This window comes from Streptomyces sp. NPDC002640, assembly GCF_053592575.1.
Genome location: NZ_JBSFVZ010000013.1, coordinates 166,077 through 222,382 on the forward strand (window position 1 = coordinate 166,077; position 56,306 = coordinate 222,382).

Sequence of the window (56,306 nt, forward strand, 5' to 3'; positions counted from 1 at the left end):
CTGCGGGGCGGGCGGAGGCCCCGGCTCAGCGGAGCGGCGGTCGGGCTCCGGTGGCGTCGTCCAGCAGCCAGTGGCGCCCCACGCTCCAGCCGAGGAACCGCCGCCCTCCGTCCGCCTCGGCCTCTCCCCCGGCCGCGGCGGCCACCAGGCCCCGCACGGCGGGCCGGAGGCGCTCCGTGACCCGCGCGGGGGCGGGTTCCGCCCCCGCGTCCTCCAGGTCCCGAGCCTGGCGCTCCACTGACTGAGCTACACGTCGTGATGCGGTGATGGTGCCGGTGCCGCGCCCGGGGGTTCAACCGACTTTCGGCGGCGGCGACCGGGGAATCGCCGCCGTTCGGGTGAAGGGGAATGCGGCGTGCCGCCCCGCGTGCTGGACCATGGCGACGATGGTTTGCAGCCGACCGGAAGGGATGTGCCTCATGGTGGACGTCGGACGATTCGGCATCTGGAGCTCCAAGCTCCACGAGGGCGGGGACGGGGCGGTGGAGGCCGTCAACGAGCTGGACAGGCTGGGCTTCGGCACCGTCTGGTTCGGTATGGGCTCGGTGCCGGCGGCCGGTGAACTGCTGGCGGCGTCCTCGCGCATCGCGGTCGCGACCGGCATCCTCAGCATCTGGCAGCACGACGCGGCGATGGTCGCCGAGCAGACCGCCGCGGTGGAGGACCGGCACCCCGGGCGGTTCCTGCTGGGGCTGGGCGTGAGCCACGCGCCGCTGGCGAAGGACTACCGGAAGCCGTACTCGGCGATGGTGGCGTACCTGGACGCGCTGGACGCGGCCTCGGCGCCGGTGCCGCGGAAGTGCCGGGCGCTGGCCGCGCTGGGGCCGAGGATGCTGCGGCTGGCGGCCGAGCGTTCGGCGGGCGCCCACCCGTACCTGGTGGACGCACAGTTCGTGGCGCGGGCCCGGGAGACGCTCGGCGAGGGCCCGCTGCTGGCGCCGGAGGTGAAGGTGGTGCTGATCTCCGACCCGGCCGAGGCCCGCCGCGTCGCCCGGGGGACCGTGGAGATGTACACCCGGCTGCCGAACTACACCGACAACTGGCTCCGGATGGGCTTCGAGGAGGCGGACTTCGCGGGCGGCGGCAGCGACCGGCTGATCGACTCGGTGGTCGTCTGGGGCGACGACGCCACGGTCCGCGCCCGGCTCGACGAGTTCCACGACGCCGGCGCGGACCACGTGGCGGTCCAGGTCCTCGACGGCTCCCCGGACCGGCACCCGCGTGAGGGCTGGCGCCGCCTGGCGGAGCTGCTGGAGCTGCGGCCCTGAGGGCTGTCCGGGGCGGGCGGCTGCGTCGTGACGACGGCCTCGTCGGGTCGGCCTGGGACCGGCGCCCCGGCTCGCCCGCAGGCCGGCAGAGCGACGTGGCCACCCCGCCCGGCCCGGCGCCCGGGAGCCGCGCCGCACCCCGGCGCCTGAGGCCGGGAGACGCCGAACTCCCTTGACGCAAGCGGACGTTCACGGCCGTCCCGGCGGCAGGCGCCGGGGTGGCCGTGGACGGCCTCCGTCAGACTGGTCCCATGACGCACACCGCCGATCCCAGGTCCGACCTCCGCTTCTACCTCCAGGGCGCCCGCGACGCGCTGCTCTGGAAGCTGGAGGGGCTCTCCGAGTACGACGTCCGCCGCCCGCTCACCCCGACCGGGACCAATCTGCTGGGCATGGTGAAGCACCTGGCCGGGGTCGAACTGGGCTACCTGGGCGAGACGTTCGGCCGCCCTTCGGGCATTCCGCTGCCGTGGCTGGAGGGCGACGACCCCAACGCCGACATGTGGGCCACCGCCGAGGAGTCCCGCGCCTTCGTGGTCGACCTCTACCGGCGGGCCTGGGCGCACGCCGACGCGACGATCGACGCCCTGCCGCTGGACACGGTGGGGACGGTGCCGTGGTGGCCGAAGGAGCGCAACGAGATCACGCTCCACCACGCCGTGGTCCGGGTGATCGGGGACGCCCAGCGGCACGCGGGGCACGCCGACATCCTGCGCGAACTGATCGACGGCGCGGTGGGCATGCGCCCGGACAACGACGCGATGCCGCCCTCCGATCCCGCCCGGTGGCGGGCCCACCGGGATCGGCTCGAGCGGATCGCCCGGGAGGCGTCCGCCTGACCCGCGCCGCCCGCCCTCGCCGCCCACCCGCGCCGCCCACCGGCACCGCCCCGCCCATGATCTCGATTCGGTGACGAAGCGTCCCCGGCGAGTGCCACCTGCGTGGCCCGTGCACGTAAGTTGCCCGTGGTGGCCGAGGGACCCGCCGGACCGGCGGCGCCCGAGGCGCCGCCCGTCCGGAGCAGGACCGCCCTGGTGGACGACCGTGGGCGGACACGACGAGACAAGGGGACCCATGCGCGCCATCACCAGGACCACCTGCACGGCCCTCGCCGGAGCGCTGCTGCTCTCCGGCGCCCTGTTCACCGGGAACGCCGCCGCGGTCGGGGAGGGACCCGACTACCAGGGCAACGAGACGATCAACACCTCGATCCTCTCGACCTACGAGGACGTGGTGGGCTTCCTGAGGACCCAGGACGCCAAGCAGGACGCGATGGAGGTCGAGGTCGTCGGCCGCACGGTCAAGGGCCGCGACATCCACCTCGTGAAGTACGTGAGCGACCCGGCGAACCCGACGATCCTGTACCTGGCGCAGCAGCACGGCAACGAGCAGCTCACCACCGAGGCGATGCTGCACACCATCAAGTCGCTGGGGTCCCCCTCCAAGGCCGGGCTGCTGGAGGACGTCAACGTCCTGTTCATCCCGATGTTCAACGCCGACGGCGCGATGGGCGACGTCGACTTCCCGCTGGACGGCTACCTGGCGTCCGGCGAGCGTCATCTGACCCGCTACAACGCCAACGAGGTGGACCTCAACCGCGACCACGTCGCCAAGGCGCAGCCGGAGACGCGGGCGCTGCACGACAACGTGCTGGGCGTGTACGACATCGACTACGCGATCGACCTGCACCACCAGGGCACCCAGTCCCGGGTGGACGGGGATCTGGTCTCCGGCTCGATCCTGTACCCGACGACCCCCGACGTCTCGCCCGAGCTGGTCGAGCGGTCGAAGAAGCTGGGGTCGGTCGTCTACAAGAACGTCGACCGGACCGGGTGGGGGCACATCGGCCGGTACGACGGCGGTTCGGCCAACACCATCGGCCGCAACGGGATGGCCGCCGAGTACGGCATCGCCACGCTGCTGTTCGAGATGCGCGGCATGAGCGACCACGAGTACGCGCCGTACGTGCTCGGCCAGAAGTCCAACGGCTATCTGATCCACCAGTCGGTCGTCACCATGGAGGCGACGATCAAGGCCGTGGCCGACGGATCGATCAATGCGGCGGACACCTCGTTCTGGGACACCCTGCCGCAGCAGTGCGGCAGTTGCTGACCTGATCCGGCGCGGCACCAGCGGGCCCCGGCCACCGTCCTGACCGACGGCGGCCGGGGCCCGCCCGCGTGCCGGGTCCGGACACCCGAGGACGGCACCGGCCAACGCGTCCCACATGCGCGGAGATTGCGCTGTGTGGTGCCACTCCACTGGCAGTGGGGAGAGCGCTTCGTACGGTCGGAACGCGCGCTCCCGCTTCGGATGGACGACCGGAACGGACGGCGCGCTCCCCGCCCGCCCCACGTTCCCGGGAGGACCCATGCCGGTTCCCGACCACTCCCGTACCGGACTCCGGATCCGCGGGTTCGGCCTGTCGGCCGTACTCGCCCTGCTGCTGGCCCTGTTCGCCGCTCCCGCGCCCGCCTCCGCCGCCTCCCTGACCCAGGTCACCGGCTTCGGCACCAACCCGGGCAACCTGCAGATGTACGCCTACGTCCCCGACGGGCTGCCCGCGGGCGCCCCGCTGGTCGTCGCCCTGCACGGCTGCACCCAGAGCGCGCCGGACTACCACTCCCACTCCGGGTGGGCGAAGTACGCGGACCTGTACCGCTTCGCCGTGGTGTACCCGCACACCTCCAGCGCCAACAACGCCAACTCCTGCTTCAACTGGTTCCAGCCCTCCGACTACGGCCGGGGACAGGGCGAGGCGCTCTCCGTCAAGCAGATGGTGGACCACGCGATCGGCCGCTACGGCAGCGACCGGGACCGGGTGTTCGTCACCGGGCTGTCGGCCGGCGGGGCGATGACCTCCGCGCTGCTCGCCGCCTATCCGGACGTCTTCGCCGGAGGCTCCATCGCCTCGGGCATCCCGGTGGGCTGCGCGACCAGCATGACCAACGCCTTCACCTGCATGTACAACGCGACCTCGAAGACCCCGCGCCAGTGGGGCGACGCGGTCCGCCAGGCGTCCGGCGGCTGGACCGGCCCGTGGCCGAGGGTCGCCGTCTGGCACGGCACCTCGGACACCACCGTGGTGCCCGCCAACGCCACCCAGTCGCGCGACCAGTGGACCGACGTGTGGGGCCTGAGCCGGACGCCCACCGCGACCGCCTCGCTCCCCGGCAACACCACGCAGGCCGTCTACAGCGACGCCCGAGGCGTGCCCGCGGTCACCACCTTCACCGTCTCCGGCATGGGTCACGGCACCGCCGTCGACCCCGGCTCCGGCACCCAGCAGTGCGGCACCGCGGGCGCCTACTACCTGGACACCATCTGCTCGAGCTACTACACCGCCCTGTTCTGGGGCCTGGACGGCAGCGGCGGCGAACCGGGCAACCCCGGCGCGCTGCCCGCTCCCGCCGGTCTCGCCGTCGGCGCCGTCACCGACAGCAGCGTCGCCCTGCGGTGGAACGCGGTGAGCGGGGCGGCGTCGTACGAGGTCTACCGCGGCGGCTCCCGGGTCGGCACCGCCACCGGCGCCTCGTACACCGACACCGGCCTGACCCCGGGCACGGCCTACACCTACTCGGTGGCCGCCGTGGACTCCTCCGGCACGGCCGGGGCCCGGTCCGCCACCGTCGGCGCCACCACCACCGGCGGGGGCGGGGGCTTCGAGCCGCGCTGTTACACCGCCTCCAACTACGCGCACGTGCAGGCCGGGCGTGCCCGCCAGAGCGGCGGCTACGCCTACGCCCTCGGCTCCGGCCAGAACATGGGCCTCTACAACACCTTCTACAGCCACACCCTCGAGGAGACCTCGGCCGGCTACTTCGTGATCTCCGACGCGGGCTGCCCGTCCTGACCCGGGCCGCCGCCTTCGGGGCGCCTGAAGAGCGTCTGAGAAGCGCCTGAGGGGCGCCTGAGGGGCCGTCACCCACTCCGGGTGGCGGCCCTTCGGCCCCTCCCGGCCCCTCTCGGCCCCCGGTGCGCGGGACCCCCGGCGGTCCGAAAATTTCTTGACGTCAAGAAGTACACGCCGAAGACTGCGCCTGGTCGAAATCCAGGAGCCGCCGCAATGCCATCCCCGCTGTCCCGCCTGCTGTCCGACGACCGCCTCATACGGGCGATGTCGTACCAGTCGGTCCTCTCGGCCTTCGCCGAGGGCGCCTTCATCACCGGTGAGGCGGTGTACTTCACCCAGGTCGTCGGCCTGAGCCCGGCCCAGGTCGGCCTGATGCTGACCCTGTCGCTCGCGGCGGCCTTCGTGTTCTCCGTCCCGCTGGGCCGCCTCGCCGACCGGGTGGGAACGCGGCGCAGCTGGATCATCGGGTCCGCGCTGGAGGCCGTCTTCTTCGCCTCCTGGTTCCTCGCCGACTCCTTCGTCACGGCACTCGCCGTCCTGATCCCCCTCAGCCTGGCGAACACCTGGGTCCGCACCGGGCGCAGCGCCTACCAGGTGCAGGTCTTCCCGCGGGAGAAGCGGGTGCAGGCGCGGGCCTACCTGCGGGCCGCCCGCAACGCCGGCTACTCCCTGGGCGCGCTGGCGGGCGGCCTGGCCCTCGCGCTGGACAGCCTCACCCTGATCCACGCGATCCCGCTGTTCACGTCGGCGGTGCTGCTGGCCAACGCGTACTGGGTGACCAAGCTCCCGGAGCCTCCCCGCCCCGAGCCGGTGACGCCCGCCGTGGCCGTGGCGGAGGCCGCCGGGGCGGGGCGCCGCCGCGATCCGCGCACCGCGCTCCGCAACCGGCCCTTCGTGCTGATGACCTTCCTGAACGGCGTGCTCGGCACCCACCAGGTGCTGCTGATGACGGTGATCCCGCTCTGGCTGGTCTCCGAGACCGACGCGCCGAAGGTGGTGCTGGCCTGGCTGTACGGCACCAACACCGTGATGGCGGTGGCCCTGCAGGTGGCCGCCGCCCGGGGGGTCGCCACGGTGACCGACTCACTGCGCGCCCAGCGCCGGGGCGCACTCTGCTTCCTGGTCTCCTGCGGCATCATCGCCGTCACCCACGACACGGCGGGCTGGGTGACGATCGCGCTGATGTGGGTCGGCCACGTCACGGTGACCGGGGCCGAGCTGTACCAGTCGGCCGGGCAGTGGGGTCTGGTCGCGGAGCTGGCCGATCCGGAGCGGCGCGGCGAGTACGAGGGTGTGGTGGGGCTCGGCTACAACCTGGGCTCGGTCTGGGCGCCCGCCGCGTACACCTACCTGGCCATGTCCTGGGGCGCGGTGGGCTGGGCGGTGATCGCCGCGGTCATCCTGACGGCGGCCGTGGCCATCCACCCGGCGGCCCGCGCGGGCGAGCGGCACCTGCGGCGCCTGGGGATCGCGCCGGAGGAGGAGCGCGGGACGACGCCGGCGCAGTCGGCGTCGCCGAAGCCCTCTTTGCATGACCATACGGGATGATGCATAATCTTCCTATGTCCAAGGTCCTCACCTCCCTCCCCGTCGGCGAACGCGTCGGCATCGCCTTCTCGGGCGGCCTCGACACCTCCGTCGCGGTCGCGTGGATGCGCGACAAGGGCGCCGTCCCGTGCACCTACACCGCCGACATCGGTCAGTACGACGAGCCCGACATCGCCTCGGTCCCCGGCCGCGCCACCGCCTACGGCGCCGAGGTCGCGCGTCTGGTCGACTGCCGCGCCGCGCTGGTCGAGGAGGGCCTGGCCGCGCTCACCTGCGGCGCGTTCCACATCCGCTCCGGCGGTCGCGCCTACTTCAACACCACGCCGCTGGGCCGCGCGGTCACCGGCACCCTGCTGGTGCGGGCCATGCTCGAGGACGACGTCCAGATCTGGGGCGACGGCTCGACCTACAAGGGCAACGACATCGAGCGGTTCTACCGCTACGGCCTGCTCGCCAACCCGAACCTGCGGATCTACAAGCCGTGGCTGGACGCGGACTTCGTGGCCGAGCTGGGCGGCCGCAAGGAGATGTCGGAGTGGCTGGTCGCCCACGGCCTGCCCTACCGGGACAGCACGGAGAAGGCGTACTCCACCGACGCCAACATCTGGGGCGCCACGCACGAGGCGAAGACCCTCGAGCACCTGGACAACGGCGTCGAGACGGTCGAGCCGATCATGGGCGTCAAGTTCTGGGACCCGTCGATCGAGATCGCCGCCGAGGACGTCACCATCGGCTTCGAGCAGGGCCGCCCGGTGACGATCAACGGCAAGGACTTCCCCACCGCCGTCGACCTGGTGATGGAGGCCAACGCCATCGGCGGCCGCCACGGCCTGGGCATGTCCGACCAGATCGAGAACCGGATCATCGAGGCCAAGAGCCGCGGCATCTACGAGGCGCCGGGCATGGCCCTGCTGCACGCCGCCTACGAGCGCCTGGTCAACGCGATCCACAACGAGGACACCCTCGCGCAGTACCACAGCGAGGGTCGCCGCCTCGGCCGGCTGATGTACGAGGGCCGCTGGCTGGACCCGCAGGCGCTGATGATCCGCGAGTCGCTGCAGCGCTGGGTCGGCGCCGCGGTAACCGGCGAGGTCACCCTGCGGCTGCGCCGCGGCGAGGACTACTCGATCCTCGACACCACGGGCCCCGCGTTCAGCTACCACCCGGACAAGCTGTCCATGGAGCGCACCGAGGACTCGGCGTTCGGCCCGGTGGACCGCATCGGCCAGCTCACCATGCGCAACCTGGACATCGCCGACTCCCGCTCGAAGCTGGAGCAGTACGCCGGCCTCGGCCTGCTCGGCACCGGATCCGGCCCGGCGCTCGGCGCCGCCCAGGTCACCGGCCTGATCGGCACCATGCCGGAGGGCGGCGCGGAGGCGATCGCCTCCCGCGGCGAGGTGACCGAGGAGGACGCGCTCCTGGACCGCGCGGCCATGGAGGCCGGCACGGACTGACGCGTCCCGTCCCGCACCACCGAAGGCCCGGTCCCGGCACCCGCCGGGGCCGGGCCTTCGTACACGGGGGCGGCGGCATCTCCCCCTGATCCAAGGGCCGGACCGCTGGTCCCGGGCCGGACCGCTGGTCCAAGGGTCGGGCCGGGCGCGGGACCGGGCGCCGAGGCGGGCGCGGGCGGCTCACTTGCGGTTGTACAGCCGCATCGTCACCGGCCCGAAGACCAGCAGGAGCAGCACCGCCCAGCCGAGCGTCCAGGCGATCTCCACGCCCGGCCACCGGCCGGCCATCAGCCCGCGCACCGCGGAGGCCAGGTGGGTGATGGGGTTGTTGTTGACGAAGGCCTGGAGCCAGCCGGGCATGGTGCGGGGGTCGACGAAGACGTTGGAGAGGAAGGTCAGCGGGAAGATCACCATCATGGCGACGCCCATCACCGACTTCTCGGTGCGCAGCATCAGCCCGAACATGGTCCAGATCCAGGAGAAGGCGAAGGAGAAGACCAGGAGCAGCAGCACCCCGGCCAGCACCCCCTGCACCCCTCCCTGCGGCCGGTAGCCGAGGATCAGGCCGAGGCAGAGCATCACCGCGGAGGCGATGGTGTACCGCAGGGCGTCGCCGAGGAGGTAGCCGACCATGATCGACGGCCGCCACAGGGAGAGCGTGCGGAACCGGTCGAAGACGCCCTTGTCGATGTCGGTGTTGACCGAGACGCCGGTGTACATGGTGATCATGACGACCGACATCACCAGGATGCCGGGCAGGACGAACTGGATGTAGTCGTCGGGCGACCCGGCCAGCGCGCCTCCGAAGAGGTACGTGAACATCAGCAGGTTCATGATCGGGAACGCCGTCACGTCGAAGAGCTGGTCCGGCACGTGCTTGATCTTCAGGACGGCGCGCCAGCCGAAGGCCAGGGATGCCTTGAGGGCGCTGGGCCGGGGCGGCCGCTCGGTGGCGACGAGGACCGAGGCGACGGTCTCGGCGTCGAACGGGGCGGGTTCGCCGGGCGTCCCGGTCGCGGGGGTGCCGGGTGCGGGGGTGCCGGTGCGGGTGTCGGTGGTCATGCCGTCTTCTCCGTGCCGGTCGTACCGGTGGGTCCGGTGGTGGCGTGGGGGGCGTGCGCGTTCGGGTCCAGGGCGCCGGCGCCGTGTCCGGTGAGGGCGAGGAAGACTCGTCCAGGCTGGGCTGGCCGAGTGCGAAGTTGTCGACGGTGACGCCGAGGCGGGCCAGCTCGGCCAGCGCGCCGGCGGCCTGCTCGGCCGCGGTGGCGGTGCTGGAGGCGCCGATCCGGGCGGTGAGCACCACGGGGTCGTGCTCGAACTGCACGTCGGCGTCCAGGGCCCGGCGCAGCACCTCGGCGGCCCGGGGCCGTTCCTCGGGGTCGCGCAGGCGCAGCAGGACCGACCCGGCGCCGACGGAGGCCTTCAGTTCGCCCTTGGTGCCTTCGGCGATCACCTTGCCGCGGTCGATGACGGCGATCCGGGAGGCGAGCTGGTCGGCCTCGTCCAGGTACTGGGTGGTGAGCAGCACCGTGGTGCCCTGGGCGACCACCGCGCGCACGATGTCCCAGACCTGGTTGCGGCTGCGCGGGTCGAGGCCGGTGGTGGGCTCGTCGAGGAAGAGCAGCTCGGGGGTGTTGAGGATGGACGCGGCGATGTCGATGCGGCGGCGCATGCCGCCGGAGTACTGCTTGACCTGCTTGCCGGCCGCCTCGGAGAGCCCGAAGGCGTCGAGGAGCTGGGCGGCGCGTTCCCGCGCGGCCTTCCGGCCGTGGCCGAGGAGCCGGCCGAGCAGGAGCAGGTTCTCGGTGCCGGTGAGGTCCTCGTCGACGGAGGCGTACTGGCCGGTGAGGCTGACCCGGCTGCGGACCCGGTCGGCGTCCTCGACGACGTCGTGGCCGAAGACGCGTGCCTCGCCGCCGTCGGGGCGCAGCAGGGTGGCGAGCACCTTCACCACGGTGGTCTTGCCGGCGCCGTTCGGGCCCAGCACCCCGTAGACCGTGCCGGCGGGGACCGTCAGGTCCACCCCGTCCACGGCCCGGGTCTCGCCGAAGGTCTTCACCAGCGCGGCCGTCTCCACGGCCGGGGCGGACGTCGGTCGGCTCATCGGACGGTCCCTTCCTTCTCCGGTTCTGTTCGGACACACCGGTGGAGACCCCGTGCGCGGCGCGGACTCATCGGTCGGCACGGCCGTGCCCCTCCCCGCCGCGTACCCGCTCTTCCGGTGATCCGTGGGCCGGCGGCCGACCGGCGGGTCGGGCGGCGTGTCGGACGGCGGAAGGCGCAGAGTGATGTGCGTCCCTCCGGCGAATGCCGATCCCGTCAGTGAGCAGAGGGAACCCCTGGAGATCCGCAGGCCGGGAGAAAGGACCCTCCATGGCGTTGCCCGAATCGCCGTCGCCCGAGGCCGCCGCCGACCCCGAGGCGGTACGCCGTCACCGCCGCCTGTTCCGGGCCGCGAGCCGGCGCCGGAACCCGCCGTTGCGGCGCACGGACATCACCGTGACGGACGAGGCGATGGTGCGCCGCGCGGTCAAGGCGGCCTCGCTGGGCAACGCGATGGAGTGGTTCGACTTCGGCATCTACAGCTATCTGGCCGTCACCATCGGCCAGGTCTTCTTCCCGCCCGGGAACGAGACGGTGCAGCTGCTGGCGTCCTTCGCCACGTTCGCCGCGTCGTTCCTGGTGCGTCCGCTGGGCGGCATGGTCTTCGGGCCGATGGGCGACCGGATCGGCCGGAAGAAGGTCCTCGCCCTCACCATGATCATGATGGCGGTGGGCACCTTCTGCATCGGCCTGATCCCGTCGTACGCCACGATCGGCTTCTGGGCGCCGGTCCTGCTGCTGCTGTTCCGGCTGGTGCAGGGCTTCTCGACGGGCGGCGAGTACGGCGGGGCGTCGACGTTCATCGCCGAGTACGCGCCGGACCGCCGCCGTGGCTTCTGGGGGAGCTTCCTGGAGCTGGGCACCCTGGCCGGTTACGTGGCCGCCGCGGGCCTGGTCACCGTGCTGACCGTGTGGCTGGGCGAGCAGGGCATGGAGGACTGGGGCTGGCGGGTGCCGTTCCTGGTGGCCGGCCCGATCGGCTTCGTCGGCCTCTACCTGCGGCTGAAGCTGGACGAGACGCCGGCGTTCAAGCGGCTGGAGGAGGAGTCCTCGCACCGCCCGGCCGGGGCGGGGGCCGCCCACGTGGAGCCCAGCGCCACGGCGGGCCTCAAGGACATCTTCCGGCAGCAGTGGCCCACCCTGATCCTGTGCATCTGCCTGGTCGGCGCGTACAACATCACCGACTACATGCTGCTGTCGTACATGCCGACCTACCTCTCGGACGAGATGGGCTACTCCGAGACGCACGGCCTGCTGTTCCTGATCGGGACGATGGTGGTGCTGATGCTGATCATCAACCAGGTGGGCCGCCTCAACGACCACTACGGCCGCAAGCCGCTGCTGATGACCGGCATGGTGGGCTTCCTGGTGCTCTCCGCCCCGGCGTTCCTGCTGGTCAAGCAGGGCAGCCTGGTCGCGGTCGCGTCGGGGATGCTGATGCTGGGGCTGTCGCTGGTGTGCCTGCTGGGCACGATGTCGGCGGCACTGCCCGCGCTGTTCCCGACGCCGGTGCGCTACGGGTCGCTGGCCGTGGGCTACAACCTGTCCGCCTCGCTCTTCGGCGGGACGACGCCGCTGGTCATCACGGCGCTGATCTCGGCGACGGGGAACGACATGATGCCCGCGTACTACTCCATGGCGGCGGCGCTGGTCGGCGTCGTGTCCGTCGTCTTCATGAAGGAGACCGCCCGTCGGCCCCTCGACGGGTCCCCTCCGTCCGTCTCCACCCCGCAGGAGGCCGCCCGCCTGGTCGAGAGCCGGGCAGCGGCTCCCCGCTTCTGACCCGTCGGCGGAGGCGCGGGGCGACGGCGTGGAGGCGACGGCGTGGCGGCGACGGCGTGGCGGCGCGGGGCTGCGGCGCGGCGGCGCGGAGGTCTCGGCGCCCCCGCGCCGCCGGCCGGTCCGGAGGCGTCCCGGGGCCTGCTCCTAAGCGGTTTAGGCGGCGTCATAATGGGTGTCGCCAGCGCCGCGCGACCCGCACAGGAGGACCCCCCGGATGGCCCGAGCCGGACTGACCCCGGAGCGCCTCACCCTCGCCGGCGCCGACCTCGCCGACGAGGTCGGTTTCGACCGGGTCACCGTCTCCGAGCTCGCCCGCCGCTTCGGCGTGCAGGTCGCCAGCCTCTACTCCCACGTCCGGAGCTCGCACGACCTCAGGACCCGCATCGCCCTCCTCGCCCTGGAGGAACTCGCCGACCGCGCCGCCGACGCGCTCGCGGGCCGCTCCGGCAAGGACGCGCTCGCCGCCTTCGCGGAGGCCTACCGCGACTACGCCCGCGCCCACCCCGGCCGTTACGCCGCGGCCCGCTACCGCCTCGACCCCGGGACCGCCGCGGCGAGCGCGGGCGTTCGGCACACGCAGATGATGCGGGCCATCCTCCGGGGCTACGACCTGCCGGAGCCGGACCGGACCCATGCCGTGCGGATGCTCGGCGGCGTCTTCCACGGCTACGTCGAGCTGGAGCTCGCCGGCGGCTACGCGCACACCGCCGTCGATCCGGAGGAGTCCTGGGCCTGGGTCGTCGACTCCCTCGACCTCCTCCTCCGCCGACGCGGCCGCGCCTGCGGCTGACGGGTAACTCCGTGGCGCGCCCGCCGCCGCCCTGGGCACACTGCGCGCCATGACGTCGCTGCACACGAATCCCCTGTTCACCCGGCTGGCCGACGCGGAGCGGATCCTGGTCGCCGGCGCGGGCGGCGGTTTCGACATCTACGCCGGGCTGCCCCTGGCCCTGTCCCTGCGCCACCAGGGCAAGGAGGTGCACCTCGCCAACCTCTCCTTCACGGAGCTCACCGCGCTGCCCGTCGATGACTGGGCGGCCGAGGATCTCGCCGCGGTGACGCCCGCCTCCGTCCTGCCCGGCGACTACTTCCCCGAGCGCACCCTCGCCCGCTGGCTGAAGCTGCACGGCCATCCGTCGACCGTGTACGCCTTCCCCCGCACCGGGGTGCGCCCGCTGCGCGCCGCCTACCGCGCGCTGATCGACCTGCTGGAGATCGACGCGATCGTCCTGGTCGACGGCGGCACGGACATCCTGATGCGCGGCGACGAGGCCGGGCTCGGCACCCCGGAGGAGGACATGGCCTCGGTGGCGGCCCTGGCCGCGCTGGAGGACGTGCCCGTCCGCCTGGTCGTCTCCGTGGGGTTCGGCGTGGACGCGTACCACGGCGTCAACCACGTCCAGGTCCTGGAGAACATCGCCGCGCTGGAGCGGGACGGCGGCTACCTGGGCGCCTTCTCGATCCCGCGGTCCACCCGCGAGGGCGCCCTGTACCTCGACGCGGTCGCCCACGCCCAGCACCACACCCCCGGCCACCCCAGCATCGTCAACGGTTCCGTCGCGGCCGCGGTGCGGGGCGAGTTCGGCGACGTGCGGTTCACCGAGCGCACCCGGGGCAGCGAGTTGTTCGTGAACCCGCTGATGTCGCTCTGCTTCGCCTTCGAGCTCCCGGCCCTCGCGGCCCGCTGCCTCTACCTGGACCGCATCGAGGACACGTACCTGATGCGGCAGGTCCATTCCCGCATCGCCGAGTTCCGCGACACCGTCGTCACCCGCCCGGGCCGCACCTTCCCGCACTGAGACATTAACCTAAAGACTTTAGGTTGCTGCATAATGGTTGTAGCGAACGGTGGCGTTTCGCGCCCATCCCCCGAGAGCAGGCCCCGATGAACTCCTCCTCCGACGACCTCCTGATCACCACCCCGGTCACGGCCGGGCTGCTGCGCGGCGCGCTCGACGTGGAGCGCACCGCGCACGGCCTGCTGCCGCACCGCCTGCCGGCCCCGGCCCGGCGGCGGATACCCGACGACCAGCTGGCGCAGGCCGAGGCGCAGCCGTCCGGCGTGCGGCTCGCCTTCCGCACCCGGGCCACCCGGGTGGAGCTCGAGGTCCTGCCCACCAGGCGCGCCTACCGCGGCGCCCCCGCGGCTCCCGCGGACGGCTCCTACGACCTGGTGGTCGACGGTGTCGTGACCGGCCGGACCGGCGTTCCGGGCGGCCGGGTCCGCACGGTCGACCTCGCGGACGGCTCGGTCGACGTGCGTGAGGGCGCTCCCGGCGTCGCGCGCTTCACCGGCCTGCCCGACCGGGACAAGGACGTCGAGATCTGGCTCCCGCACAACGAGGTCACCGAGCTGATCGCGCTGCGCACCGACGCCCCGGTCGAGCCCGCCCCGGACCGCGGACGCCGGGTCTGGCTGCACCACGGCAGCTCGATCAGCCACGGGTCCGACGCGGCCCACCCGACGGGGACCTGGCCCGCCCTGGCCGCCGCCGCGGGCGGGGTGGAGCTGATCAACCTGGGGTTCAGCGGGAGCGCCCTGCTCGATCCGTTCACCGCCCGCGCCATGCGGGACACCCCGGCCGACCTGATCAGCGTCAAGCTCGGCATCAACGTCGTCAACACCGACGCGATGCGTCTGCGCGCCTTCGTCCCCGCGGTCCACGGCTTCCTCGACACCCTGCGCGACGGCCACCCGGACACGCCGCTGCTCGTGGTCTCGCCCGTCTTCTGCCCGCTGCACGAGGACACCCCCGGGCCGCTCGCCTTCGACTTCTCCGACGGCGCGGTGGGGTACCGGGCCACCGGCGACCCCGCCGAGGTGGCCGCCGGGCGTCTGACGCTCAAGGTGATCCGGCGGGCCCTGGCCCGCGTCGTCGAGGAGCGGTCCGCGGAGGACCCGCACCTGTTCCACCTCGACGGCCTCGACCTGTTCGGCGAGCGGGACCACGCCGAACTGCCGCTCCCGGACGACCTCCACCCCTCCCCGGAGGGCCACCGCCGCATCGCCGAGAACTTCGCCCGGCTGGCGTTCGGACCGGAGGCGCCGTTCGGCGCGTGAGCGGGCGGCAGGAGGGGGACGGCGGGGTGCCCGCCGTCCCCCTCCCCCGGTCAGAACGCCGTCAGGACGCCGTCAGAACGCCGTCGGGGCATCGTCAGGACGCCGGCTCGACGTCCGGGATGCCGTTGGCGGGCGGCGCGTCCTTGGCCGCGGAGTCGTCCTCCTTGATCGGCGCGTCACCGATGTCGGTGACCAGGACCGGCGTCAGGGACTCGCCCTTGCCGTCCTTGAGGCGGACCACCTCCATGCCGGAGATGCCGAGGTGGCTGTCCTTCGAGTACCGGAACGGCGCGAGGCCGGGACCCTCCAGGGTGGAGCCGACCTTCTCCAGCGCCTCGACCACGCCCTCGCGGGTGGGGTCGTCCCCCGCCGCCTGGAGTGCCTGGACGAAGGTGTAGGCCTGGGACATGCCGTAGATCCGGTAGTTGGTCAGGTCGCCCTCCGCGCCATGGGCGTCCCACACCTTCTGCCAGAGCTTCAGCCACTCGCTGTCGGTGGCGTCCGTGCCGGGGATGTACTCGGTGGTGAGCACCCCGTCGAGCAGGCCGGCGCTGCCCTTGACCTTGCCCTCGGAGAACCGGGCCAGCAGCGCGCCGACCAGGGCGGGGTCGGAGCCGACGTTGCTGTAGAACCACTTCGCCTTGAAGTTGATCTTCATGGCGGTGAGCTGGCTGAGGGCCGTGTACGAGGGGACGTTGAAGCCGAGGACCAGGTCGACGTCGGCCGCCTGGAGCGCGGCGAGCTGCGGGGCGACGTCGGTGTTGCCCGGCGTGTACTTGACGGTCTCGACGATCTGGTCGTCGATGTACTTGCGGGCGCCGGCCTCGCCGTCGCGGCCGAAGTCGTCGTCCTGGAGGAACAGGCCCACCTTGGCGTCGGGCATGTTCTCCTTGACCCACTGCCCGATGATCTTGCCCTCGATCATGTAGTCCGGCTGCCAGCCGAAGGAGTAGGGCCGCTTCGCGGGGTCGTCGCCCCACATCAGCGAGCCGCTGGAGACCATCAGGTCCGGCACCTTCTCGGCGTTCAGGAAGTCGACCACGGCGCTGTGGGTGGGCGTGCCGAGCCCGGCCACCATGCCGAAGATCTCCTCCTTCAGCACCAGTTCGTTGGTGACGGTGCTGGTGTTGGTCGGGTTGTAGGCGTCGTCCTTGACCACGTACTCGATCTTGCGGCCGTTGATGCCGCCGTTGGCGTTGACGTAGTCGTAGTAGGCCTTGTGGCCGCTGGGGATCTCGCTGTAGCCGGGGGCGGCGACACCGGTCAGCGGGAAGTGCGCGCCGATCTTGATGGTGTCCTCGGTGATGCCGGCCTCGGCGGTGGACTTCCCGTCGCCGTCGCCGGGCCGGCCGCCGGCGCCGCACGCGGCGAGCAGGGCGCCCGCGGTGAGCAGGCCGGCCAGCCGGGTCGCCCGGCGGAACCTTCGCGTTCGCTGCACGGTGGTGCCTCCTTCGGTGGGGTGCGGCCCGGGGTGCCGCCGCGTGGGTTCGGTGGCGGGCCTCATGCGGCGCCCCGGCGCCGCCAGAGGTTGCGGACGGTTCCGGTGATGCCGGCGGGCGCGACGAGGATCACCACGATCATCGTCAGCCCGTAGACCGCCGGGGCGAGTTCGGCCGCCCGGACGTCGGTGAGGCCGGCGTCCATGCCGAGATCGGTGACCAGGTGCGGCAGGAAGGTCAGCAGGGCCGAGCCGATCAGCGCGCCGGTCAGGCTGCCCAGGCCGCCGAGCACCACGGCGCTGAGCAGGGTCAGGGAGAGGGTGAGCGAGAAGCCGCTGGGCGCGGTGATCCGCACCGCCATCGCCATCACCGCGCCGGCCAGTCCGGCGCAGGCGGTGGAGACCACGAAGGCGAGCACACGGGCCCGGCCCAGGTGGATGCCGGCGATCTCGGCGGCCACCTCGTCGTCCCGGACGGCCCGCCAGGTGCGGCCGACCCGGCTGTGCGTCAGGTTGGCGAGCAGCACGTAGGTGACGAGCAGCGTCCACCAGCCGATGTACGCCACGTACTTGGTGGGGTTGAGCTCGCTGCCGGTGACGAAGTAGACGGCGTCCAGGACCCAGGCCGGGATCTCGGGCATCCGCACGCCCAGCCCTTGTTCGCCGCCCAGGCTCTCGAAGTGCAGCACCACGCCCGGCACCGCGACGGCCAGCGCCAGGGTGGCGCCGGCGATGTACGGGCCGTGCAGCCGGGCGGCGGCCACACCGACCGCGGCGCCGACCGCCAGGGTCACCAGGGTGGCGGCCACCAGCACGACCGGCAGCGGGAACGCGGTCCCCTCCCCGTCCAGGAACAGCGCCGTGGTGTAGGCGCCGACCGCCATGAACGCGCCGTGGCCGAGGGAGAGTTGTCCGTTGAGGCCGGTGAGGACGGTGAGGCCGCCGGCCGCGATGCCGAGGTAGGCCATCGAGGCGAGCTGGGAGTTGGCGAAGGAGCCGGTCGTCTCCATCACGACCGTGACGGCGAGCAGGCCGAGGACGGCGAGGGTCAGGTGCCGGAGCAGGACCGAGCTGTCCCAGCGCCGCCGCAGTCCCCCTCGGGGCTTCCCGGCGGGTGCGGGCGCCTTCCCCGCGGACGGGTTGGTCTCCGTGGTGGCCATGGTCGTCAGACCCTCCGTTCCGCGTGGTGCGAGAAGAGACCGCCGGGCCGCAGCAGCAGCACGGCCATCAGGATCAACAGCGCCGCCAGCGGCACCAGTTCGGACCCGAGGTAGCCGCTGACGGCGCTCAGCGACAGGCCGAGCAGCAGGCCGCCGATCACCGATCCGACGGGGCTGTCCAGGCCGCCCAGCACGGCGGCGACGAAGCCGTAGACCACCACCGAGTCCATGTAGCCGGGGTGCACCAGGCTCCCGCCGGCGATCAGCAGTCCGGACAACGAGCCGACCAGCGCGGCCAGCGCCCAGCCGAGGGTGAGCATCCGCCCCACCTTGACGCCCAGGACGCGGGCCACCTCCTGGTTGAAGGCGGCGGCCCGCATCTTCAGTCCGACCTCGGTGTACCGGAAGAGCAGCACCAGCAGGCCCATCACGACCATCACGGCGACGACGGTGAAGACGCCGAAGCCGGTGAGGGCGATGGAGGTGTCCCCGACGGTGAGGCCGCGGACGCCGAAGGGCGCGGGGAAGGACCGGTAGCGGGAGCCGAAGACGATGCCCGCGAGGGCGTGGATCAGGATGAACAGGCCCAGGGTGAGGATCACCGCGTTGATCTCGGCCTTGCCCTCGACGGGCCGGACGACGACGCGTTCCACCACCGCGCCGAGCAGCAGACCGCTGACCAGCGCGGCGGCGAAGCCGATCCAGTAGGAGTGGCCGGCGTCGATGACGACCAGGGCGATGTAGGTGGTGATCATCGCCATCGGGGCCTGGGCGAAGTTGACGATCCGTGTGGAGCGCCAGATCAGGCACAGTGCCAGCGCGAACGCCGCGTAGACCGCTCCGAGGGTCAGCCCGCCGAGCGCGGTGGTGAGGAGCTGCTGCACGAGGACTCCAGTGGTTCCAAGGGCGTGGGTCAGAAACCGAGGTAGGCGTGGCGGAGCTTCTCGTCGGCGGCCAGTGCCGCGGCCTCGTCCTGCACGACGACCTTGCCGAGGTTGAGCACCACGCCGATGTCGGCGATGGACAGGGCGCTGCGGGCGTTCTGCTCGACGAGCACGACGGTCAGGCCCTCGCTCGCCACCAGGGACCGCAGCAGGTCGAAGATCTGGGCGACGATCCGCGGGGCGAGGCCGAGCGACGGTTCGTCGAGCAGCAGGACCTTGGGGGCGGCCATCAGGGCGCGGCCGATGACCAGCATCTGCCGTTCGCCGCCGGACAGCACGTGGGCGGTGGCGTCGTGGCGTTCGCCGAGCACCGGGAAGAGGCGGCAGATCCGCTCCATGTCGGCCGCGCGGGTCTTCGCGGGCCGGTGCAGGCCGCCCAGGCGGAGGTTCTCCTCCACGGTCAGCTCGGTGATCACGCCGCGTCCCTCGGGGACGTGGGCGAGGCCGAGTCCGGCCATGTCCTCGGCGGGGGTGCGGGTGATGTCGCGCCCGTCGAGCAGCACCTGCCCGCGTTCCGCGCGCACCAGCCCGGAGGCGGTGCGCAGCAGGGTGGTCTTGCCGGCCCCGTTGGCGCCGAGGACGGCGGTGACCTTGCCCTGGCGGGCCGTGAAGGAGACCCCGTCCAGGGCGCGGACCGGCCCGTAGGCGGTGGTCAGGTCGCGTACCTCGAACATGTCAGTCCCCCGTCCCCGGCCGGTCCTGGCCGACCTCTTCGCCGAGGTAGGCGGCGACCACGGCGGGGTCGCGGCGCACCTCGTCGGGGCCGCCGCGGGCGATGACCCGCCCGAAGTCGAGCACGGTGATGTCGTCGCACACGCTCATCACCAGGTCCATGTGGTGTTCCACCAGCATCACGGCCATCCGGTCGGTGAGGCCGCGGATGAGTTCGCCGAGCTCGGCCATCTCGTCGTTGGCCAGGCCGCTCGCGGGCTCGTCGAGCAGCAGCAGGTCGGGTTCGCCGACCAGGGCGCGGGCCAGGGCGACGCGTTTGCGGACCGGGTAGGGGAGGCTGGCGGGGTACCGGTCCGCGTACTCCTCCACGCCGAGTCCGGCCAGTGCCTCGCGGGCGAGTCCGGCGAGGCGGGCGTCGTCGTGGGAGCCGCGGCCCAGGCCGAGGAGCGCGGAGCCGAAGCCGGCCGTGGCGTGCCGGTCGGCGCCGACCATCACGTTCTCCAGCACGGTCATCCGGTCGAAGAGGCCGAGGCCCTGGAGGGTCCGGCCGATGCCGAGGGAGGCCAGCCGGTGCGGGCGCAGTCCGGTCAGTTCCTCGCCCTTCCAGACCAGCCGGCCGGTGTCGGGGCGGACGAAGCCGCAGGCCACGTTGAACAGCGTGGTCTTTCCGGCGCCGTTGGGCCCGATGACGCCGAGGACCTGCCGGGGCGCCACGTCGAGCGACACCTCGGCCAGCGCCTGGACGCCGCCGAAGCGGACCGACACGTCGGTGATCGAGAAGAGGGCCGGGGTGTCGTCGCTGCGGTCCGTGGATGCTGTCGTGGGTGGGCTCACCGTGCGCTCCCTTGTCTGCCCTGGCCGGGCCCCCGCCCCGAGGGCGGCTGCCCGCTGTTCGGCTGCGGCGATCCCCTACCGTGGGCGCTGTGCACAGAATCCGACATGGGCGGAGTGCACAAAGTCGCTGGTGCGCAGTGCCCTGGGCGATCGTCCGGGGTCTGGCGCGGCTGTGCGCTCCGTGCCATCCTCCGTGGCCATGGGCAATGGCATGGGCCTGACGACCGCCGCGTCGGGGTCCTCCGGTGACGAGGGGCCCGGCGAGGACGTGCGCCGTGCCGTCGAGCGGGCCTGGGCCTCGCTGCTGCCGCGCGCGGACGCCATCGCCGACGACATCACCCTGACCCTGCTGTCCAAGGACTGGCACGGTGACGCGGGCCCCGAGTTGCGCGCCGACATCCGCTCCAGCGTGCGCGAACACGTCGGCCGCGGCATCCGCACGATGGCGGGGCTGGCCCGCACCGGTGAGAGCACCGTGTACCTGTGGCGGGAGACCGGCCGGCGGCGGGCGCGCCAGGGGGTGCGCATGGAACATGTGCTGAACGCCTACAGCCTCGGGTCGCGGGTGCTGTGGGAGGCGCTGCTGAGCCGCCACGACCGCCGGGACGAGGACGTCGACGACCATGTGCTGGTCCTGGCCGGGCGTCAGATCTGGGCGGCGCTGGACCTGCAGAACGCCACGCTGGTGGAGTCCTACCGCCGCGAGGAGGCCCGGCTGCACAACCGCGACCTGCGGCGCCGTCAGCGGCTGCTGGACGGCCTGGTGGAGGGGCGGGGCGCGGACCCGGTGTTCGCCGCCGAGGCCCGCGAGGTGCTGGACCTCGGCGCCCGTGAGCCGGTGGCCTGTGTGGTGGCCCCCTTCGACGGTCTGCCCGACGGTCCGGTCCGCGGCGGCGAGGACCGCCTGGAGCGGCTGGGGGTGACGTCCTGCTGGCACGTCCGCGGCGACATCACGTTCGCCCTGGTGGCCGTCGGCGGCACCGGTGTGGACGGCCTGGCGCGGGCGCTGGAACCGGCGGTCGTGGGCCGTGCCGGGGTGGCCGCCTCCCCCGACGGCCTGGCCGGCTTCGCCACCGCCTACCGGCTCGCCGCCCAGGCCGCGGACACGGTGCCGCGCGGCACGGCGGGCGTGGTCCCGGTGACCGACCGCCTGCCGGAGGTGCTGCTGCGGGCCAGCCCGGAGGCGACCGCGGTCCTGGTCGAGGAGACCGTGAGCCCCCTGCTGGCCCAGCCGCCCCAGCAGGCGGCCGTCCTGCTGGAGACCCTGCGCGCGCTGCTCGCCCACCACGGCTCGCCCACCCACGCCGCCAAGCAGCTGTTCTGCCACCGCAACACGGTCATCTACCGCATGCGCCAGATCGAGGAGCTCACCGGCCGCAGCCTCCGCGACCCCCGCGACCGCCTCCTCCTCACCCTCGGCGAGATGGCCGCGCCGCAGGCGTGAGGAGGCCGGCCCCTCCCCCGCCGCGCGGGGTCACAGCCAGGTGTCGTCCAGGTCGACCAGGGTGGTGTCCAGGGACGCCAGCAGGTCCAGCTTGGGGTGGACGGACGGCAGTTCGTGGGTGAAGAAGTACCGCGCGGCGGCCCGCTTGCCGGCGTGGAAGGCGCTCTGTCGCTCGCCGGTGGCGACGGCCTGCTCCAGCCACAGCCAGGCGACCACGACATGGCCGAAGGCCTCCAGGTACTGCCAGGCGTTGGCCAGCGCCGCCTTCGGATCGCCGCCCGCCCACAAGGCCGCCGTCACCTCGCGCACCCGGTCCAGCGCGGCGACCAGGGCCCGCGACTGCGCCGCCCACTCCTCGCCGGCCCGGGCCGTGGTGGCGCGGACCCGCGCGGCGAGCAGTTCCAGCCCGGCGCCGCCCGCCTGGAGGACCTTGCGGCCCAGCAGGTCGGCGGCCTGGATGCCGTGGGTGCCCTCGTGGATGGGGTTGAGCCGGTTGTCGCGGTAGAACTGCTCGACCGGGTAGTCGCGGGTGTAGCCGTAGCCGCCGTGGACCTGGATGGCGTGGTCGTTCGCCGCCGGGCCCCACACCGAGGGCCAGGTCTTGACGACGGGCGTCAGCAGGTCGAGCAGCAGCCCGGCCTCCTCGCGCGCCTGCTCCGTCTCCCCGGTGTCCTGCTCGTCCAGCAGCCGCGCCGCGTACAGCACCAGGGCCAGGGAGCCCTCGGCGTAGCACTTGGAGGAGAGCAGCATCCGCCGGACGTCGGCGTGCTCGATGATCGGCACCGGCGGCCGGGCCGCGTCCTTGCCGCCCACCGGCCGCCCCTGCGTGCGGGTGCGGGCGTACTCGAGCGCGTGCAGGTAGCCGGTGTACCCGAGGGCCGCGGCTCCGGCGCCGACGCCGATCCGGGCCTCGTTCATCATGTGGAACATCTGCCGCAGCCCGTCGCCCTCCCGGCCGACGAGGTGTCCGACCGCGCCCTCCCGGCCGCCGGGCGTGTGCACGCCCTCGCCGAAGTTGAGCAGGGTGTTGACGGTGCCGCGGTAGCCCATCTTGTGGTTGAGGCCGGCCAGCACCACGTCGTTGCGCTCGCCGAGCCGGCCGCCGTCCTCGACGAGGAACTTGGGCACGATGAACAGCGACAGCCCCTTCACCCCGGCCGGGGCGCCCTCGGTGCGGGCCAGCACCAGGTGGACGATGTTCTCGCTGAGGTCGTGCTCGCCGCCGGAGATCCACATCTTGGTGCCGAACAGCCGGTGGGCGCCGCTCGCGCCGTCCTCGGGGACCGCCTTGGTGGTGATGTCGGCGAGCGAGGAGCCGACGGCCGGCTCGGACAGGCACATGGTGCCGAAGAAGCGGCCCTCGATCATCGGCCGCACGAAGGTGTCGATCTGCTCCTCGGAGCCGTGCGCCAGCAGCAGGTTGGCGTTGGCCATGGTGAGCATCGGGTAGCTGGCGGTGCCGATGTTCGCGGCCTGGAACCAGGCGAAGCAGGCCTGCATCACCGTGCGCGGGAGCTGGATACCGCCGACCTCGGCGTCCATCGCGCCGGCGATCAGCCCGGCCTCGGCATACGCCCGGAGGGCGGGCCCCACCTCGGGGATGATGTGCACCCGCTCGCCGTCGAACCGGGGCTCGTTGAGGTCGGCGGTGCGGTTGTGGGGCGCGAACAGCTCCGTGGCGAGCTGCTCGGAGACGTCCAGGACGGCCTCGAAGGTCTCCCTCGAGTGGTCGGCGAACCGCTTCCGCCGCGTCAGCTCGGTGACCTGGAGCCACTCGAAGAGCAGGAACTCCAGGTCACGCGCGGAAAGAATGCTGCTGCTCATGCTGTTCACCCTGCTCGTCGGATCGAAGGCCCTCCGTCGCTCCCGTACCGGCCGACAAACCGCAGCCCGACCGGTCGGTATGCGCTGCCCACCAGAACCTATCGGAGCGAATCCGCATGTCAAGCGAGGTGTGACGGGGCTCGCTCCCCACCGGCCGCCCGGCCGCCGGAGGTCTGGTCCTCTGGCAGCCGGAAGGTGCTGTTGACACGCCTGCGCCGCCCGGTCAGTCTCTGCTCAGCCCCCCACGGCGCGCCGCTTGTCATGCCCTCTCCAACCAGCGGCATCAACCCACCAGGAGTGCCTTGATGACCTCCCCCCGCCCCCGAAGACTCCGTGCCGCGACGGCGCTGCTGGCCGCTCTCGCGGGCATCGGCGCGGCCGCCGTCACCGGCCCCGCCCAGGCGGCCCCGCCGTCCGCGGATTCCACCCGCACGGTGTCCTACCGCGGGTACACGATCGACGTCCCCGCCGACTGGCGCGTGGTCGACCTGGACCGGAACCCCCGCGCCTGCGTCCGCTTCGACGAGCCCGCCGTCTACCTGGGCGAGCCCGGGCAGGAGAACGACTGCCCGGCCGGCCTCGTCGGCCGGACCGCGGGCATCGTGGTCGAGCCCATCACCGCCCGCTCCGCCGGCCAGGCCACGGCGGCCACCGCGCGGGCCCAGCGCGGCAAGGCCACCGCCCCCTCCGCCGTCTCCAGCGACGACGCGATCCGGATCGCGGTCGAGGACGCCGGCCTCCTGGTGACCGCCGCGCACACCCCGCACACCGAGGGCCTGGTGCGTGACGTGCTCGGCACCGCGAAGCTCACCGCCGGGGCGGAGCGCAGGGAACTCCCCCGCACCGCCGGGCAGCCGTCCGCGGTGGCCCCGCTGGCGGCGGCCGGCCCGCAGCCGGGCAACTACACGGGCAAGGGCTTCGACGCCTGCACCGCCCCGTCGCAGAGCGCCATGAACGCCTGGAAGGCGAACTCGCCCTACAGCGCCGTCGGCGTCTACATCAGCGGCTCCTTCCGCGGCTGCTCCCAGCCGAACCTGACCGCGAGCTGGGTGACGACCCAGACCGCCAACGGCTGGCGCCTGATCCCCATCGACGTCGGCCGCCAGGCCCCGTGCACCAACTACTCGCTGAAGATGTCCGCCGACCCGGCCACGGCCAGGTCCCAGGGCGTGTCGGCCGCGGCCGCCGCCGTCACCGCCGCCTCCAACCTGGGCATCCCGGCGGGCAGCGCCGTCTACTCCGACATCGAGGCGTACACCTCCACGGCCTCCTGCAAGGCCGCCGTCCTCTCCTACCTCTCCGGCTGGACGGAGCGCCTGCACAGCAGCGGCTACCTGTCGGGCTTCTACTCCAGCGCCGCCTCGGGCATCCGGGACGCCGCCTCGGAGTACGACAACCCGGCGTACACCCGCGTCGACCACCTCTTCTACGCCTGGTGGAACGGCGCCGCGGACACCAACACCGGCACGTACGTGCCGGCCTCCTACTGGGCCAACCACCAGCGCATCCACCAGTACGTCGGCGAGGTCACCGAGACCTACGGCGGCTACTCGATCAACATCGACCGCGACTACCTGGACGTGGGCACCGGCGGCACGACCCCGCCGCCGGCCACCTGCACGGGCGCGAACCTCAACTTCACCGCGTACGCGACGGTCCAGAGCGGGTCGTCCGGCGAGCTGGTCAAGGCCGCCCAGTGCCTGCTGACCGCCGCCGGACACAACCCCGGTGCCCCGGACGGCGTCTTCGGCTCGGGCACCGCGACCGCGGTCCGCTCCTTCCAGACGGCCAAGGGGCTCACGGCCGACGGCGTGGTGGGCCCGAAGACGTGGACCGCGCTGCTCTCCCGCGGCGCCACCACCACCGTGCAGAGCGGGTCGACGGGCGAGCCGGTGACCCGGCTGCAGCGGGCCCTGACGGCCGCGCTCGGCCGGACGGTCGCCATCGACGGGGTCTTCGGCTCGGGCACCGGTCAGGCGGTCCGCGACTACCAGTCCTCGCGGGGGCTGACCGCCGACGGCATCGTCGGCTCCGGCACCTGGGGCGCGCTGCAGGCGGGGCGGTGACGGATCCCATGACCTCTCAGGTGCCTCCGACCGCCCCGACAGCTCCGACCACCGTGCCCTCCGCGTCCCCCGAGACCCAGGTGACCGCAGTGACCTCCGTGCCCGCAGTGCCCGCTGTCAGGCGACTCCGTTACCTCGTCGCCCTGTTCGCCGCCCTCGCGGGGCTGCTGCTGGGCTCCGGCGCCCCCGCCCAGGCCTTCTCGCAGGCCGCGTTCCCGCTCGCCGCGAGCGGCAGCCGCGGCACCGACGTCCTCGCCCTCCAGCACCTGCTGACCGCCCACGGCCGCACCGTCGCGACCGACGGCGTCTTCGGCACCGGGACGCGCAGCGCGGTCGTGGCGTTCCAGCAGTCCAAGGGCCTGACCGCGGACGGCGTCGTCGGCGCCGCCACCTGGGGCGCGCTGGTCCTCACCGTCCGCGAGGGCGACAACGGGCCGGCCGTGAAGGCGCTCCAGGCGCAGCTCAACGCCAAGCGCGGCGCGGGCCTCACGGTGGACGGCGACTTCGGCCCCGCCACCGCCTCGGCGGTGCGCACCTTCCAGTCGCACGCCGGGATCGGCGTGGACGGCGTGGTGGGCACGACCACCTGGAAGAACCTCCTCTGGCACTACGAGAAGATCGACTTCGGCCCCGGCACGATGTGCGCCCAGAGCCCCGACGGCAACGCCAACGCCCACTGGGCGACCGCCGGCGCCGTCGCCCAGCTCGAGGCGGCCGCCGCCACCTTCGCCACCACCGGCAACGGAAGGCTGCCGGTCGGCGACGCGGGCTTCGAGCACGGCGGTGACATCCCGGGCCACGCCAGCCACGAGGTCGGCATGGACATCGACGTGTGGCCCATCCGCACCGACTCCGCCCAGTGCACCGCGGGCCGCATCACCTGGCAGTCCTCCACCTACGACCGCGCGGCCACCCGCCGTCTCGTCCAGGAGATCCGCGCCAAGGCCCCCGGCCGCGTCGAGCTGATCTTCTTCAACGACCCGCAGCTCATCTCGGAGGGCCTCACCACGAGTTACCCGAACCACGACAACCACCTGCACATCCGCTACCGGTAGGCCGGAGCCGCCGGGCCCGGGGCAGCGATCCCGGGCCCGGCCCTCTGCCCCGGTCAGCCCCGGCCCCGGCGCCCCGGACGGCCACCGTCGTCGCGATCACACCGATATCGGCTTTACGCAGGCCGGCTCCCCGATTATCGTCGCCTAGACGAAAAGGAGCCCCATGGACCTGCTCAACGCCCTGCGCGAACCCCTCTTCACCTGGCTGGAGACACCCGTCAGCTGGACGGAACTGCTCGGCTTCGGCAGCGGTGCCCTCTGCGTCTGGCTGGTCGCCCGCCAGCACATCGCCAACTGGCCCATAGGCATCGCCAACAACCTGCTCTTCATCCTGCTCTTCACGGACTCCGGCCTGTACGCCGACGCCGCGCTGCAGGTCGTCTTCATCGCCCTGGCCTGCTACGGCTGGTGGACCTGGGTCCGCGGCGGCGGCCCCGGCGAGCGGCTGCGGGTCCGGCGCACCAGCCAGCGGGAGTGGACGTGGCTGCTGGCGGCCGGGGCGGCCGGGTTCGCCGCGATCTGGCTGCTGCTGGACCGCGCGACGGACTCGACCGTGCCGCAGTGGGACGCCCTGACCACGGCCCTGTCGCTGATGGCGACCTACGGGCAGTGCCGCAAGCGCGTGGAGTCGTGGTGGCTCTGGATCGCGGCGGACGTCGTCTACATCGCGCTCTACGCGCACAAGGACCTCTACCTGACGTCCCTGCTGTACGCCGGCTTCCTGGTGCTGTGCGTGATCGGCCTGCGCAACTGGCGTGGCGCGCTGCGCCACGACATGGCGGTGGCGGCATGAGGTACGGACACGGCCTGGTCCTGGGCAAGTTCTACCCGCCGCACGCCGGCCACCACCACCTCGTGCGGACCGCCGCCGAGCGGTGCGAGCGGCTGACGGTGCTGGTGTGCGCCTCCTCGGTGGAGTCGGTGCCGCTGGCGGACCGGGTGGCGTGGATGCGGGAGGCGCACCCGGGGTGCGAGGTGGTGGGGGCCGTGGACGACATCCCGGTCGACCTCACCGACCCGGACGTCTGGGCGGCGCACGTGGCGATATTCCGCGCAGCCGTCCCGGGGCGGATCGACGCGGTCTTCACCTCGGAGTCCTACGGCGAGGAACTGGGCCGCCGGATGGGCGCGGCGTCCGTGTCGGTGGACCCGGACCGGACGGCGTACCCGGTGTCCGGCACCGCCGTCCGCAAGGACCCGGTCGGCTGCTGGCCGTACCTCGCCCCGCCGGTGCGGGGTGCGCTCGCCCGGCGCGTGGTCGTCCTCGGCGCGGAGTCCACGGGCACCACGACGCTGGCGCGGGACCTCGCCGAGCACTACCGCGGGCGCGGCGGGGTGTGGGCGCGGACGCGCTGGGTGCCCGAGTACGGACGGGAGTTCAGCGAGCGGAAGCTGGAGGCGCTCGGCCCCGGGGGGACCTGGACGGACGTCTCCTTCGCCTCGGAGGAGTTCCCGCTGATCGCCGCCGAGCAGCTGGCGCGTGAGGACCGCGCGGCGCGGGAGGGGTCGCCGGTGCTCTTCTGCGACACGGACGCCTTCGCCACGACGATCTGGCACGAGCGGTACCTGGGCTCCGCGAACCCGGCGGTGGCGCGCGTCGCGGAGGAGGGCCGCCGCCAGCACCTGTGGCTGCTCACGGACCACGCGGACGTCCCGTTCGAGGACGACGGCCTGCGCGACGGCGAGCACCTGCGCCCGTGGATGACCGACCGTTTCGAAGCCGAACTGACGCGTACCGGGCGTCCGTTCCGCGTCCTGCGCGGTTCCCGGGAGCGGCGCCTGGCGGAGGCGGTGGAGGCGGTGGAGCAACTGCTGGCGGCGGACTGGGGGTTCACGGACCCGCTGCCGGAGCGGCGCGGCTGATCGCGACGGCGGATGCGTGCGCCTGCCGCGGCTCCGCCGCGTCGGCGCCCCGGGGTTGAGGCCGGACGTGCCGTCGACGCCCTCAAACGCCGTCGACTCCGCCGGCGGGCGGTGTCAGGATCGGGGTGGACACAACTCGCCCGACAGACAAGGACGTTCATGCCCGCCTACGCCATCGCGCGCCTGCAGGACGCTGCCCCGCACCCGGAGATCGCCGAGTACATCGAGCGCGTGCCCGCCACCTTCGAGCCCTACGGCGGCCGTTTCCTCGTGCACGCCACCCCGCACGAGGTGAAGGAGGGGAACTGGCCCGGGGGCGTGGTGATGATCGGCTTCCCGGGGATCGAGGAGGCGCGGGCCTGGTGGGACTCCCCCGCGTACCGGGAGATCGCCCCGCTGCGGTCGCGGCACATCGAGGGCGACATCATCCTCGTCGAGGGCGTGCCCGAGGGGTACGACCCGGCGGTGACCGCCAAGGCGATGCGGGACGGGCTCGCCGGGGCCTGACGCGCCCACGGCCGCCGCCCGCCGCCCCGGGGAGAGGGCGGCGGGCGGCGGCGGGCGTCAGGCGGACGCCGCCAGGGTGCGCGCGGCGCTCGCCAGCGCCGCCGAGGCCAGGGCGCGCCGGCCCTCGGAGGTCATGTGTTCGGCCAGGTCGGCGAACCGTTCCAGCGCCTTGGCCGCCTGCTTGGGCCGCTCGGCCTGCCGGAGCTGCGCCTCGAGCCGCCGGGTCTCGCCGGTGGTCAGGACGCCCTGGGTCGCGTAGCCGTCCAGGAGGGCGCCCAGGGAGGACCTGGTGACGGCCAGACCGGCGGTGGTGACCTGCACGGTGGTCGTCGAGGTGACCGACGGGTCGGACTCGCTGGTGGCCGTGACGGTCACCGTCGCCCGGGAGGCCGCGCCGGGGGACGCGGTGGCGTAGGCGGCGACGGGCAGGGTCGCGCCCGCGGGCACGGCCCGCACCTCGTAGGGCAGGGCGACCTTCCAGCCGTCGCCCCGCACCGTGGCCTCGAGCCGGTAGACGTCCTCGCCGTGGACGCCCGGTCCGGCCTGGCCGGTGTTGGCGAGCGGGGCGCCGATCAGCGCGGTGGAGCCGCCGACGGGCGTGCCGGTCGCCCGGCCCAGGGCGGCGCCGCGCCGCTGCGGGCCCGCGGCGTCCAGGGCGCGTACGGCGACCTGGTAGGTCAGCACGCCCTCGGCGTCGCGCCACACGTCCAGGACGTAGAAGTGGAGGCCGTTCGGCTCGTCGATCCACTCGTAGGCGGAGCCGGAGGCGGTGCCGGCGTGGAAGGTGGCGTCGTCGAGCTGGCGGGGGTCGCCGCGCACCACCATGACGTCCTCGCCGTTCGGTCCCTTGTAGTCGACGCGGCCGATGTCGCGCGGGTTGGCGTCGACCAGCCACTCGCGGGGCGAACCCTGGGTGCGGTTCTGGGACAGCAGGACGCCGTGGCCGGCGGTGAAGGAGTCGTTGCCGACACGGTCGACGACCTCCATGGTGTAGTCCTGCCAGTTGCCGCCCTTGGGGCACCAGAAGCGGGTGTCGGTCTCGCCGATGCGCGCCATCTGGTCCTCGCAGGCGCCCAGCCGGAACCCGTCGACGTCGAGGTCGAGGGCGACCTTCTGGCCCTCGCCGGGCACGTACTCGCGGGCGCGCAGGGTGGCGACGGCGACGCCGTCGTCGCGGAGGGCCGCCTTGGTGAGGTGGACGGTCTCCTCCTCGCCGAGGATGCCCAGCGCCTGCTTGTAGTGGACCATGTGGTGCGGGCCGAGGGCGGAGCCGCCCTGGTTGGGCACCTGCCAGCGGTTGTGGGTGCCGCCGGGGCCGTTGAAGGTGCCGCGGGACATCATCTCCCAGTAGCCGGTGTAGTTGCGGGTGTCGTCGGCGAAGGGGTTGTTGTAGTTGTCCGGCAGGTCGCGCAGGTGGCTGAACTCGTGGGCGAACACGCTGAGTCCGGAGCTCTCCGCCTGGGTGGAGATGCCGCCGCCCGCGTTCGGCCAGTGGTTGGCGGCGGCCCGCCAGCTGGTCCACTCCACGTAGCGCGTCCTGGCCCAGTTGGTCATCGGCTGACCGAGCTGGTTGAGGACGGGGTCGCCGTTCTCGTCGCGCGGGGGCCCGAGCGCGGCGGGGACGTCCTCCTTGGTGGCGTACTTCTGGCGGCCGAACTCCTCCCAGGTGGAGGACTCGTCGTGGCCGGCGGTGACGATGAAGATGTTGTCGAAGCCGCAGAAGTCGGCGGTGGAGCAGCCGATGGCAGCGCGCCACAGGCGCAGGGTGTCGGTGCGCAGGTCCTTGCCGCAGGTGTCGCCCATCGGGCAGAACTGCGCCATGGGCCCGTTCATCCGGTTGTCGATGCCGTACTCGTGGAGCTTGCCCGGAAGGGTGTAGGTGCCGAAGACCTCGGCGTCCACGCCGATCTTCCCGAAGGAGTCCTCCATCCAGTACGAGTGGAGGGTCTGGTGGCCGTTGTACTCGTTCGGGACGGTGTAGTAGTCCTGGTACCAGTCGCGGACCTGGTCCTCCGGGACCGGCTCGAAGTCCTTGCCGTAGGGGTTGCCGAAGGGGTGGCTGCCCGGTTCCTGGGTGATCAGCATGGGCTGGTCGGTGAAGTCGACCAGCAGCACGGCGGTGCGGTACTGCGCCTCCGAGCCCCGGGAGGTGGCCGCGGAGGCCCACTCCTCGGGGCGGACGTTCACGTAGTCGTCCCAGGTCATGTCCGCCTGGTCGGTCCACCGCTGCGGGTCGGCGGCGACGACGGGGCCGGTCGCGGCGGGGGCTGCGGGCGCGGCGGCGACCGGGGACTGCAGGGTGGCGGTGGCGGCGAGGATCGCGCCGGCGACGACCGCGGCGAGCCGGCCGGTAGGCCTGGCCGCGCGGCGCCGTGCGCGGGGTGAGCGGTTCGGTTCCGTGGTCCGGGTACGTCGTCTCACGAAGCGATGTCTCCTTGACGGTGCCCAGGGCGGCCCGGTCGGGACGCGCCCGCCCGGGACCCTAGCGACGCCTGGGGCGGAATATCACCCCCCGCGTCACCGCGGTCGCGGCCCGACGGGATGTCACCGACCGCTGCGGGCCCGTCAGGCGCGGGCCAGGACGTCCCCGGCCTGCGCTTCGACCTGCTCCCGGGCAGCGGACGGCAGGTCGCCGAGAGCGGTTCCGGCCAGGGCGTCGAGGATCCGGCGGACGCCCGCGCCGTCGTCGTACGCCGCCTCCCCGGTGGTCACCTCGTAGCCGTCCCGCACGGCGACCCGCAGACTGCGGCGCCCGTCCGCCTCGGCGTGCACCGCGGTGGCGACGACCAGCGGCGGCGGCCCGCCCGCGTCGGCGGGCAGCTTGAGGTAGCCGTCGGCGAGGGGCGCGCGCCAGCGCAGGGACAGCAGGACGGAGCGCTTGGCGACGACCTCGGCGAGGTCGGTGTCGTAGGTGCGGCCCGCCTCCAGCACGGTGGCGCGGGCGTCCAGCACCAGGGCCGCGGGCAGCAGGCAGCGCAGGGAGCTGCCGACGATGTTGCCGCCCACGGTGGCCGTGCGGCGCACGGCGCCGGTGCCGATGGTCCCGGCGGCGCGGCGCAGCACGGCGGGGACGCGGTCGTCGACCTGGTGGAGGAGGACGGCGGCGCCGAGGGCCTCGGCCTCGACGACGTTGGCCTCCGGGACCTGGCGGAGCGAGACGGCCTGCTCGGGGAAGCCGTCGCGTTGCCAGGTGGCCCAGACCAAGGTCGCCCCGCCTATCGGGACGGCCCCTTCGGCGAGGTGGCGTTGGGCTTCGGACACGGTTCTGGGCAGGTGCAACTGCACGGTGGGGCGCCTCATTTCGGCGGGGACGCGGAGTGGACGTGCGTGCCCTACCCTCTTCGGCCGCCCCCGACACGGGGCGACACGCGACCGGCATATGCGCCGCCCGGCGGGGCGAGACGCCGGCGGGGCCGGCCAACCTGTCGGACCCGCACGGCAGTCACCCGCCCCGCCCACCGGATCCGCACGGCACACACCGGCCCCGCCTGGCACGCGCCGGGCTCCCCTGCCGATTTCCGCGCAGCCCACCCGGCGGACCCGCACGTCCCCCACCGGACCCACCCGCGAACCCACCCGGCGCAGAAGGCACACCCGCCGGATCCGGCCGGCACGCGCCCGGCGGCCCGCCAACCGCGCCGCATCCACCGGACCCGCGCCGCGCGCACCCCGCCCACGGGCCCGCGCCGCGGAGCTCGGGCCGGCCCGGTGGAGGTGGGGCGGGCCGGGCCGGCCGCGGCGGCGGCGGGTGGGGGTCACTTCTTCGCCGTGAGCCCCTTCGGGTTGAGGTGCCCGATGTTGCCGCTCTCCGAGCCGTCGGCCGGGTCGATCACGCAGTCGATCAGCGCCGGCCCGCCCGCGGCGAGGGCCTCGCGCAGCATCGCGGCGACCTCGTCGGGGGTGGTGGCCTGGTAGCCCTTGCCGCCGAACGCCTCGATCATCAGGTCGTGGCGCGCCTTCAGGAAGGTCGGCGCCGGGTCACCGGTCGGGGACGCCTCGTCGCCCCGGTAGACGCCGCTGTTGTTGAGGACCACGGTGACGACCGGCAGGTTGTAGCGGCAGACCGCCTCGATCTCCATACCGCTGAACCCGAACGCGCTGTCGCCCTCGACGGCGACCACCGGTTCGCCGGTCTCCACGGCGGCGGCGATGGCGTAGCCCATGCCGATGCCCATCACACCCCACGTGCCGCTGTCCAGGCGATGGCGCGGGACGTGCATGCCGATGGTGTTGCGGGCCAGGTCCAGGGCGTTGGCGCCCTCGTTGACCAGGTAGACGCGCGGGTTCTCGGCCAGGACGTCGCGCACGGCCTGCAACGCGCCGAGGAACCGCATCGGGTGGGCCGCCCTCGCGGCCTCCAGGCGCTGCGACATCCTGCCCACGTTCTGCGCCGAGCGGGCGGCGAGTTCCTCCCGCCAGGCGGCGGGGGCCGAGATCCGCCCGGGCTTGGAACGCTCGGCCAGCGCGTCCATCACCGAGCCGATGTCGCCGACCAGGGGGGCGGCGATGGGCTGGTTGCTGTCCATCTCGTTGGCCGCGATGTCCACCTGGACGAACTTGGCGTCCGGGTTCCACTGGGGTGCGTCGCCGTGCCCCAGCAGCCAGTTGAGGCGCGCGCCGACCAGCATGACGACGTCGGCCCGCTTGAGGGCCAGCGACCGGGCGGTCGCCGCGGACTGGGGGTGGTCGTCGGGCAGCAGGCCCTTGGCCATCGACATGGGCACGTAGGGGATGCCGGTGGCTTCCACGAACGCCCGGATCGACTCGTCCGCCCGCGAGTAGGCCGCGCCCTTGCCGAGCACGATCAGCGGCCGCTCGGCCCGTTCCAGGAGCTCGACGGCCCGGTCCACGGCGGCCGGCTGGGGCAGTTGGCGGGGCGCGGGGTCGATCAGCTTCCACAGCGAGGCCGCGCCCTTCCGGGCGTCGACGATCTCTCCCAGCACGGCGGCCGGGATGTCGAGGTAGACGCCGCCGGGCCGCCCGGAGACCGCGGTGCGGATGGCGCGGGCGATGCCGCGGCCGATGTCCTCGGCGCGGGAGACGCGGAAGGCCGCCTTGGCGAACTGCTTGGCGGCGGCGAGCTGGTCCATCTCCTCGTAGTCGCCGCGCTGGAGGTCGACCAGGTGCCGTTCGCTGGAGCCGGAGATCTGCACCATGGGGAAGCAGTTGGTGGTGGCGTTGGCCAGCGCGACCAGTCCGTTGAGGAAGCCCGGCGCGGAGACGGTCAGGCAGATGCCGGGGCGCTGGGTGAGGAAGCCGGCCGCCGCGGCCGCGTGCCCGGCGTCGCTCTCGTGCCGGAAGCCGATGTAGCGGATGCCCGACGCCTGGGCGAGGCGGGCCAGGTCGGTGATGGGGATGCCCACCACGCCGTAGATCGTCTCGACCCCGTTGAGCTTCAACGCGTCGACGACCAGGTGGATCCCGTCGGTCAGAGCGTCCGGTTCGGCGCCCTCCGTCCCCGTGGCCTGTGCGACAGTGTCCGTCATGGTCCGGTTCCTCCCTCAGAGGGTGCCGAGTTCGTCGTCCGTGTCCGCGCTGTCGTCCGGCCGTCGTCACTCCGACGGCGTGATTGTATGCAGTATCCCTTCGAATGTATGCAGTATCCCAGCGGCGACGGAGCTGCGCCATACCGTGGTCGGCACCAATCCGTGGCCCGGAGGGCGGAGCGGCGGTTCGGGCGAGCGCGACGCGCACCGTCCCCACCCAGGAGGGGGATCCTCCGCCGCCGGCCCGGGGAAACGGCGACGGCCTCCGCGACCGGGGGTCGCGGAGGCCGTCGGCTCGGCTCGGGTGCGGCGGTCGCTAGGCGCTCGCCAGGGAGAGCTTCGCGGCGAAGCCGAGGAACAGCGCGCCCGCCGCCGAGGAGGCGCCGGCCGACAGGCTCCGCCGGCGGCGGAAGGCGGCGGCCAGGCGGGTGCCGCCGAAGATCAGGGCGCTCAGGTAGAGGACGCTGCCGAGCTGGGCGAAAGCGCCGAGGACGAGGAACGACAGGGCCGGGTAGGCGTAGTTCGGGTCGACGAACTGCACGAAGAAGGAGATGAAGAAGAGGATCGCCTTGGGGTTGAGCAGGCTCACCACGAAGGCGCGCCGGAAGGGCCGCTCGGTCTTCCCGCCGGACTCCCCAGCCGCCGCGGCCGCGACGGTCTCCGCCGTGCCGCCGGGCTCGTGCCGGGTCCGCCAGATCTGCCACCCGGAGCGCAGCATGCCGATGGCGACCCAGGCGAGGTAGGCCGCGCCCACGTACTTCACGACGCCGAACAGCATCGCGTTGGTCTGGAACAGGGAGGCCACGCCCGCCGCCGAGAGGGTCATCAGCACCGTGTCCCCGCAGAACACGCCGGCCGCTCCGGCGTATCCGGCGCGCACCCCGCGCCGGGCGGCGACGGAGAGCACGTAGAGCGAGTTGGGGCCGGGAAGCAGCACGATCAGCAGGACGCCCGCCAGATAGGTCGGGAGGTTTATGACACCGAACGACTCGAACATGACCGGAGTGTCACATGATGCGACACTCCGGTCGACGCCCTGCCCGCTATGCGGACACCGCTTCCCGCCGCGGGGCGACGGTCACCCTGCGGGGAGCAGCGGGACGTCGAGGCGTCCGGCGAGTTCCTCCACCGTGGTGCCGAAGGTCTCCCGGACCCGCACGCCCTCGGGCGTGATGTCGAAGACCGCGAGGTCGGTGTAGACCCGGTCGACGCAGCCCAGGCCGGTGAGCGGGTAGGTGCACGCGGGCACCAGCTTGGGCTCGCCCTTCTTGGTGAAGAGGGTCATCATCACGAAGACCTTCTTGGCGCCGATGGCCAGGTCCATCGCACCGCCGACGGCGGGGATGGCGTCGGCCGCGCCGGTGTGCCAGTTGGCGAGGTCGCCCGCGCCGGAGACCTGGAACGCGCCGAGGACGCAGATGTCCAGGTGGCCGCCGCGCATCATGGCGAAGGAGTCCGCGTGGTGGAAGTACGCGGCTCCGGGCAGCTCGGTCACCGGGACCTTGCCCGCGTTGGTGAGATCGGGGTCGATCTCGCCGTCCTGGGCGGCCGGGCCCATGTTGAGCATGCCGTTCTCGGTGTGCAGGACGACCCCGGAGCCGGCGGGCAGGTGGTCCGCGACCAGGGTCGGCTGGCCGATGCCCAGGTTCACGAACGACCCCTGCGGGATGTCGCGGGCGATCAGGGCGGCCATGTCGTGCTTGCCCAGCGGGGCGCCGGTGTCGATGACTCGGTCGGCGGTGTTCATGCGCTCTGTGCCTCCTGCACCACGTGGTCGACGTAGATGCCCGGCGTGATCACGGCCTCGGGGTCGAGGCTGCCGGTGTCGACGATCTCGCGGACCTGGGCGATCACGGTGGTGGCGGCGGTGGCCATCACCGGGCCGAAGTTGCGGGCTGTCTTGCGGTAGACGAGGTTGCCCATCCGGTCGGCGCGGTAGGCGCCGATCAGCGCGACGTCGCCCTTGATCGGGTACTCCAGCACGTAGGTGCGGCCGTCGATCTCGCGGGTCTCCTTGCCCTCGGCGAGGAGGGTGCCCACGCCGGTGGGGCAGTAGAAGGCGCCGATGCCGGCCCCGGCGGCCCGCATCCGCTCGGCGAGGTTGCCCTGCGGCACCACCTCGAGCTCGATCCTCCCGGAGCGGTAGAGGTCGTCGAAGACCCAGGAGTCCGCCTGGCGGGGGAAGGAGCAGATCACCTTGCGGACCCGGCCCTTGGCGAGCAGCGCGGCGAGTCCGGTGTCGCCGTTGCCGGCGTTGTTGGAGACGACGGTGAGGTCCTTGGCGCCCTGGCGTATCAGGGCGTCGATCAGCTGGACCGGCATGCCGGCCATGCCGAAGCCGCCGACGAGCACGGTGGAGCCGTCCTCGACGCCGGCCACCGCCTCGTCCGCGTGCTCGTGGAAACGGGTGGTCATCGGGTGCCTCCGGTGACGTTCTCGAGGACCACGGCGAGGGCCTGGCCCACGCCGATGCAGATGGCCGCGACGCCCCAGCGGTCGCCCGACTCCCGCAGGCGGTGGGCGAGGGTGCCGAGGATGCGGCCGCCGGACGCGCCCAGCGGGTGGCCGAGGGCGATGGCGCCGCCCTTGGCGTTGACGATCTCCGGGTCGATGCCCCAGGCGTCCACGCAGGCCAGCGACTGCACGGCGAAGGCCTCGTTGAGCTCGACGGCGGCGACGTCCGACCAGGTGATGCCGGCCCGCCCGAGGGCGCGGTCGGCCGCCTCGACGGGGGCGAAACCGAACTCCTGCGGGTCGAGGGCGAAGACGCCCCGGCCGGCGATCCGGGCGACCGGGTCGGTGCCGATGCGCTCGGCCGCGGTGCCGGAGCCGAGCAGCACCGCGGAGGCGCCGTCGCTCAGCGGGGAGGCGTTGCCGGCGGTGATGGCGCCGTCGGGGCGGAAGGAGGGCTTGAGGCCCGCGAGCTTTTCGGCGGAGGAGCCGGGGCGGATGCCCTCGTCACGGGTGAGGGTGTTGCCCTTGCGGTCGACGACGACGGGGACGATCTGGTCGTCGTAGAAGCCGGCGTTCCAGGCCGCGTCGGCGAGGTTGTGGGAGCGGGCGGCGAACTCGTCCTGGCGCTCGCGGGAGATCGTGAAGCGGTCGGCGAGCTGCTCGTTGGCCTCGCCCAGGGAGACGGTCCACTCCTCGGGCATGCGCGCGTTGACCAGGCGCCAGCCGAGCGTGGTGGAGACGGCGGTGACGTTGCCGGCCGGGAAGCCGCGGGACGGCTTGGGCAGCACCCAGGGCGCGCGGGTCATCGACTCGACGCCGCCGGTGAGGACGATGTCCGCGTCGCCGGTCTCGATGGCGCGGGAGCCGATGATGGCGGCGTCCAGCGAGGAGCCGCAGAGCCGGTTGACGGTGGTGGCCGGCACGGAGGTGGGGAGGCCGGCCAGCAGGACGGCCATCCGGCCGACGTTGCGGTTGTCCTCGCCGGCGCCGTTGGCGTTGCCCCAGACCACGTCGCCGATCTCGGCGGGGTCGAGGTCGGGCGCCTTCTCGAGGACGCCCTTGACCGCCGTGGCGGCCAGGTCGTCGGGCCGGACGTCGGCGAGGGCCCCGGAGAACTTCCCGAAGGGCGTGCGGGCTGCTGCGTACAGATAGCTCTCGGTCACCTACTCACCGTACGAGTTCACACTTGTGCGCGTCCAAGACCTAGTGGGCATCGATTGATAAGCGGTGCTTATCAACGGCGTACAGTGGGCGGCATGGAACTCCGCCAGCTCCGCCATTTCCTCACCCTGGCCGAGGAGTGCCACTTCGGGCGCGCGGCCGCCCGGCTCCACGTCGCCCAGCCCGCCCTCTCCCAGCAGGTCAAGCAGCTGGAGCGGGAGCTCGGGGTCTCGCTGTTCAACCGGTCCACCCGCCACGTCGAGCTCACCGAGGCCGGGCATCACCTGGTGGAGCATGCGAGGGCGTTGGTGGCGGAGGAGGAGCGCACGCTGGTGCACATGCGGGAGCTGGCCACCGGCCACGCGGGACGGGTCTCGGTCGGCTTCATCGGCACGGCCACGTACGACGTGCTGCCGCGGGTGGCCCGTACGGTCCGGGGGCGGCTGCCGCGGATCACCCTCGACCTGCGCGGTGAGATCCTCACCCCGCGGCTGGTGGAGGGGCTGCGCTCGGGCGCCTTCGACCTGGCGGTGCTGCGGGGCGCGGTGGACGAGGAGGGCATCCGCACGGTGCCGCTGCGCTCGGAGCCGCTGGTGGCGGTGCTGCCGTCGCACCACCGGCTCGCCGGGCGGGCGAGCGTGCCCCTGGCGGAGCTGGCCGAGGAACCGTTCGTGGTCCATCCGTCGCAGTCGCGGTCCTCGATGTACGACCTCGTGCTGGCCGCGTGCCGGCGGGCGGGGTTCGAGCCGTCCCAGCTGGTCGAGGTCGGCGAGACGGCCACGCTGGTGGTGCTGGTCGCCGCGGGGCACGGTGTGGCCCTGGTCCCGGCGTCGGTGCAGAGCCTCAGTGTGGAGGGCGTCACCTACGTGCCGCTCTCCGGCCCGGAGTCCGTCGACCTCCTCCTGGCCCGCCGCGACCGCCGCGAGTCGGCGGCGGTCGACCAGGTGGCCGCGGTGATCGAGGACTGCGCGGGCGGCTGACGCATACGAAGCCCGACGCGCACGAAGGCCCACGCACCGCGAACGGCGGCCGCGCCGGGCCCCGCGGTTCAGGACTGCCCGGCCAGGTCCCGCTCCAGTGCGTGGGCCGCCGCCTCCAGGGTGGCGACCGTCGACCGCAGCCGGTGCGGGTCGTGGCGCATGCCCGGCATGGACACCGACAGCCCGGCCACCGCGGTGCCGTCCCGGTCGCGGACCGGCACGCCCACGGCGACCAGCCCGCGCTCGGAGCGCTCCTGGTTGACGGCGAAGCCGGTGCGCCGGATCCGCCGCAGCTCGGCGTGGAGTTCCGGCGGCTCGGGGAGGTCGCCGGGCCGTTCGGGCAGGCGTCGCGGGCCGTAGAGCTCGTCCAGCTCGGCCTCGGGCAGTTCGGCGAGCAGCAGCAGGCCCGCCGTCGTCCGGTGGGCGGGGAAGACCATGCCCTCCCGGGACCCGACCCGCAGGGCCTGCCGGCACTCGACGCTGGCGATGACCCGGGTGGTGTCGCCGGTGCGCACCATCAGGTTGGAGGTCTCGTCGAGGAGGTCGACGACCTGACGCAGGTGCGGCAGGGCGACCGCCCGCAGCCGTGAGGCCAGGGAACGGGAGTGTGCGGCGAGTTCCAGCACCGGTCCGGCCCGGTAGGCGCGGCTGTCGTCCCGGACGGCGAAGTCCCGGTAGACCAGCATGGCCAGGATCCGGTGGGCGGTGGACCTGGCCACGCCCAGCCGTTCGGCGATCTGGGCCACGGTCGTGGTGCCCTCCAGCTGCAGGATGGTCGCCGCGCGCAGCGCGTGGTCCACGCTGGCGATGGGGTAGGGCGGCGGCTGCTTGAGGGGCTTGTCCATGACCTGGTCTGACCTGTCCGGGAGTCCGAGCGAAGTTCTGCTCTCCAGAATATGCGTGTTCTTCAGGGTGGGCCGTTGCACGCTGAGCCGCATGACGACCACCTCCTCCGTCCCTCGGGACGTCTCCACGGATTCGCCGGTCCGGCTGCAGGCCGTCGACGGCGACGGGCAGCCCGAGGTCACGCCCGCCCTCGAAGAGCTGTACCGGGGCTTCGAGCGGGAACTGCTGGTCCCGCTGTGGACCGAGATCGGCGACCTGATGCCGGCCCACCCCCGCTCGCGGGCCGTCCCGCACGTGTGGCGCTGGGAGCGGCTGCGGGAGCTGGCCTCCCGGGCGGGTGACCTGGTGCCGGTCGGCCGCGGCGGTGAGCGCCGGGCGATCGCGCTCGCCAACCCGTCCCTCGGCGGCCGGCCGTTCGCCACGCCGACCCTGTGGGCGGCCGTGCAGTACCTGATGCCGGGCGAGGACGCCCCCGAGCACCGCCACACCCAGCACGCCTTCCGCTTCGTCGTCGAGGGCTCCGGGGTGTGGACGGTCGTCGGTGGCGACGCCGTGCCCATGAACCGCGGCGACTTCCTCCCGCAGGCCGGCTGGAACTGGCACGCCCACCACAACGCCTCCTCGGAGCCGATGGCCTGGATCGACGGTCTGGACATCCCGTTCCAGTACGTCACCGAGGCGCAGTTCTTCGAGTTCGGCCGGGACGAGATCGGCGAGGCCGAGCGGACCACCCCGGAGCGGTCGCGTTCCGAGCGCCTGTGGGCCCACCCGGGTCTACGCCCGCTGTCGGCCGCTCCCGCCGCCCCGGGCAGCCCACTGCTGTCGTACAAGTGGGAGTACACCGACGCCGCCCTCAAGGACCAGCTGCTGCTGGAGAAGGAGGGCTTCGGCGGCACGGTGGAGCCCGGCCACGCCGCGGTCCGCTACGCCAACCCGCACGACGGCTCGGACGTCCTGCCGACCGTCCGCGCCGAGTTCCACCGGGTGGTCCGCGGCGCCGAGACCGCGCCGGTGCGCGAGACCGGCTCGTCGGTCTACCAGGTCTTCGACGGCTCCGGCGTGGTGACCGTCGGCGGGAGGTCCTGGACGGTCACCCGCGGCGACCTGTTCGCCGTCCCGTCCTGGGAGCCGTTCTCCGTGAGGTCCGAGGCCGGCACGACCGACTCCGACGAGGGCGCCCTCGACCTCTTCCGCTTCTCCGACTCCCCCGTCTTCGAAGCCCTCCAGCTCAACCGCACCCGTAAGGACGCCTGACCATGAAGCTCGCCACCCTCCGCACCCCCGCCGGCCACCGCGCGGTCCGTCTCGACGGCGACGTCCTCGTCGACCTCGGGTACGCCGACCTCGGCGAGCTGTTCGCCGAGGACGGCTGGCGGGAGAAGGCCGCCGCCTCCGGCACGACCTACCCGGTGGACGGCGCCGACTTCGCGCCGGTCGTCCCCCACCCCTCCAAGGTGGTCTGTGTGGGCCACAACTACACCAACCACATCAAGGAGATGGGCCGGGACCTCCCCGCACACCCCACCCTCTTCCCGAAGTTCGCCGAGACCCTGATCGGCGCCCACGACGACATCGTCAGGCCCGCCGAGACCGACGCCTTCGACTGGGAGGTCGAACTCGCCGTCGTCATCGGCAGGTCGGTGCGCCGCGCCGACGAGCAGGAGGCCGCCGAGGCCATCGCCGGCTTCACGGTCATGAACGACATCTCGGTGCGCGACTGGCAGTTCCGCACCATCGAGTGGACCCAGGGCAAGATCTGGGAGGCCACCACCCCGGTCGGCCCCTACGTCGTCACCCCCGACGAGGTCGGCGGCGTCCGCCCGGCGCTCGAGGTGCGGACGGTCGTCGACGGGCGGGTGATGCAGCAGGACGACACCGGCACGCTGCTGTTCGACCCGGTCTTCCTGGTGCGGTACATCTCCACCGTCATCACCCTGAAGCCGGGCGACATCATCGCCACCGGCACCCCCGCCGGGGTGGGCAACGCCCGCGACCCCAAGGTGTTCCTGCTGCCGGGCGACTCGGTGACCACCGAGATCTCCGGCCTGGGCGCCTGCGTGAACACGGTGGTCGAGGGATGACCGGCGCCCCCCGTACCCTCGCCGACGCCCGGGAGTGGGCGCGCGTGGGCACCGAGCTGGTGCTGGGCGCCGTCGCGGAGATCGGCGAGGCCGAGTTCGACGCGGACAGCCTGCTGCCGGGCTGGACCCGCAAGCACCTGGCCGCGCACGTCGCCGCCAACGCGGACGCGCTCGGCAACCTGGTGCGCTGGGCGGCCACCGGCGACGAGACGCCGATGTACGCCTCTCCCGAGGAGCGGGCCGCGGGCATCGCCAAGGGCCCTGTCATGTCCGCCGAGGAGCTGCGCGCCTGGCTGCGCGCCTCCGCGGTGAAGCTGGCCCAGGGCCTGGACGCACTCACCGAGGAGCAGTGGCGCGGCAAGGTCGTCACCGCCCAGGGCCGCACCGTGCCCGCCACCGAGCTGCCCTGGATGCGGGCGCGCGAAGTCTGCGTTCACGCCGCCGACTTCGGCACCGGTGTCTCCTTCTCCGACCTGCCGGCGGGCTTCCTGACCGCCCTGGTCGACGAGATCGCCGCCCGGCGCGGGCCGTCCGCCCTGTCCGACGGCCGACTGCCGGACGGTCCGCTGCCCGAGGTCGCCGCCTGGCTGGCCGGCCGGCCCCACACCCTCGCCGACGCTCCCGAGCTCGGCCCGTGGCTCTGAGGAGTTGAGAGTTCATGTCCAACCCTGACGTCATCGTCGTCGGCGGCGGCATCGGCGGCCTGGGCGCGGCGTTCTCGCTGAGCCGCCAGGGCCTGAGGGTCCGCCTGCTGGAGAGCGCCCCCGCCTTCGGCGAGGTCGGCGCCGGCATCCAGCTCGCCCCCAACTGCACGCGCATCCTCGACGACTACGGACTGCTCGACGAGGCCCAGGGTCTCGGCGTGGTGCCGGACTCGATGGTGATGCGCGACGCGGTCGACGGCGCGGAGCTCACCCGGCTCGACCTGCGCGACCTCGAGAAGCGGTACGGCTACCCGTACCTGGTGATCCACCGCAGCGACCTGCACGGGCTGCTGCTGCGCGCCTGCGAGCGGGCGGGCGTCGAGCTGGTCAACGACGCCCGGGTGACCGCGTACGAGAACACCGGTGGCGGCGCGCGCGTCACCCTCGCCTCGGGCGGGACCCACGAGGCCGGCCTGGTCATCGCGGCCGACGGCCTGCACTCCGTCGCCCGCAGGCTGCTGGTCGACGACGAGCCGGTCTCCTCCGCGTACGTCGCCTACCGCGGCACCGTGCCCGCCGAGGAACCGCGGGTCCAGGGCACCGACCTCAGCGAGGTCGCGCTCCACGTCGGCCCGCGGTGCCACTTCGTCCACTACGGCCTGCGTGGCGGCAAGCTGCTCAACCAGGTCGCCGTCTTCGAGTCCCCCAAGGCCCTCGCGGGCCAGGAGGACTGGGGCACCCCGGACGAGCTGGACGCGGCCTTCGCCGAGACCTGCGACTTCGTCCGGGAGGGCCTGCCCTTCATGTGGCGCGAGAAGTGGTGGCGCATGTTCGACCGCGACCCGATCATGACCTGGGTGCACGGCCGCATCGCACTGCTGGGCGACTCGGCGCACCCGCCGCTGCAGTACATCGCGCAGGGCGCGATCATGGCGATCGAGGACGGCTGGGTGCTCGGCGAGCACGTCGGCCGCAACAGGGCCGAGGACGGCACGGTCGACTGGGACGCCGCGCTGGCCGCCTACGAGGCGGTCCGCCCGGAGCACTGCCGCCGCGTGCTGTCCACCTCGCGCGTCTGGGGCGAGCTGTGGCACCTCGACGGCGACGGGCGCGAGCGGCGCAACGCGGTGCTGCGGGCGCGGGACACGTACGACTACTCCTTCACCGACTGGCTGTACGGTCCGACGGCGCTGACCCCGGACCAGGAACCGGAGATGTTCACCCCGATTCCCCTGTCCTCGGTGTCCCTCGGCACCGGGGCCGCGGCGGCGGCACCGACCGCCTGACCGGAGGCCCGCCCGCACGGAGGCCCGCACCCCGGCCCAGGGGCGCGGGCCTCTCCCCCCGTCTTCCACCGGCCTCCCCCCAGGCTTCGCCCCGGACTGCCCCCGGCCTGACCTCCGGATATACCGGTGGAGCCGCCCTCCCCCGCTCTGTTACGGTCCTGCTGCCGGCCGCGGGACTCCGGCGCGACTTCCGGGACTTGCCTTTGAAGCACAGATTCGCTGCTCGTGCCCCCATTCCCCGGCCGGCACCCGCCGCCCTCGCGGCGGGACGGCGGAAGGACATCCGGGGGTGCGCACGGTGGAGTCGATCGGCGATCTCGTCGCGGCCGACGACGTGCTGCTCTTCGTCAACGCGGCGATCACCGCCACCGGCCAGCGCGAGTTCCACTCCTCCGCGGGCGCGCAGACGCTGTCGCTCGACTTCCTCCACGCCTACATGCTGGGCAACTACCGCGACCTGTACGCGGGCGTGCTCGCCCTCGACATCAACGACCACAACGCGGCGATCGTCGTCCACCGGCTGCTGGAGACCACCGGCGAGGCGACCGCCGGGCAGCGGCGCCGCGAGGGCCGTCTGATCGCGGCGCGGCTGGCGGCCATGCCGCCGCAGCGGGTGTACCGGCTGTTCGACACGCTGCGCCGGGCGCGGGTCAACAACCGCCGTACCCGCGCCGTGGTGCGCGACTGGCTGACCGCCCGGCCGGACCTCGCCTTCGACGCCGTGAAGTACCGTGGCGCCCTCAAGCGGGCCCTGCGCCACGCCCATCTGCTGCCGCCGGGCGGGGAACTGGGCGACTTCCTGTTCAAGCCGGCGTCCCGCCCGCGCTACGCGACGCCGGTCCTGGAGACCTGGCGCCGCGCCCACCACGACAAGAGCGCGCTGTACGACCTCCCGTACACGGCCGCCCAGGGGTTCGCCGCGCGCCACGGCATTCCCCGCGAGGTCTTCCTGGAGCGCATCGCGCCGCGCCTGACCCGCGCCGAGACCCTGCGACTGCAGGAGTCCGCCCGCCGCCACGGCGCCGACGCGGTGCGCACCGACCTGTCCCGGATGCCGCTGACCCGGCTCGCGTCGTACGTGCTCGCGCTGCCGCTGGAGGAGCGCGCGCACCGGCGTGCCGAGCTGACCGGCGCCCTCGCGGCGGCGGCCGGGCGGGTGGTCGGTCCCCGGCGGGGAAGCTGGGGGAAGGTCACCGCCGTCCTCGACGACAGCTTCTCCGCCTCCGGCTCGGGCGAGAAGCGGCGCCGCCCGCTGGCCGTGGCCCTGGCCGCGCACCACCTGCTCGCCGCCCTGGCCGAGGACTACACCGCGCTGTGGACCTCGGGCCGTGAGGACGCCCTGCTGGTCCACCCGTTCGGGCCGACACCGCTCGGCCGGCGCGTCCTCGACGCCCTGGACACCGGCCCGTCGCGGCTGGTCGTCGTCTCCGACGGCTGGGACAACGCGCCGCCCGGTCTGGCCGCCGAGGTGCTGCGGGTCTGGCGGACCCGGCTCGACCCGTCCCGCCGCACCAGCGTCGTGCACCTCAACCCCGTGTACGACGCGAGCGGTTTCGACGTGCGCCGGCTCTCCCCCACGGTGCCCACCGCGGGCATCCGGGACGCCGAGGACCTTCCGGCGCTGGTCGAGATCGCCCAGTTCGCCGAGGGCCGCACCGGTCTGGCCGAACTCACCGCCTACCTGGACGCCCGCGCGGCCAGCCTCACGGGCGCCGGCCCCTCGCCCGAGGACACACCGTGACCGCCCTCGACCTCACCGGCCTGCGCACCCGCCCCGCCCAGGTGTGGGGTGCCGTCCGCCTGGTGCCGCTGGTCCGCGACGAACCGGTCGACGACCTCCGCCTCAGCCCTCGCGCGTACGGCGACTCCGTCGGCGTGGTGGGACTCGGGCGCCGCCGGAGCTATGTGTCGTACGTGCCGCACGGCCTCGTCGCCACCTGGACCCGGGACGGCTCCCCGGCCGCCGCCTACGGCACCGGACTGTCCGCCGAGCCCGACTCCGTCCCGGCGGCCACCGTGCCGCTGCGGATCCACCGCCGGATGGTCCACCGCGAGGCCAAGGACCGGCTGCGGTTCCTGCCCCTGCACCTGGCGCTGGAGGGGTACCTCGCGCTGCACTTCGGCGGCCCGTCCGTCGCCTGGGAGGAGTGGTCGCAGCAGGCGGTCCGCCGGGGCCTGTCCCCCCGGGCGGAGGAGGCCTACACGGGGGCCGCGGTGACCGGACTCGCCGAGGCGCTGCGGGTGTTCGAGATCCACCCGGGCCAGTGCGGTGTCCTGCTGTACGCGGCCGACGCCCTGGCCGCCGCGTTCGTGGTCCCGCACCCGGACGACTACCGCGCCCTGCACGCGACGCTGCTGCAGGACCTGTACGGCGAACTCGTGCACCACTACGCGACGTTGATGCCCGCCGTGCCGGACTTCCGGGCCCGGGTCCCGGACACCGGCATCCGCACGCTCGCGGACCTGCGCGCGGCCGCCGCCGAACAGGAGGACGCCTGGGCCCGGTTCCACGACTCGACGATGGCCGCCGGGCTCCTTGCGGGGTCGTACACCTGGCAGACGGCGTACCGGCTGGGGCGCTTCACCCTCGCCCGCTTCCTGCCGCCGTTCCGGCCCCGCCACGAGAACCACATCGGGGAGGCCGTCACGGACGACCGGGGCAGGATCGTCTACCTCAAGACGTTCCGCCTCTCGGAGAGCCAGGTGCGCCGCGGTCACCTGCTCGACCGCCTCGCCGCCCACGACTGGCACCTCGGCGACACCGCGGCCGGCATGGGCCTGGACGAGGCGCAGTTGGGACTGCGTCTGGAGAACGCCGGCTTCGGGAACCTGCTGCGCCAGGACGTCCTCGACCGCCACCGGCGACAGCGACGCGACCAGGGCCGCCGACGGCACCAGGGCGGCCGAGGAGTGTCCGCCTGACCTCCGGCGGGCTCCAACTCCCCTGCTAGGGTGCGGCGATGCCTTCGGTCAAACAGTTCCAGGTCACCTTCGACTGCGCGGAGCCCGAGCGGCTCGCCCGCTTCTGGTGCGAGGTGCTGGGGTACGTCGTCGCCCCGCCGCCCACCGGGTTCGCCACGTGGGAGGCGTTCAACTCCTCCCGGCCTCCCGGGAAGGACGGCGCGTGGTGCGCCTGCGTCGACTCCTCGGGTGCGGGCCCGCGGCTGTTCTTCCAGCGGGTCCCCGAGGGGAAGACCGTGAAGAACCGCGTCCACCTCGACGTCCGGGTCGCCACCGGCCTCGTCGGGGAGGAGCGCCTGGCCGCCCTCGAGGCGGAGTGCGCACGGCTGCTCCCGCTGGGCGCGGTGCGCGAGCGGCTCCTGTACGACGGCCACGACGCGTGCATCGTGATGCGGGACATCGAGGGCAACGAGTTCTGCCTCGACTGACGGGTTCCCGTGCCGCGGGCCCTCGGCGTCCCGGGGCGAACTCCACCGCGGCCCGGGGGTCAGTCGAGGACGATCGCCGTGACCCACTCGGCCTCGCGCGCCCGGTACCCGTAGAGCTCGCCGAGCCCGGTCGCGATCGCCGGGACGTGGCGCGCTCCGTAGACGACGGCCACGCGGAGCGGCTCCTCGCGCCGCTCCGCGTGGATCTCCCCGAGCGCCGCCAGCAGACGCCGGTCCCGCCGGTCGGTCAGGGCGTCGAGGACCGGATCGTCGGCCAGGGCCTCCGCGCGCGCCGTCGGCGGCAGGTCGTCGACCTCCAGGTCCCGGTCGAGGAAGGCGCGCGGGCCGCGCAGCGCGAAGACCAGGCCGAACAGCGGCGCCAGGACGAGCAGGCTCCAGTAGGCCCACCGCGACACGGCCTCCAGGTCCTCGACGACCTCGGCCGCGGTGACGTCGGGACGCAGGACGGGGACGCCGTCCGGCAGCACCCGTGCGTCGGTCTGCGGCACCAGGCCGTTGCTCCGCCGCAGCGGGGCGAACCGGTAGGCCAGGGTCAGGGCGCTCACCGGGCCGGGCCGGCCCGTGACCCCTTCCAGCACCACCAGGTCGCACTCCGCCAGCCTGCGGCGCACCTGCGCGTAGAAGTCCGGCGACGCCACGTGCAGCATCGGGAGGAGCACGAACTCCAGCGGTGTCCGTGCGTGCCGCATCCTGATCACTGCCGACCGGACGGCGATCCCGGTGATCTCGATGATCTGCATGGCGCCCCCGTCGGACCCGCGGCCCCCAGGCCGGTTCCTCGCCTCGAAGAGAGAGGACGAACGCCCGGGGGGCCGCGGTTCCCGCCCGGGCCGCCCTACTCCGCGGTGGAGCGGGCGAGCGGGGCCTCCTGCGCGAAGAAGGTCTTGGCGCGGGTCAGCGCCCGTTCGTCGTCGAGCACCTGGCCGGGGGCCGAACCGTTGCCGAGCAGGACGCCCCCGTACCGCATCTTCAGGTACGCGGCGCTGTTGCCCAGCATGAGCCGCAGCGGCTCGGCGACACCCTCCTCCCGGTCCCCCATCACCGTCACGCCCCACAGGGTGCGGCCGGCCATGCGCCGCCGGAAGTCGAGCTCGGGGAGGGTGAGCCACTTGGCCCAGTGGTCCAGGTACGCCTTGGTGGAGGTGGAGACCGAGTACCAGTACAGCGGGGTGACGAGCACGATGTCGGTGGCGGCGAGGGTGGCATCGCGCAGCAGCGCCTCGTGCTCCGCCTCCACGCCCCCGGCCTCCGGCCAGGGCTCGCCGGTGTGGCGGGCGTCGACGTAGGGGGCGAGCGGCAGCCGGGTCAGGTCCAGCCACCGCTGGTCGACGTCACCGGGCAGCTGTTCCGCCGCGGCGCGGGCCAGCGTCTCGGTGTTGCCGCCCTCACGGGCACTGCCGAGCAGGAAGAGGAACGAGCGGTTCACAGGCACTCCCGGGCATAGCTGGGTCGGATCGGTCATGACGTCAACTTCCTTGCTGACGCAATTATTTCCGACGCTGGCTATGGGCGGACGCCGCGCAGGTCAGGCGGTGGGCGGCGCTGTCGCGAGGACGGTGCGGACCGCGGTGCGGACCTGGCGGTCGGTGAGGTCGGCGCGGGCGGTGAGGCGCAGCCGGGAGACGCCGTCGGGGACGGACGGCGGGCGGAAGCAGCCCACCTGGAGTCCGGCCGCGCGGCAGTCGGCGGCCCAGCGGACGGCCGCGTCGGGCGACGGCGCCCGCACCGAGACCACCGCGGCGTCCGGGTGGCTCACCCGCAGGCCCGCCGCCGTGAGGTCCGCGTGGAGCATGGCCGCCACCTCCCGTGCCCGCGCCGCCCGGCCGGGTTCGCCCCGCAGGAGCCGCAGGGCGGCGAGGGCCGCGCCGACGGCGGCCGGGGCGAGGCCGGTGTCGAAGATGAACGTGCGGGCGGTGTTCACCAGGTGGGCGATCACCCGGGCGGGGCCCAGGACGGCGCCGCCCTGGCTGCCCAGCGACTTGGACAGGGTCACCGTCGCCACGACGTCGGGCGCGCCGGCCAGTCCGGCGGCGTGCGGCGCTCCCCGTCCCCCGTCGCCCAGGACGCCCAGCCCGTGGGCGTCGTCGACGAGGAGCGCGGCTCCCGCCTCCCGGCAGGCGGCGGCCAGCCCGGCCAGCGGGGCCGCGTCGCCGTCGACGGAGAAGACGGAGTCGGTGACGACCAGGGCGCGTCGGCCCGGGTGGGCGGCGAGGGTCTTGCGGACGGCCTCCGGGTCGGCGTGCGGCACCACGGCGGTCTCGGCGCGGGCGAGCCGGCAACCGTCCACGATGGAGGCGTGGTTGGCGGCGTCCGAGACGACCAGGCCGCCGCGGTCGCCGCCCAGCGCGGTGAGCGCGGCCAGGTTGGCCGCGTAGCCGGAGGACAGCACCAGGGCGGCCTCGAAGCCGCAGAACCGGGCGAGTTCGCGTTCGAATTCGGCGTGGAGGGCGGTCGTGCCGGTGACCAGCCGGGAGCCCGTCGCCCCCGCTCCCCAGCGGGCCGCCGCGGCGCCGGCCGCGGCGGTCACCGCGGGGTGGCGGGTGAGGCCGAGGTAGTCGTTGCCCGCGAGGTCCAGCGGGCCCTCGTCGGCCTCACGGGGGCGCAAGGACCGCACCAGGCCGCCCAGTTCACGTCGACGTGCTTCCTCGTCGATCCAGTCGAAGGGGTCCTGGCGGGCCAGCGGCATGGGCGGTGCGGTCCTTGTCCTGGTGGTTCGGTGGTTCGGTGGTTGCGCGGTTCGGCGGATCGGTGGTTCCGGCCGGGCGGGTGCCCGCTCGACGGACCGACCCTAGCCGCAGTCGGCCGGTCACGAACTGTGGTCATCCACACACGTGCCGCGGCCTCTTGTTGGCCGTTTCCTCCTTTGCCCAGCCCTCCGCGTGGGCAAGGATCAAGGCCATGGACCTGCTCGACGCTCTGGTGGAGAAGGGGCTCCGACGTGAGCCGCCGACCCGTGAAGAAGCCCTCGCCGTACTGGCGACCTCCGACGACGATCTGCTCGATGTGGTGGCCGCGGCGGGCCGGGTGCGCCGCCACTGGTTCGGCCGCCGGGTGAAGCTCAACTACCTGGTCAACCTCAAGTCCGGTCTCTGCCCGGAGGACTGCTCCTACTGCTCCCAGCGGCTGGGCTCCAAGGCGGAGATCCTCAAGTACACCTGGCTCAAGCCGGAGGAGGCGGCCGCGGCGGCCGCGGCCGGTGTGGCCGGCGGCGCGAAGCGGGTGTGCCTGGTGGCGAGCGGCCGCGGGCCCACCGACCGGGACGTCGACCGCGTGTCGCGGACGATCGAGGCGGTCAAGGAGCAGAACGAGGGCGTGGAGGTCTGCGCCTGCCTGGGACTGCTCGGCGACGGGCAGGCGGAGCGGCTCCGCGAGGCGGGCGCCGACGCGTACAACCACAACCTGAACACCTCCGAGAGCACCTACGGCGACATCACCACGACGCACACCTACGCGGACCGCGTCGACACCGTGGAGAAGGCGCACGGCGCGGGCCTGTCGGCCTGTTCCGGCCTGATCGCCGGGATGGGCGAGAGCGACGAGGACCTGGTGGACGTGGTCTTCGCGCTGCGCGCCCTGGACCCCGACTCGGTGCCGGTGAATTTCCTGATCCCCTTCGAGGGCACGCCGCTGGCCGAGGAGTGGAACCTCACCCCGCAGCGGGCGCTGCGGATCCTGGCGATGGTGCGGTTCGTCTGCCCGGACGTCGAGGTGCGGCTCGCGGGCGGCCGCGAGGTGCACCTGCGGACGCTGCAGCCGCTGGCCCTGCACCTGGCCAACTCCATCTTCCTGGGCGACTACCTGACCAGCGAGGGCCAGGCGGGCCGGGCCGACCTGGAGATGATCGCCGACGCCGGGTTCGAGGTCGAGGGCACGGACACGCGCACCCTGCCCGAGCACCGCGCCGGGCGCGCGGGCCGCGGCGCGGTGTGCGGCCAGGAGTCCGACGGCTGCGGCCACGAGGCGTCGGCGTGCGACGGGGGCGCGGCGGCGTGCGGCAGCGGCGCGGCGGCGTCGGGCGGGTCCGCGGCGACGAGCAGCGGGTCCGCGGCCGCGTGCGGCGGGTCCGCGGCGGCCGGCGGCCGGGAGGAGCCGGGGAGCGAGGGCCGGAAGGAACCGGGGAGCGGCGGCCGGGGCACGGGCGTCCCGGCCCCCGCCACGTCCCCGCGGACCGACCTGGTCGCCGTGCGCCGCCGCGGCGCGGGAACGGACGTCGCGCCCAATGCCTGAGCTCGGCCCCGAGGCGCTGCTGTCCCTGGACCGGGCGCACGTGTGGCACCCGTACGGGCCCATGCCGGGCCGCGCGGAGCCGCTGCTCGTGGAGTCCGCGTCCGGGGTCCGGCTGCGCCTCGCCCAGGAGGCGTACGGGCGGCGCGAGTTGATCGACGGCATGTCGTCCTGGTGGTCCGCGGTGCACGGCTACAACCACCCCGTGCTCAACGAGGCCGCGACCGCGCAGCTCGGCCGGATGAGCCACGTCATGTTCGGCGGCCTCACCCATGAACCGGCGGTGCGGCTGGCCGCCCGTCTGGTGGAGATCACCCCCGAACCGCTGCGGCACGTCTTCCTCGCCGACTCGGGCTCCGTCTCGGTCGAAGTGGCGTTCAAGATGTGCCTGCAGTACTGGCGTTCGCTGGGCAGGCCCGGCAAGCGGCGGCTGCTGACCTGGCGCGGCGGCTACCACGGGGACACCTGGCAGCCCATGTCGGTGTGCGACCCGGAGGGCGGGATGCACGAGCTCTGGCAGGGCGTCCTGCCCCGCCAGGTCTTCGCGGACCCGCCGCCAGCCGCGTGGGACGAGGCGTACGCCCGGCGCCTGACCGACCTGATCGCCGCGCACGCCGACGAGACCGCGGCCGTGGTGGTCGAGCCGGTGGTGCAGGGCGCCGGCGGCATGCGCTTCCACTCCCCCGAGTACCTCCGGGTGCTGCGCGAGGCGTGTGACGCGCACGACGTGCTGCTGGTGTTCGACGAGATCGCCACGGGCTTCGGCCGCACCGGCGAGCTGTTCGCGGCCGACCACGCCGCCGTCGCCCCGGACGTGATGTGCCTGGGCAAGGCGCTGACCGGCGGCTACCTGACGATGGCGGCGACCTTGTGCACCACGCGGGTGGCGGAGGGCATCTCGCGCGGCGAGGTGCCCGTCCTGGCCCACGGCCCCACCTTCATGGGCAACCCGCTGGCCGCCGCGGTCGCCCGCGCCTCCGTGGACCTGCTGCTCGGGCAGGACTGGCGGCAGGAGGTCAAGCGCCTGGAGGCGGGCCTGCGCGACGGGCTCGCGCCCGCCCGGGAGTGCGCGGGGGTGGCGGACGTCCGGGTGCTGGGCGCCATCGGGGTGGTCCAGCTGGACCACCCCGTCGACATGGCGGCGGCCACCGCCGCGGCGGTGCGCGAGGGGGTCTGGCTGCGGCCCTTCCGCGACCTGGTGTACGTGATGCCGCCGTACGTCACCGATGACGAGGACCTGGCCCGGATCTGCCGCGCGGTGTGCGCGGCGGCCGCGGCGGGCTGAGCCGGCGAGGCAGGAACAAGAGGAACGACATGTCAGTGATCGTCGTATCGGGCACGGGAACCGAGATCGGCAAGACCGTGGTGACCGCGGCCGTGGCCGCGCTGGCGGTGGCGGCCGGCCGGTCGGTCGCGGTGCTCAAGCCGGCCCAGACCGGGCTGGCGGCGGACGAGGCCGGCGACGCCGCCGAGGCCGCCCGCCTGGCCGGGGAGCCCGGTGCCGTGACCACCGTCGAACTGGGGCGGTATCCGGACCCGTTGGCGCCGGCGACCGCCTCGCGGCGGGCGGGGCTGCCTCCGGTCAGGCCGCCGCAGATCGCGGACGCCGTCGAGCGGTTGTCCGCCGACCACGACCTGGTGCTGGTGGAGGGCGCGGGCGGGCTGCTGGTCCGCCTGGACGAGCGGGAGGCCACCCTGGCCGACGCCGCGGTGCTGCTGCGGGCTCCCGTCCTGATCGTGGCGCCCGCGGGACTGGGCACGCTCAACACGGCGGCGCTGACCGCGGAGGCGTTGCGGTCGCGGGGGCTGGAGCAGCTCGGGGTCGTCGTCGGGAGCTGGCCGCGCCACCCGGACCTGGCGGCCCGCTGCAACCTGGCCGACCTTCCCCGCGTGGCGGGAGCACCGCTGCTGGGCGCGGTCCCGGAGGGCGCGGGGGCGCTGGTCCCCCTGCTCTTCCGCGAGACCGCCGCGGAATGGCTGTCCCCCCGCCTGGGGGGCCGCTGGGACCCCTCGGCGTTCGTGGCGGCCCACGGGGCGACGGCGGACGCGCTCCCGGGCTGAGCTGGCCGCGGGGGCGCGCGTCCACCCACGCCGGAGTGTGCCCCGCCCCCGCGCGGGGGGGGCGTGCCCCCGGGGCGGGTCGACACGCGCGAGGGGCGGGAACGGACGGCGCGCGGCCGAGAACAGGCACCCGGAGCCATACCGCACCCCTCAACTCCGCTGCCGCTCCGGCCCGGGCTGCGGCCCCGGCTCCGGCTCGGGCTCGGGCTGCGGCTTCGGCGCGGGCTGAGGCTCGGGCGCCCACTCCGGCTCCGGCTCCGGCTCCGGCTCCGGCTCCGGCTCCGGCTCCGGCAGGATCGCTCTGGACGGGGTGGCGGAACTCGCGGGCGGGGCGTGTGGGGCCATGTCCCGAGGGCGCGGCCCCGTGCCATCATCCGGTCCCATGACGACATCCGCTCCGTTCGTGCGCCCCTACCGCCCCTCCGACCGTCCGGCGGTGGGCCGCGTCTGCGTGCTCACCGCCCACGACGGAGGCGACGCCACTCCGCACTACACCGACCCGGCGATACTCCCGACGCTCTTCGCCTACCCGTACGTGGACCGGGAGCCGGAGCTGTCGTTCGTCGTCGACGACGGCGCCGGCGAGGCGGTCGGCTACATCCTCGGCACCGCCGACACCGCCGCTTTCGCCCGGTGGTTCCGCGACGACTGGCTCCCCGGGGCCGCCGAGGCCTATCCGCCGCCACCGGCGGCCGACGGCGGCGAGCCGACCCCCGACGAGGTGATGGCCGCCCTGCTGCACAACCCGGAACGCATGGTCCGGCCGCAACTCGACCCGTTCCCGGCCCACTTGCACATCGACCTGCTGCCCACCCACCAGGGCCTCGGCCTGGGCCGCGCCCTGATGGAGGCCTTCCTCGACGCCCTCCACAAGTCCGGCGTCGACCAGGTCCACCTGTGCATGTCCCGTGCCAACACCCGGGCACGCGCCTTCTACGACCGCATGGGCTTCGAGGAACTGGCGGTCCCCGACGACGGCCCCGTCTGGTACCTGGGCCGCCCCACCGCCCGCACCGGCGGCGACGCCTCCCCCCGCTGACCGCGTCGGCGCGTGCCGGGACCCTCCGGCGCGCGCCGCGCGACCACCGCCGCCGCGTCGTCGCGACGCCGGGCGGCGTTGTCGGTGCCGGTCCCTAAGGTGAGGACATCAGCTGGACGCGGGACGGGTCCACGCCGGGACACGCGATCCCGGTGGCAGCTGTACGGCGACTGGCCATGCCTCCTCCTCCACCCACCGTGCCCCCTCATGCCCTTTTCCGGGTCGCGGGGGACGAACCGAAGGGAATCGACGCGATGAGCACGACGGCAAAGGCCCGGCTGAAGAAGCACCTGGTGAACCACGTGGCCCTCGTCATCGACAAGTCCGGGTCCATGCAGGGCCACTCGGACCAACTCATACGCGTCGTGGACGAGTTCGTGAAGGGGCTCGCGGAGGAGTCGGACCGTCTCGGCCACGAGACCCGGATCAGCCTCTACGCCTTCGACCACCTGGTCGAGAACCTCGTCTGGGACATGGACGTCAAGCACCTGCCGTCCATGCGCGGCCTGTACACCGTCGAGAACGGCGCGACGGCGCTGATCCAGGCATCGGTGAAGGCGCTCGACGACCTCGGCCACATCTGGGAGGAGTACGGCGAGCACAGCTTCCTCCAGGTCGTCGTCACCGACGGCGAGGAGAACGCCTCGGGCGCCGACACGACGGGGTCGCGCCACGACCACCTGCCCGACGGCCGCGCCGTGCTGGAGGGGTGGCGGGCCAGGATCGCCGAGAAGCTGAACAGCCTGCCGGACCACTGGACCTCGGCCATCATGGTCCCCAACTCCCTGGCCAAGCGCACCGCCCAGCAGTACGGGTTCCCCACGGGCAACATCTCGATCTGGGACGCGGACTCGGCACAGGGCGTCGAGGAGGCCATCGGCACGGTCAAGTCGGCCGCCACCCGGTTCCTCCGGGACCGTGAGCAGGGCGTCCGCGGCACCAGGAACCTGTTCGCGATGGGCCAGGACCTCAGCACGGCCGCGGTGACGTCCACCCTGCAGGCGCTGGACGCGGGCAAGTACGTGCTCATACCCGTGGACCAGCAGTCCGCGATCCGCGACTTCGTCACCCGGACCGGGCACCCGTACACGACCGGATGCGCCTTCTACGAGCTCTCCAAGCGGGAGAAGATCCAGGCCGGCAAGAAGATCGCCGTGGCGGAGAAGGACCCGGTCACCGGAAGGATGACCGGCAAGGTCTTCACCGGCCCGGCCGCCCGCCGGCTCCTGGGCCTCCCGGAGACCGAGGTCACCGTCACGCCCGGCCACAACGAGGCGTACACGATCTTCGTCCAGTCCACCTCGGTCAACCGCAAGCTGGTCACCGGCACCAAACTGCTGGTCCTGCTCTAACCCGCCGCCTGCCGCGTGGCCGAGCCGCCGCTCCGAAGGGCTGTACTCCGGGGCGGCGGCTCCTGCGTGACCGCGCGTCAGTCCCCGGGCGGGTAGTCGTACAGGTCGTCGTACAGGGCTCTGCTCATGTCCCCGCGCAGGCCCTTGTACAGGTCGTCGACCAGCTGGAACCCCTCGGCGATCCACGCCAGTTCGGTGCGGGCGCGGGCGATGAGCCCGTCGTAGGCGTAGACCTTGAACCGCACGGCGAGTTCCGCCTCGCGCTCGGTCAGCTGGGCCAGCCGCGCGGCCAGGGTGGGGTGGCTGCGGTCGACCAGCGCGGCCCGGGTGGCCTCGAGCATGCTCAGCTGCTCCTCCCAGTAGGCCTGCTGCTGCCCGAGCTGCTCCCGTACCGCCCGCGGTT

At 73.5% G+C, this 56,306-nt stretch carries 49 protein-coding genes and 1 pseudogene (1 of these 50 only partly in view); 29 read left to right on the top strand and 21 right to left on the bottom strand.

Annotation, left to right across the window (positions count from 1 at the left end):
* Positions 1-25: 25 nt before the first annotated feature.
* On the bottom strand, positions 26-238 hold the full coding sequence (locus ACWD3O_RS19385; protein WP_451416692.1) for a hypothetical protein: 213 nt from the start codon (positions 236-238) through the stop codon (positions 26-28).
* Between the two features lie 181 nt (positions 239-419).
* Between ACWD3O_RS19385 and ACWD3O_RS19390 the strand changes: the two genes are divergently transcribed.
* The 6 genes from ACWD3O_RS19390 to argG all read left to right on the top strand — a co-directional run bounded on the left by ACWD3O_RS19390 (position 420) and on the right by argG (position 8,126).
* Positions 420-1,268 (top strand): LLM class F420-dependent oxidoreductase, encoded by an 849-nt coding sequence (locus ACWD3O_RS19390; protein WP_451416693.1) that lies wholly within the window; start codon positions 420-422, stop codon positions 1,266-1,268.
* A 251-nt stretch (positions 1,269-1,519) separates the two neighbouring features.
* Positions 1,520-2,107 (top strand): DinB family protein, encoded by a 588-nt coding sequence (locus ACWD3O_RS19395; protein ID WP_451408759.1) that lies wholly within the window; start codon positions 1,520-1,522, stop codon positions 2,105-2,107.
* A gap of 235 nt (positions 2,108-2,342) precedes the next feature.
* Positions 2,343-3,380 (top strand): M14 family zinc carboxypeptidase, encoded by a 1,038-nt coding sequence (locus tag ACWD3O_RS19400; protein WP_451416694.1) that lies wholly within the window; start codon positions 2,343-2,345, stop codon positions 3,378-3,380.
* Between the two features lie 259 nt (positions 3,381-3,639).
* Complete coding sequence (locus ACWD3O_RS19405) at positions 3,640-5,121, top strand: extracellular catalytic domain type 1 short-chain-length polyhydroxyalkanoate depolymerase (protein ID WP_451416695.1); 1,482 nt, start codon at positions 3,640-3,642, stop codon at positions 5,119-5,121.
* Positions 5,122-5,334: 213 nt separating this feature from the next.
* Complete coding sequence (locus ACWD3O_RS19410) at positions 5,335-6,669, top strand: MFS transporter (protein ID WP_451416696.1); 1,335 nt, start codon at positions 5,335-5,337, stop codon at positions 6,667-6,669.
* A 14-nt stretch (positions 6,670-6,683) separates the two neighbouring features.
* The gene (gene argG / locus ACWD3O_RS19415; RefSeq protein ID WP_451416697.1) at positions 6,684-8,126 is read left to right on the top strand and encodes an argininosuccinate synthase; all 1,443 of its coding nucleotides are present in this window, start codon (positions 6,684-6,686) and stop codon (positions 8,124-8,126) included.
* A 180-nt stretch (positions 8,127-8,306) separates the two neighbouring features.
* Here the strand turns inward: argG and ACWD3O_RS19420 are convergent, their stop codons facing one another.
* Both ACWD3O_RS19420 and ACWD3O_RS19425 read right to left on the bottom strand, forming a co-directional pair.
* Positions 8,307-9,188 (bottom strand): ABC transporter permease, encoded by an 882-nt coding sequence (locus ACWD3O_RS19420; protein ID WP_451416698.1) that lies wholly within the window; start codon positions 9,186-9,188, stop codon positions 8,307-8,309.
* A pseudogene (locus ACWD3O_RS19425) lies at positions 9,185-10,230 on the bottom strand (ATP-binding cassette domain-containing protein). Before ACWD3O_RS19425 ends, ACWD3O_RS19420 begins: the two are co-directional and overlap by 4 nt.
* 269 nt (positions 10,231-10,499) lie before the next feature.
* On the opposite strand from ACWD3O_RS19425, the gene proP reads away from it, so the two are divergent.
* From proP to ACWD3O_RS19445, 4 genes are all read left to right on the top strand, one after another.
* Entirely contained in the window at positions 10,500-12,011 is a 1,512-nt protein-coding gene (gene proP / locus ACWD3O_RS19430; protein WP_451416699.1) for a glycine betaine/L-proline transporter ProP, read from the top strand.
* Positions 12,012-12,225: 214 nt separating this feature from the next.
* Positions 12,226-12,801, top strand: coding sequence for a TetR/AcrR family transcriptional regulator (locus ACWD3O_RS19435; protein WP_451408767.1), 576 nt, complete (start codon positions 12,226-12,228; stop codon positions 12,799-12,801).
* A gap of 49 nt (positions 12,802-12,850) precedes the next feature.
* The gene (locus ACWD3O_RS19440; RefSeq protein ID WP_451408768.1) at positions 12,851-13,810 is read left to right on the top strand and encodes a DUF1152 domain-containing protein; all 960 of its coding nucleotides are present in this window, start codon (positions 12,851-12,853) and stop codon (positions 13,808-13,810) included.
* A gap of 86 nt (positions 13,811-13,896) precedes the next feature.
* Entirely contained in the window at positions 13,897-15,072 is a 1,176-nt protein-coding gene (locus ACWD3O_RS19445) for a GDSL-type esterase/lipase family protein (protein ID WP_451416700.1), read from the top strand.
* Positions 15,073-15,166: 94 nt separating this feature from the next.
* Here the strand turns inward: ACWD3O_RS19445 and ACWD3O_RS19450 are convergent, their stop codons facing one another.
* The 5 genes from ACWD3O_RS19450 to ACWD3O_RS19470 all read right to left on the bottom strand — a co-directional run bounded on the left by ACWD3O_RS19450 (position 15,167) and on the right by ACWD3O_RS19470 (position 20,120).
* Positions 15,167-16,510, bottom strand: a complete 1,344-nt coding sequence (locus ACWD3O_RS19450) for an ABC transporter substrate-binding protein (RefSeq protein ID WP_451416701.1) — start codon at positions 16,508-16,510, stop codon at positions 15,167-15,169.
* Positions 16,511-16,572: 62 nt separating this feature from the next.
* On the bottom strand, positions 16,573-17,670 hold the full coding sequence (locus tag ACWD3O_RS19455) for a branched-chain amino acid ABC transporter permease (protein WP_451416702.1): 1,098 nt from the start codon (positions 17,668-17,670) through the stop codon (positions 16,573-16,575).
* Positions 17,671-17,675: 5 nt separating this feature from the next.
* Complete coding sequence (locus tag ACWD3O_RS19460) at positions 17,676-18,554, bottom strand: branched-chain amino acid ABC transporter permease (RefSeq protein WP_451408772.1); 879 nt, start codon at positions 18,552-18,554, stop codon at positions 17,676-17,678.
* Between the two features lie 29 nt (positions 18,555-18,583).
* A complete protein-coding gene (locus ACWD3O_RS19465; protein ID WP_451416703.1) occupies positions 18,584-19,288 on the bottom strand; it encodes an ABC transporter ATP-binding protein in 705 nt (234 codons plus the stop codon).
* A gap of 1 nt (position 19,289) precedes the next feature.
* Entirely contained in the window at positions 19,290-20,120 is an 831-nt protein-coding gene (locus ACWD3O_RS19470) for an ABC transporter ATP-binding protein (protein WP_451416704.1), read from the bottom strand.
* 199 nt (positions 20,121-20,319) lie between these two features.
* On the opposite strand from ACWD3O_RS19470, the gene ACWD3O_RS19475 reads away from it, so the two are divergent.
* Positions 20,320-21,564 carry a PucR family transcriptional regulator gene (locus tag ACWD3O_RS19475; protein ID WP_451416705.1) on the top strand — a complete coding sequence of 415 codons (1,245 nt, stop codon included), beginning with the start codon at positions 20,320-20,322 and terminating at the stop codon, positions 21,562-21,564.
* Between the two features lie 30 nt (positions 21,565-21,594).
* Here the strand turns inward: ACWD3O_RS19475 and ACWD3O_RS19480 are convergent, their stop codons facing one another.
* Positions 21,595-23,388, bottom strand: a complete 1,794-nt coding sequence (locus ACWD3O_RS19480) for an acyl-CoA dehydrogenase (protein ID WP_451416706.1) — start codon at positions 23,386-23,388, stop codon at positions 21,595-21,597.
* A gap of 305 nt (positions 23,389-23,693) precedes the next feature.
* Between ACWD3O_RS19480 and ACWD3O_RS19485 the strand changes: the two genes are divergently transcribed.
* The 5 genes from ACWD3O_RS19485 to ACWD3O_RS19505 all read left to right on the top strand — a co-directional run bounded on the left by ACWD3O_RS19485 (position 23,694) and on the right by ACWD3O_RS19505 (position 28,879).
* Positions 23,694-25,454: a glycoside hydrolase domain-containing protein gene (locus tag ACWD3O_RS19485; protein WP_451416707.1), complete on the top strand. Its 1,761-nt coding sequence runs from the start codon at positions 23,694-23,696 to the stop codon at positions 25,452-25,454.
* Positions 25,455-25,552: 98 nt separating this feature from the next.
* A complete protein-coding gene (locus ACWD3O_RS19490) occupies positions 25,553-26,509 on the top strand; it encodes a penicillin-insensitive murein endopeptidase (protein ID WP_451416708.1) in 957 nt (318 codons plus the stop codon).
* 163 nt (positions 26,510-26,672) lie between these two features.
* Positions 26,673-27,302 carry a nicotinamide riboside transporter PnuC gene (gene pnuC, locus ACWD3O_RS19495; protein ID WP_451416709.1) on the top strand — a complete coding sequence of 210 codons (630 nt, stop codon included), beginning with the start codon at positions 26,673-26,675 and terminating at the stop codon, positions 27,300-27,302.
* Positions 27,299-28,372: an AAA family ATPase gene (locus ACWD3O_RS19500; RefSeq protein ID WP_451416710.1), complete on the top strand. Its 1,074-nt coding sequence runs from the start codon at positions 27,299-27,301 to the stop codon at positions 28,370-28,372. Before pnuC ends, ACWD3O_RS19500 begins: the two co-directional genes overlap by 4 nt.
* Positions 28,373-28,531: 159 nt before the next feature.
* Positions 28,532-28,879 (top strand): DUF1330 domain-containing protein, encoded by a 348-nt coding sequence (locus tag ACWD3O_RS19505; protein ID WP_451408781.1) that lies wholly within the window; start codon positions 28,532-28,534, stop codon positions 28,877-28,879.
* Positions 28,880-28,936: 57 nt separating this feature from the next.
* On the opposite strand, the gene ACWD3O_RS19510 is transcribed toward ACWD3O_RS19505, so the two are convergent.
* The 7 genes from ACWD3O_RS19510 to ACWD3O_RS19540 form a co-directional block, all read right to left on the bottom strand.
* On the bottom strand, positions 28,937-31,300 hold the full coding sequence (locus ACWD3O_RS19510; RefSeq protein ID WP_451416711.1) for a M6 family metalloprotease domain-containing protein: 2,364 nt from the start codon (positions 31,298-31,300) through the stop codon (positions 28,937-28,939).
* A gap of 144 nt (positions 31,301-31,444) precedes the next feature.
* Positions 31,445-32,164 carry an FAD binding domain-containing protein gene (locus tag ACWD3O_RS19515; RefSeq protein WP_451416712.1) on the bottom strand — a complete coding sequence of 240 codons (720 nt, stop codon included), beginning with the start codon at positions 32,162-32,164 and terminating at the stop codon, positions 31,445-31,447.
* A 470-nt stretch (positions 32,165-32,634) separates the two neighbouring features.
* Positions 32,635-34,365 carry an oxalyl-CoA decarboxylase gene (oxc, locus tag ACWD3O_RS19520; RefSeq protein WP_451416713.1) on the bottom strand — a complete coding sequence of 577 codons (1,731 nt, stop codon included), beginning with the start codon at positions 34,363-34,365 and terminating at the stop codon, positions 32,635-32,637.
* A gap of 316 nt (positions 34,366-34,681) precedes the next feature.
* A complete protein-coding gene (leuE, locus tag ACWD3O_RS19525) occupies positions 34,682-35,362 on the bottom strand; it encodes a leucine efflux protein LeuE (RefSeq protein WP_451408785.1) in 681 nt (226 codons plus the stop codon).
* Between the two features lie 81 nt (positions 35,363-35,443).
* Positions 35,444-36,112 carry a 3-oxoacid CoA-transferase subunit B gene (locus ACWD3O_RS19530; RefSeq protein WP_451416714.1) on the bottom strand — a complete coding sequence of 223 codons (669 nt, stop codon included), beginning with the start codon at positions 36,110-36,112 and terminating at the stop codon, positions 35,444-35,446.
* On the bottom strand, positions 36,109-36,780 hold the full coding sequence (locus tag ACWD3O_RS19535) for a 3-oxoacid CoA-transferase subunit A (protein ID WP_451416715.1): 672 nt from the start codon (positions 36,778-36,780) through the stop codon (positions 36,109-36,111). Before ACWD3O_RS19535 ends, ACWD3O_RS19530 begins: the two co-directional genes overlap by 4 nt.
* Positions 36,777-37,982: a thiolase family protein gene (locus ACWD3O_RS19540; protein WP_451408787.1), complete on the bottom strand. Its 1,206-nt coding sequence runs from the start codon at positions 37,980-37,982 to the stop codon at positions 36,777-36,779. The genes ACWD3O_RS19535 and ACWD3O_RS19540 overlap by 4 nt, the downstream gene beginning before the upstream one ends.
* Before the next feature lie 93 nt (positions 37,983-38,075).
* Between ACWD3O_RS19540 and ACWD3O_RS19545 the strand changes: the two genes are divergently transcribed.
* Positions 38,076-38,960 (top strand): LysR family transcriptional regulator, encoded by an 885-nt coding sequence (locus tag ACWD3O_RS19545; RefSeq protein ID WP_451408788.1) that lies wholly within the window; start codon positions 38,076-38,078, stop codon positions 38,958-38,960.
* A gap of 68 nt (positions 38,961-39,028) precedes the next feature.
* Here the strand turns inward: ACWD3O_RS19545 and ACWD3O_RS19550 are convergent, their stop codons facing one another.
* Positions 39,029-39,805 (bottom strand): IclR family transcriptional regulator, encoded by a 777-nt coding sequence (locus ACWD3O_RS19550; protein WP_451409035.1) that lies wholly within the window; start codon positions 39,803-39,805, stop codon positions 39,029-39,031.
* Between the two features lie 91 nt (positions 39,806-39,896).
* Here ACWD3O_RS19550 and ACWD3O_RS19555 point away from each other — a divergent pair, with 91 nt between their 5' ends.
* The 7 genes from ACWD3O_RS19555 (at position 39,897) to ACWD3O_RS19585 (ending at position 47,206) form a co-directional block, all read left to right on the top strand.
* The gene (locus ACWD3O_RS19555) at positions 39,897-41,060 is read left to right on the top strand and encodes a cupin domain-containing protein (protein ID WP_451416716.1); all 1,164 of its coding nucleotides are present in this window, start codon (positions 39,897-39,899) and stop codon (positions 41,058-41,060) included.
* 2 nt (positions 41,061-41,062) lie between these two features.
* Positions 41,063-41,887 (top strand): fumarylacetoacetate hydrolase family protein, encoded by an 825-nt coding sequence (locus tag ACWD3O_RS19560; protein ID WP_451416717.1) that lies wholly within the window; start codon positions 41,063-41,065, stop codon positions 41,885-41,887.
* Positions 41,884-42,531 carry a maleylpyruvate isomerase family mycothiol-dependent enzyme gene (locus tag ACWD3O_RS19565; protein ID WP_451408791.1) on the top strand — a complete coding sequence of 216 codons (648 nt, stop codon included), beginning with the start codon at positions 41,884-41,886 and terminating at the stop codon, positions 42,529-42,531. Before ACWD3O_RS19560 ends, ACWD3O_RS19565 begins: the two co-directional genes overlap by 4 nt.
* A gap of 14 nt (positions 42,532-42,545) precedes the next feature.
* Positions 42,546-43,817 carry an FAD-dependent oxidoreductase gene (locus tag ACWD3O_RS19570; RefSeq protein ID WP_451416718.1) on the top strand — a complete coding sequence of 424 codons (1,272 nt, stop codon included), beginning with the start codon at positions 42,546-42,548 and terminating at the stop codon, positions 43,815-43,817.
* Between the two features lie 298 nt (positions 43,818-44,115).
* Positions 44,116-45,558, top strand: a complete 1,443-nt coding sequence (locus tag ACWD3O_RS19575) for a hypothetical protein (RefSeq protein ID WP_451416746.1) — start codon at positions 44,116-44,118, stop codon at positions 45,556-45,558.
* Positions 45,555-46,739 carry an ARPP-2 domain-containing protein gene (locus ACWD3O_RS19580; protein ID WP_451416719.1) on the top strand — a complete coding sequence of 395 codons (1,185 nt, stop codon included), beginning with the start codon at positions 45,555-45,557 and terminating at the stop codon, positions 46,737-46,739. Before ACWD3O_RS19575 ends, ACWD3O_RS19580 begins: the two co-directional genes overlap by 4 nt.
* 38 nt (positions 46,740-46,777) lie before the next feature.
* Entirely contained in the window at positions 46,778-47,206 is a 429-nt protein-coding gene (locus ACWD3O_RS19585) for a VOC family protein (RefSeq protein WP_451416720.1), read from the top strand.
* A 59-nt stretch (positions 47,207-47,265) separates the two neighbouring features.
* On the opposite strand, the gene ACWD3O_RS19590 is transcribed toward ACWD3O_RS19585, so the two are convergent.
* The 3 genes from ACWD3O_RS19590 to ACWD3O_RS19600 form a co-directional block, all read right to left on the bottom strand.
* Positions 47,266-47,967: a hypothetical protein gene (locus ACWD3O_RS19590; RefSeq protein WP_451416721.1), complete on the bottom strand. Its 702-nt coding sequence runs from the start codon at positions 47,965-47,967 to the stop codon at positions 47,266-47,268.
* A gap of 95 nt (positions 47,968-48,062) precedes the next feature.
* A complete protein-coding gene (locus tag ACWD3O_RS19595; protein WP_451408797.1) occupies positions 48,063-48,689 on the bottom strand; it encodes a flavodoxin family protein in 627 nt (208 codons plus the stop codon).
* 63 nt (positions 48,690-48,752) lie between these two features.
* Positions 48,753-49,913, bottom strand: coding sequence for an aminotransferase class I/II-fold pyridoxal phosphate-dependent enzyme (locus ACWD3O_RS19600; protein ID WP_451416722.1), 1,161 nt, complete (start codon positions 49,911-49,913; stop codon positions 48,753-48,755).
* Positions 49,914-50,125: 212 nt separating this feature from the next.
* Between ACWD3O_RS19600 and bioB the strand changes: the two genes are divergently transcribed.
* The 5 genes from bioB (at position 50,126) to ACWD3O_RS19625 (ending at position 55,903) form a co-directional block, all read left to right on the top strand.
* Positions 50,126-51,454, top strand: a complete 1,329-nt coding sequence (gene bioB, locus ACWD3O_RS19605) for a biotin synthase BioB (protein WP_451416723.1) — start codon at positions 50,126-50,128, stop codon at positions 51,452-51,454.
* On the top strand, positions 51,447-52,736 hold the full coding sequence (locus ACWD3O_RS19610; RefSeq protein ID WP_451408800.1) for an adenosylmethionine--8-amino-7-oxononanoate transaminase: 1,290 nt from the start codon (positions 51,447-51,449) through the stop codon (positions 52,734-52,736). The genes bioB and ACWD3O_RS19610 overlap by 8 nt, the downstream gene beginning before the upstream one ends.
* A 29-nt stretch (positions 52,737-52,765) precedes the next feature.
* Positions 52,766-53,512 (top strand): dethiobiotin synthase, encoded by a 747-nt coding sequence (gene bioD / locus ACWD3O_RS19615; RefSeq protein ID WP_451416724.1) that lies wholly within the window; start codon positions 52,766-52,768, stop codon positions 53,510-53,512.
* A gap of 382 nt (positions 53,513-53,894) precedes the next feature.
* A complete protein-coding gene (locus ACWD3O_RS19620; protein ID WP_451416725.1) occupies positions 53,895-54,551 on the top strand; it encodes a GNAT family N-acetyltransferase in 657 nt (218 codons plus the stop codon).
* A gap of 254 nt (positions 54,552-54,805) precedes the next feature.
* A complete protein-coding gene (locus tag ACWD3O_RS19625; RefSeq protein ID WP_451408803.1) occupies positions 54,806-55,903 on the top strand; it encodes a VWA domain-containing protein in 1,098 nt (365 codons plus the stop codon).
* A 77-nt stretch (positions 55,904-55,980) separates the two neighbouring features.
* On the opposite strand, the gene ACWD3O_RS19630 is transcribed toward ACWD3O_RS19625, so the two are convergent.
* A protein-coding gene (locus tag ACWD3O_RS19630; protein ID WP_451408804.1) for a PadR family transcriptional regulator crosses the window boundary here: on the bottom strand, positions 55,981-56,306 show its 3' portion. It continues 319 nt past the right edge of the window; only the last 326 of its 645 coding nucleotides appear in the window; the start codon falls outside the window, past its right edge; it ends in the stop codon at positions 55,981-55,983.

Excerpts from the sequence above, each read along its gene's own strand:
- ACWD3O_RS19390 (WP_451416693.1), top strand. The coding sequence starts at position 420 with ATGGTGGACGTCGGACGATTCGGCATCTGGAGCTCCAAGCTCCACGAG.
- ACWD3O_RS19395 (WP_451408759.1), top strand. The coding sequence starts at position 1,520 with ATGACGCACACCGCCGATCCCAGGTCCGACCTCCGCTTCTACCTCCAG.
- ACWD3O_RS19400 (WP_451416694.1), top strand. The coding sequence starts at position 2,343 with ATGCGCGCCATCACCAGGACCACCTGCACGGCCCTCGCCGGAGCGCTG.
- ACWD3O_RS19405 (WP_451416695.1), top strand. The coding sequence starts at position 3,640 with ATGCCGGTTCCCGACCACTCCCGTACCGGACTCCGGATCCGCGGGTTC.
- ACWD3O_RS19410 (WP_451416696.1), top strand. The coding sequence starts at position 5,335 with ATGCCATCCCCGCTGTCCCGCCTGCTGTCCGACGACCGCCTCATACGG.
- argG (WP_451416697.1), top strand. The coding sequence starts at position 6,684 with ATGTCCAAGGTCCTCACCTCCCTCCCCGTCGGCGAACGCGTCGGCATC.
- ACWD3O_RS19420 (WP_451416698.1), bottom strand. The coding sequence starts at position 9,188 with ATGACCACCGACACCCGCACCGGCACCCCCGCACCCGGCACCCCCGCG.
- proP (WP_451416699.1), top strand. The coding sequence starts at position 10,500 with ATGGCGTTGCCCGAATCGCCGTCGCCCGAGGCCGCCGCCGACCCCGAG.
- ACWD3O_RS19435 (WP_451408767.1), top strand. The coding sequence starts at position 12,226 with ATGGCCCGAGCCGGACTGACCCCGGAGCGCCTCACCCTCGCCGGCGCC.
- ACWD3O_RS19440 (WP_451408768.1), top strand. The coding sequence starts at position 12,851 with ATGACGTCGCTGCACACGAATCCCCTGTTCACCCGGCTGGCCGACGCG.
- ACWD3O_RS19445 (WP_451416700.1), top strand. The coding sequence starts at position 13,897 with ATGAACTCCTCCTCCGACGACCTCCTGATCACCACCCCGGTCACGGCC.
- ACWD3O_RS19455 (WP_451416702.1), bottom strand. The coding sequence starts at position 17,670 with ATGGCCACCACGGAGACCAACCCGTCCGCGGGGAAGGCGCCCGCACCC.
- ACWD3O_RS19465 (WP_451416703.1), bottom strand. The coding sequence starts at position 19,288 with ATGTTCGAGGTACGCGACCTGACCACCGCCTACGGGCCGGTCCGCGCC.
- ACWD3O_RS19475 (WP_451416705.1), top strand. The coding sequence starts at position 20,320 with ATGGGCAATGGCATGGGCCTGACGACCGCCGCGTCGGGGTCCTCCGGT.
- ACWD3O_RS19480 (WP_451416706.1), bottom strand. The coding sequence starts at position 23,388 with ATGAGCAGCAGCATTCTTTCCGCGCGTGACCTGGAGTTCCTGCTCTTC.
- ACWD3O_RS19485 (WP_451416707.1), top strand. The coding sequence starts at position 23,694 with ATGACCTCCCCCCGCCCCCGAAGACTCCGTGCCGCGACGGCGCTGCTG.
- pnuC (WP_451416709.1), top strand. The coding sequence starts at position 26,673 with ATGGACCTGCTCAACGCCCTGCGCGAACCCCTCTTCACCTGGCTGGAG.
- ACWD3O_RS19500 (WP_451416710.1), top strand. The coding sequence starts at position 27,299 with ATGAGGTACGGACACGGCCTGGTCCTGGGCAAGTTCTACCCGCCGCAC.
- ACWD3O_RS19505 (WP_451408781.1), top strand. The coding sequence starts at position 28,532 with ATGCCCGCCTACGCCATCGCGCGCCTGCAGGACGCTGCCCCGCACCCG.
- oxc (WP_451416713.1), bottom strand. The coding sequence starts at position 34,365 with ATGACGGACACTGTCGCACAGGCCACGGGGACGGAGGGCGCCGAACCG.
- leuE (WP_451408785.1), bottom strand. The coding sequence starts at position 35,362 with ATGTTCGAGTCGTTCGGTGTCATAAACCTCCCGACCTATCTGGCGGGC.
- ACWD3O_RS19530 (WP_451416714.1), bottom strand. The coding sequence starts at position 36,112 with ATGAACACCGCCGACCGAGTCATCGACACCGGCGCCCCGCTGGGCAAG.
- ACWD3O_RS19535 (WP_451416715.1), bottom strand. The coding sequence starts at position 36,780 with ATGACCACCCGTTTCCACGAGCACGCGGACGAGGCGGTGGCCGGCGTC.
- ACWD3O_RS19545 (WP_451408788.1), top strand. The coding sequence starts at position 38,076 with ATGGAACTCCGCCAGCTCCGCCATTTCCTCACCCTGGCCGAGGAGTGC.
- ACWD3O_RS19550 (WP_451409035.1), bottom strand. The coding sequence starts at position 39,805 with ATGGACAAGCCCCTCAAGCAGCCGCCGCCCTACCCCATCGCCAGCGTG.
- ACWD3O_RS19555 (WP_451416716.1), top strand. The coding sequence starts at position 39,897 with ATGACGACCACCTCCTCCGTCCCTCGGGACGTCTCCACGGATTCGCCG.
- ACWD3O_RS19560 (WP_451416717.1), top strand. The coding sequence starts at position 41,063 with ATGAAGCTCGCCACCCTCCGCACCCCCGCCGGCCACCGCGCGGTCCGT.
- ACWD3O_RS19565 (WP_451408791.1), top strand. The coding sequence starts at position 41,884 with ATGACCGGCGCCCCCCGTACCCTCGCCGACGCCCGGGAGTGGGCGCGC.
- ACWD3O_RS19570 (WP_451416718.1), top strand. The coding sequence starts at position 42,546 with ATGTCCAACCCTGACGTCATCGTCGTCGGCGGCGGCATCGGCGGCCTG.
- ACWD3O_RS19585 (WP_451416720.1), top strand. The coding sequence starts at position 46,778 with ATGCCTTCGGTCAAACAGTTCCAGGTCACCTTCGACTGCGCGGAGCCC.
- ACWD3O_RS19590 (WP_451416721.1), bottom strand. The coding sequence starts at position 47,967 with ATGCAGATCATCGAGATCACCGGGATCGCCGTCCGGTCGGCAGTGATC.
- ACWD3O_RS19595 (WP_451408797.1), bottom strand. The coding sequence starts at position 48,689 with ATGACCGATCCGACCCAGCTATGCCCGGGAGTGCCTGTGAACCGCTCG.
- ACWD3O_RS19600 (WP_451416722.1), bottom strand. The coding sequence starts at position 49,913 with ATGCCGCTGGCCCGCCAGGACCCCTTCGACTGGATCGACGAGGAAGCA.
- bioB (WP_451416723.1), top strand. The coding sequence starts at position 50,126 with ATGGACCTGCTCGACGCTCTGGTGGAGAAGGGGCTCCGACGTGAGCCG.
- ACWD3O_RS19610 (WP_451408800.1), top strand. The coding sequence starts at position 51,447 with ATGCCTGAGCTCGGCCCCGAGGCGCTGCTGTCCCTGGACCGGGCGCAC.
- bioD (WP_451416724.1), top strand. The coding sequence starts at position 52,766 with ATGTCAGTGATCGTCGTATCGGGCACGGGAACCGAGATCGGCAAGACC.
- ACWD3O_RS19620 (WP_451416725.1), top strand. The coding sequence starts at position 53,895 with ATGACGACATCCGCTCCGTTCGTGCGCCCCTACCGCCCCTCCGACCGT.
- ACWD3O_RS19625 (WP_451408803.1), top strand. The coding sequence starts at position 54,806 with ATGAGCACGACGGCAAAGGCCCGGCTGAAGAAGCACCTGGTGAACCAC.